Here is a 57671-nt window from a genome sequence, read left to right as displayed (position 1 = left end):
TAAGGATAAGAGGGAAGGCAGAATACCTTTACTGTTTTTCCCACTAACCCCTATAAAAAGATGTACAATTAAACCGATACTATTAAGATAGATAAATAATTCAATAAATCTTTTTAGGGTCACCTTTGTTCTAGACGAGTCTAGAAACAAATAGTCAAATACCCTATAAACTAGACAAAAAAGATTCAGATACAAGGGAAAACTATAATTGATTTCCTTGTAGGGCAATGGAATTGGTAAGATATTAAAAATTTGATTAACACCAAATCCTATCACTAATACCAAACTAAATATAAGACAGAACCCTACTAATTTATGAGAATCTAGCCCCGATGACTTCTTATACTTCGTCTCTTTTACTTTCACAATAACTTCTCCCTATTTAAAAATATATTCTAAAACGTAATCATTTGTTCATTGTGCAATCTGAAAACCAATCACAACTGTCCTTGCATTTAACTCTCTGATTTTGTTGAACTCTTAAATACCATTCTAATTTCAATGATAGGCTTTCCAAGTTCAAGTATTTTTTCTTGGCCATCAACAGTAAAACCCATTTTTTGATAAAAAGCAATGGCTCGCTTATTTTCTTTTAATACCCATAAGAATATTTCAGAGAAATGTTCAAGAGTAGTCAGAGCTTCCGTCATTAACTTCTGAGCAATACCTTTTCCATAATAGTCTTTTAAAACATATAAGGAGATAATTTCACCAGCTTGAATAGTCTCATTACGAAAGTTTCCATAACTGATAAAACCAACTACCTTCATGCCGTCCATCGCAATCAATGTATTTTCTGGATATTTTTGACTAAAGAATCGACATCTTTCTAATGTCATTGTCTCCTGAAATTCTGCAGGCAAAAGGTCGTCATAAGCCTCTCTCCACGTTTGCCAGTGAACGAGGGATTTACCTTCTATCTCTTCAGGAGTTTCCATTGATTTGATAATAACCGTCATTTATTTTCTTATCCTTAATCCAACGCCTTGACTTCCTCAGCAACTTTTTGCAGATATTTTTGTCTTATAGAATTTGTATTCACCTCACGCCCTAACTCACCTAAAATTGAAACCTTCTTTGTTTTAATGCCACAGTGATTCAGGACAGCATTCTTTAATACTGATATTCCATAACTGTCTGGAATGTTGATAGGACCTGAAAATACTTTGTACCACCATGTTGGTGCCATGGAGGTTGCGTAAATACTAGCTGTTTTGCCTTTTAATAACTTTTTGAACTGATTGCCTCTCAAGTAGTTCCAGATGAAGTTTCCCTGATTATTGGCAGAGTATGCAATTCCTGGTGTAAAAACACGGTCAATCCAACCTTTCAATAGACTAGGCATACTACTCCACCAAATTGGATAAACAAAAATGAAATGATCTGCCCACTGGATTAATTCTTGAGAGCGAAGTATGAAAGAGTCCTCTTCCATACGTTTTCGATAACCATATCGTAATACAGGATCAAAATCTATCTCATTTAGGTTAATAGATTCAAGCTCATGGCGATTTGAGTTAATATTTCCTACAATCGTTCGAAAAATTTCTTGACAGAAACTTCCCTTGTCAGGATGTCCATTGATGACTAAAATTTTCATTCATTTTCTCCTATCTAATCCAACACTTTGACTTCTAGCATCATACCACGTATCTGAGTTGCTAGTTCAAAATCAAGCACTTCGACGGCTTCTTGCATTTGTTTTTCCAGTTTCTTGACGAGTTCTTTATGCTTTAGTTTTTGAGGTTATTGATATCGACTTCCTTGTCCTCTTCTTTAGAAACTGCCTTGGTCACAGCAATAAGGTCACGTATAATCTCAGTAAACCTTAAGTTCTCAATACAGTGTATATTTTAGTGCCTCTTGCTCCTATTTTTAATAAGACAATAAAGTTTTAAGTTTGTTTAAGATTTTTAAAACTCTTGATTAAAGTAAGAATATACGCCATTAATTTATTTCTAAAATACTCAATGATAGCACCAGAAAAAAACAGGATCAGTGTCATAACTAGAATAATAATGACAAACATGGAAAATTCTTGTTCTTCAACTAAAGTATGGATGGTTGGTATAATTCTTCTAAAAATAAGAGGATGTACATGAAACAGATAAACACCCAAAGTTAGTGGAGATACTAAAAGAACGAGTTTCTTAAAAGTTAAGGGAAGATTTTTAATATTCAAGAAGAGTAAAAATATTGCTATTCCTTGCAGTGTGACCGTCGGAGAAATATAACTTCTCCACTGTTTAAAACCAAGCCAGCATAATATAAAAGTTAAACTAGTTAGAAATAAAATGAATCCACTAACATTACGTATTTGAAAACGACTTTCGTAATTTGATTTTCTAATTATTGCTCCCAAAGTGTACAAGAGGATCATCCATAATACACTATATCCACCCCACAAGCCCAGAATATCTTGTTTAAATACTGTGGGTATGACAGAAAAGTATATAAATGCTCCACTAACAATTGGAAGCAATTGTTCTTTTTTCAATGTCAGCACTGCTTGATTCAAAAATGGTGCTATTAAGACTAAACCAAAATAGCAACTCATATACCAATACTGTCCATGACTTATTGGAGTTAAAGCTGAAAACCAATCACTTAAGTTGACAGATGATTTTGAAAAAATAGCAAATACAAAAGTAACTGAAATAGTATAGAAAATGATCTGTACCCAAAAACTAAACATTTTTTTTATAACTAAATTGTGAATAAAGACCGACATACCCACTGATTAAAATATAAATATTTACAGCTGAATATGAGAAAGCTTCTAAAAAATTGGCAAAAATATAGTAAAGATCTTTTTTGACTATCAACTTTTTCTAAAATTCCACCCATACCCAAAACATGTAAATTGCAAATCATCAACATAGCTAAAATTCTACAACATTCAATGCCTATGTGTTTAGTTTTTTTTGCTGTCATATTATGTCTTTCTATATATTTCTATTTCTTTATACTTTTTATCAGTTTAGCGCCTTCACTTCCAGAATCATATCACGAATCTGAGCTGCGAGTTCAAAGTCAAGCACTTCGACGGCTTCTTGCATTTGTTTTTCGAGTTTCTTGACGAGTTCTTTGCGTTCTTGTTTGTTGAGACTATTGATATCAACTTCCTTGTCCTCTTCCTTGGCAACTGCCTTAGTTACGGCAATAAGGTCACGGATTTCTTTCTTGATTGTCTGAGGTACGATACCATGCTCTTCATTATAAGCCATCTGGATTTTCCGACGGCGGGCCGTTTCATCGATAGCACGTTGCATAGACTGAGTCATCGTGTCCGCATACATGATGACATGCCCTTCGCTATTACGGGCAGCACGACCAATGGTCTGGATGAGGCCACGTTCGTTACGAAGGAAACCTTCCTTGTCAGCATCTAGAATAGCAACCAAGCTTACCTCAGGAACGTCAATCCCTTCACGGAGCAGGTTGATTCCGACCAAGACATCAAAAACACCCAAGCGCAGGTCACGGATAATCTCCGTCCGCTCCAAGGTCTTGATATCCGAGTGCATGTACTTGACTTTGATGCCCATTTCTTTGAAGTAGTCGGTCAAGTCTTCTGCCATCTTCTTGGTCAAGGTTGTGATAAAGGTTCGTTCATTCTTTTCAACACGGGCATTGATTTCACCTAGGAGGTCATCAATCTGTCCCATAGTCGGACGGACTTCCACCTCTGGATCCAATAGTCCTGTTGGACGAATGATTTGTTCAATCACTGTCTCGGTCTGTTCATTTTCATAGTCACCAGGTGTCGCTGAAACGTAAACAATCTGATGCACATGGCTTTCAAACTCCTCCCGACGGAGAGGACGATTGTCCAAGGCAGACGGCAAACGAAAACCATAATTTACTAACATTTCCTTACGCGAACGGTCTCCATTGTACATGCCCTTGATCTGCCCCATGGTCATGTGACTTTCATCAATCATGATCAAGAAATCATCTGGGAAGAAGTCGAGAAGCGTATAAGGAGGCTCTCCTTCGCTACGACCATCCATGTGACGAGAGTAGTTCTCAACCCCATTTGTATAACCCATCTCACGTAACATCTCAATATCATACTCTGTCCGCTGTTTCAAACGCTGGGCTTCTAGCAGTTTGCCTTCCTTTTCAAAAACAGCTAACTGCTCCTCCAACTCCGCCTGAATCTTGGCAATAGCAACTTCCATGTGGTCGTCATTGGTCACAAAGTGAGTGGCGGGGAAAATCGCCAAATGATCCACTTCTCCCAATACCTGACCTGTCAAAGCCTCAACCTCACGGATACGGTCAATCTCATCCCCGAAAAACTCTACTCGAAAAGCGTGTTCATCACGTGAAGCTGGGAAAATCTCTACCACATCCCCACGTACACGAAATCTTCCGCGTTGAAAATCAATATCATTACGTTCAAACTGGATATCAACCAAGTCATTCAAGAGTTTATCACGAGAAATCTCAAGACCTGGACGGAGACTAACCACGCTATCAGAGTATTCCTTAGGCGAACCTAAACCATAGATACAAGAGACAGAAGCCACAACGATGACATCATTACGCTCCAGAAGGGCTGAAGTCGCTGAGTGGCGGAGCTTGTCAATCTCGTCATTAACAGAACTGTCCTTTTCAATATAGGTATCGCTCGAAGGAACATAAGCCTCGGGTTGGTAATAATCATAATAAGACACAAAGTACTCAACAGCATTTTCAGGGAAAAATTCCTTGAACTCTCCGTAGAGCTGACCAGCTAGGGTTTTGTTATGCGCAATGACCAAAGTTGGCTTATTGACTTTGGAAATGACCTGACTCATGGTATAGGTCTTCCCTGTACCCGTCGCCCCCATCAGAATCTGAGCCTTTTCTCCACCCTCGATATTATCAACCAACTGCTCAATTGCCTGGGGTTGATCTCCTGAAGGTTCGTATTTTGATACTAGTTTAAATTTATTATCTGTAATTCGATTGATCATAAGAATCCTCTCTCCATGTGCTATTCCTATTTTAGCATACTTATAGCATTTTCACGAAGAAAAGGACGGACCTAAGTCACATCCTTTCATTTTCTTTCTTTAATTGATTAGCGAGATAGACAATCAGAAGTAACAAGACTAAACTTGTCATGATAGAACCTTCAATCCCAAAAGAGCCTCCTGATAGCCAGCCTTGATCGCCTTGTGGTAAAAAGGTCATCAGAGACGTTCCTGACGGTTGACCGCTAACTAAAATGCCAAAAATATTGCCCTGAGCAAAATTCCAAGCTCCATGAATACCTGCAACCCCCCAAACTGTATCAGTTTTGAGAAGGTAAAGAGCCATGGCAACTCCGAATAAGAAGAGATTCACTAGAGATAGAGGTATTAGACCAGAATTTCCCACATGAAGCAGGGTAAAGAATATGCTAGATATGACAACAGCAAGTTTTAGATTGGTTCTTGAGGCCAATTGTGGAAGAAGCCAAGCACGGGACACCACTTCTTCTGCTGTCCCCTGTAAAATCCAAAAGGGGATAGTAAAGACGACAAAAGTAAGCGAATAAGGATTCAAGCGAATGGATTCCAAACGATATTGCCCCAAGACCACCAAACCTAACAAGGTCAGAAGAAAAAGTGCCAAACCTAGGCCAAATCCTTTCAGAAGACTGCTAAGGAAATTTTCTCTATAAAATCCCAAGGTTCTAATAGATCTTTTCTCAACTTTTTTAGTCCATCTGAACACAGTGTTGAGAATAAAACCAAAGGACAGCAATGCTAAAATTAAACGAAAGTCACTTGTTTTATCCGTCAAGCTCTGCTGCAAGGTTTGCAAGTAAGTTGCAAGATTTTGACCAGCCTCTCCAAAATTTCTAGCAAGTCCGATGAGAGCTAACAAGCTAATACCATACAAAGTATATGCAACAAACTCTCCTATAAAGACAAAAACAAAGGCTAACAAAGGACTTGTGTAAATATTTAAACTCATTTGGGAAGATTGGAAGTCTTTAAATATTCTTTTATTCTTCATGTTCCTACCCTCATTTCTTCTATTATATGCTATTATTATAGCACTTTGTAGTGGCAATTCAAGAAAGAAATAAAGGGCTTTTATGTTATATTTTCTAACATAAAAGTCTGTAAAATTTGCCTTCTGGAATATTTTCTGATATAATGGGAAAATATTCGGAAAGGAGACTTAAAATGAAGAAAAAAATCATAGCGTTTTTGCTAATTTTATTTCCCATTTTCTCACTAGGAGTAGTAAAAGCTGACACAGTTAAATCTAAGTATGTTATTGCCAGTGATTCATCTTTTGCTCCCTTCGTATTTCAAAATTCAAGCAACGAGTACACTGGTATTGATATGGACTTGATCAAGGCTATTGCCAAAGATCAAGGTTTTGAAATTGAGATTACTAACCCAGGCTTTGATGCAGCGATCAGTGCTGTTCAGGCCGGACAAGCTGATGGTATCATCGCTGGAATGTCTGTGACGGACGCTCGTAAAGCAACGTTTGACTTCTCAGATTCCTACTACACTGCTAATACCATTCTCGGTGTCAAAGAATCAAGTACTATCGCTTCTTATGAAGACCTCAAGGATAAGACAGTTGGTGTTAAAAACGGGACGGCTTCTCAAACATTCCTTACTGAAAATCAAAGCAAATACGGCTACAAAATTAAAACCTTTGCTGATGGTTCATCAATGTACGATAGTCTCAATACTGGGGCTATCGATGCCGTGATGGATGACGAGCCTGTTCTCAAATATTCTATCAGCCAAGGTCAAAAGTTGAAAACGCCAATCGCTGGAACTCCAATCGGTGAAACAGCCTTTGCCGTTAAAAAAGGTACAAATCCAGAATTGATCCAGATGTTCAATAACGGACTTGCAAACCTCAAGGCTAATGGAGAATTTCAAAAGATTCTTGACAAGTATCTAGCAAGTGGAGCAACAACTGCTTCTACAAGTACAGTTGACGAAACCACTATCTGGGGCTTACTCCAAAACAACTACAAACAATTCCTTAGCGGGCTTGGAATCACTCTCGCTCTAGCCCTTATTTCGTTTGCGATTGCAATCGTGATTGGGATTATCTTTGGTATGTTCAGCGTTAGTCCATACAAATCACTTCGTCTGATCTCTGAGATTTTCGTTGACGTTATTCGAGGAATTCCATTGATGATTCTTGCAGCCTTCATCTTCTGGGGTATTCCAAACTTCATCGAATCAATTACGGGCCAACAAAGTCCAATTAACGACTTTGTAGCTGGTACCATTGCCCTTTCGCTCAATGCTGCTGCTTATATCGCTGAAATCGTTCGTGGTGGGATTCAAGCCGTTCCAGTTGGACAAATGGAAGCCAGCCGCAGTCTTGGTATCTCTTATGGAAAAACCATGCGTAAGATTATCTTGCCACAAGCAACTAAGCTAATGCTTCCAAACTTCGTCAACCAGTTTGTTATCGCTTTGAAAGATACAACTATTGTATCTGCTATCGGTCTGGTGGAACTATTCCAAACTGGTAAGATTATCATCGCCCGTAACTACCAAAGTTTCAAGATGTATGCAATCCTTGCTATCTTCTATCTTGTAATTATCACGCTTTTGACTAGACTAGCGAAATGCTTAGAAAAGAGGATTCGTTAATGGCAAAACTAAAAATTGATGTAAATGATTTGCATAAGTATTATGGAAAAAATGAAGTTTTAAAAGGCATTACGACTAAATTCTATGAAGGAGATGTTGTTTGTATCATCGGTCCTTCTGGTTCTGGTAAATCCACTTTCCTCCGTAGCCTTAACCTTCTCGAGGAGGTAACGAGTGGCCACATCACAGTGAATGGTTATGATTTGACTGAAAAGTCAACCAATGTCGACCATGTCCGTGAAAACGTCGGAATGGTTTTCCAGCACTTCAACCTCTTCCCTCATATGTCCGTCCTAGAAAATATCACTTTTGCACCTATTGAACACAAACGGATGACCAAAGAAGAAGCTGAAAAATTAGGGATGGAGTTGCTTGAAAAGGTTGGACTAGCAGATAAAGCGAATGCCAACCCAGATAGCCTCTCAGGTGGTCAAAAACAACGTGTGGCTATCGCACGTGGCCTAGCCATGAATCCTGACATCATGCTCTTTGACGAACCAACTTCTGCTCTCGACCCCGAGATGGTTGGAGATGTATTGAACGTTATGAAGGAATTGGCCGAGCAAGGTATGACCATGATCATCGTAACCCACGAGATGGGATTTGCTCGTCAGGTTGCCAATCGTGTTATCTTTACGGCTGATGGAGAATTCCTTGAAGATGGAACTCCAGATCAAATCTTCGACAACCCGCAACACCCTCGTCTAAAAGAGTTCTTGGACAAGGTCTTAAACGTATAAAACAAAACTGTAAGATTCTCCTTACAGTTTTTTAATTACGTATTGGATTTTTTGATTTTTTTGAAAATTATGATAAAATAAAAACTATGACAATGAGGAAATCTCATCCCTAGTCCAACTAGGAAAAAATATAGAAATTAGGTAGCTAGATGTCATCAAAGGTTATTGTTACAATTTTCGGTGCGAGTGGAGATTTAGCTAAACGCAAACTCTACCCTTCCCTTTTCAGACTCTATAAATCAGGCAATCTCTCTGAGCATTTTGCAGTTATCGGAACAGCTCGTAGACCTTGGAGTAAGGAATATTTTGAATCTGTAGTTGTCGAGTCCATCCTTGATTTGGCAGATAGTACCGAGCAAGCCCAGGAATTTGCTAGCCACTTCTACTATCAAAGCCATGATGTCAATGATACTGATAACTACATCGCTTTACGTGAATTACAGGCTGAGCTTGATGAGAAATACCAAACGGACCACAACAAACTCTTCTTCCTATCAATGGCTCCTCAATTCTTTGGTACCATTGCCAAACACCTCAAGTCTGAAAACATCGTTGACGGCAAAGGTTTTGAGCGCTTAATTGTTGAGAAACCTTTTGGTACAGACTATGAAACTGCAAGTAAACTCAACGAAGATCTTCTAGCAACATTTGATGAAGAACAGATCTACCGTATCGACCATTACTTGGGGAAAGAAATGATTCAAAGTATCTTTGCGGTTCGTTTTGCCAATATGATCTTTGAAAATGTTTGGAACCGTGAGCACATTGATAATGTGCAGATTACCTTTGCTGAGCGCTTGGGTGTTGAGGAACGTGGTGGCTACTATGATGAATCTGGTGCCCTCCGTGACATGGTTCAAAACCACACTCTCCAGCTTTTATCTCTTCTAGCCATGGACAAGCCAGCTAGCTTTACAAAGGATGAGATTCGCGCTGAGAAGATTAAGGTATTTAAAAACCTTCACCAACCAAGCGAAGAAGAATTAAAAGAACACTTTATCCGTGGGCAATACCGTTCTGGAAAGATCGATGGTAAGAAATACATTTCCTACCGTAGCGAGCCAAACGTTAACCCTGAGTCTACAACAGAAACCTTTGCATCTGGTGCTTTCTTTGTAGACAGCGACCGCTTTCGTGGTGTTCCCTTCTTCTTCCGTACAGGGAAACGTCTGACTGAAAAAGGCACTCATGTCAATATCGTCTTTAAGCAAATGGACTCTATCTTTGGCGAACCACTTGCTCCAAACATTTTGACCATCTATATCCAGCCAACTGAAGGATTCTCTCTCAGCCTCAATGGTAAACAAGTCGGTGAAGAATTTAACTTGGCACCAAGCTCTCTGGATTACCGTACAGATGCTACTGCTACTGGAGCTTCACCAGATCCATACGAGAAATTAATCTACGATGTCTTGAACAACAACTCAACCAATTTCAGTCACTGGGATGAGGTGAGTGCTTCCTGGAAATTGATTGACCGTATCGAAGAACTCTGGGCTGAAAATGGAGCTCCACTCTACGATTATAAAGCTGGAAGCATGGGACCACAAGCTAGCTTTGACTTACTTGAAAAGTATGGAGCCAAATGGACCTGGCAACCAGATATCGCCTATCGTGAAGATGGCCGTTTAGAATAGCAAAAATATCCTGCAAGTCAATTTTGCAGGATATTTATTTTGTATTAAATCAAGCCTTCTAAGAGACCCTTCATAAAGTTTTCTGAGTTAAATTCACCAATATCATCGATTTTTTCACCGAAACCGATCAATTTTACAGGGATATTAAGTTCTTCTCGAATTGCCAGAACGACGCCACCACGGGCAGTTCCATCAATCTTAGTCAATACAATACCGGTAACAGGGGTGATTTTTGAGAATTCTTTGGCTTGTACCAAAGCATTTTGTCCAGTTGAAGCATCGAGTGCTAGGAAGGTTTCATGTGGTGCTTCTGGAAGCACACGTTTGATAATACGACCAATCTTTTCCAACTCTGCCATGAGGTTGTCCTTGTTTTGCAGACGACCTGCTGTATCAATCATGAGAATATCAATTCCTTCTGCTACAGCACGTTCCATCCCATCAAAGACCACACTTGCTGGATCAGCCTTTTCAGGGCCCGTCACAACAGGAACATCAACACGACGGCCCCACTCTGCTAGCTGGGCAACAGCTCCAGCACGGAAGGTATCTGCTGCTACTAGCATGACTTTTTTGCCAGCTTGCTTGTAACGATGAGCTAATTTCCCGATAGAAGTTGTCTTCCCAACACCGTTAACACCAACAAAGAGCATGACTGTCAAACCATCTTGGAAGTGGATACTTTCATCGTAGTTGCCATCCTTCTCATAGAGCTCAACCAATTTTTCGATAATGACACGGCGAAGTGCATCAGGCTTCTTAGCGTTTTCTAATTTGGCTTCATAGCGAAGCTCTTCTGTTAGGTTCGAAGCGACCTGCACACCGACGTCACTCATGATGAGCAGTTCTTCTAATTCTTCAAAAAAGTCTTCATCGACAGAGCGAAAGTTAGCAAAGAAGGCATTCAAGCGTGCTCCAAATCCCGTACGCGTTTTCTTGAGACTGCGATCATATTTTTCCTGAATGGTTTCTTCAACTCGAGGATATTCTTCTACTACTTCAGACGCTAGTTCTTCTCCAGTTTCTAGAGATTCTTGGTTCGCTTCTTCTAAAACTTCTTCACGCTCTTGGCTTTGCTCTGTCTCATCAACTTCTAGCTCAACCTCTTCTTGAGCCCCTTCCTCAACTGCTTCTGGCTCAATCACTTCTTCTGTAGACACCTGAGGAAGTTCTTCTTGAGCAAGAGTTTCTTCCACTTTGTCCCTTGCTGTCTCTTCCTGAGAAGTTTCTTTGACAGCTGTTTGGGTTGGTTCAACCTCTTCTGACAAATCAAGATTTTCCAGAGCTTCTTTTACAATATCTTCGATTTTCGGCTCTTCTTTTTTCCCGAATAAACGGTTAAATAATCCCATATTCTAATTCTCCTTTAGCACGTATTCTTCGATAGCCCAAGCAACGGCTTCTTCGTCGTTGGTCATGGGGGTAATGACATTGGCAACTGCCTTAACCGCAGGAACTGCATTTTGCATGGCAACCCCCAGACCTGCCCACTCAATCATAGAAAGGTCATTAGCCTCGTCTCCACAAGCCATGACTTGACTTTGATCGATTCCCAAGTGTTTAATTAATTTCGCTAAACCTGTTGCCTTGTGGACGTTTTTCGGTGACCATTCCAATAACATTTCACGCGATTTGAAGATTTCATATTGGTCAAACAAATCTGGAGAAATCTGTTGAATCGCTGCATCCAAAGGTTCTTGGGCAAAAGCAGTCACACATTTATTATACGTCATCTGACTAGATAGATCTTCAAAAGCGACAGGCACGAAAGTCAGGGCTGGGTTGAACTTAGCATAGAGACTCTCTTGGTCCGACTGGATTTGATAGACTGTACCTTCTGAAATAGCATCTAACGGAAGTCCGAGTTTTTCAGTTTCCTCGTACAATCGTGCCACGTCGTCGATAGAAAAGACTGTTTTATCAAGAATCTCTCCTGTATTTTTCTGTACCAGACCACCATTAAAGGTGATGGTGTACTCATCCTCCTGACCGTCAGTCCCTAGCTCATGGAGAAAGAAATCCATAGCTTTCAAAGGACGACCCGTTGTCAGCACGACCTTGATGCCACGGTCACGCGCAGCTTTTAGGACCGCCTTGGTACGATCTGTCAACTTTTTATCCGTTGTCAGCAAGGTGCCATCCAAATCCAATGCAATCAATTTAATATCTGCCATTACAAACCCTCCATATAAGCCATCACTGACTGGTCCTTATGGTGGCCAATCACTGCTTCTGCTAATTCTAAAATCTCTGGTCGCGCATTTTCTGGAGCGATTGGGTGACCCACAACCTGCATCATGTGAAGGTCATTGAGATTATCTCCAAACGCCATGACCTGATCCATGCTAAGCTCCAGTTTTTTGGATAACTCAACAACAGCCACACCCTTATCAACGTAGTCCAAGACAATATCGATGGATTCAAAACCTGTTGTCATGGCTTTCACACCAGAAACGTTTTCGTTGACCCAGGCCTCTCCAGCTTCTATCGTATCTTCTGTAAAGTTAGTGGTGAATTTAAAAATCTCATCCTTGATATCTTCCAAACTCGCTACTTTTTGAATATTTTCATTGTAGTGACGGCTAAACATGAGATAAGTCTCATCCACAATGTCCAATACATAACAAGCTTTTTTCCCAGTCAGCAGCATTTTTCTTTCATCAAAATAGGGTGATTTCTTTAAAGCTTCAAAAGTGCTCAAGTAAAAATCCCGAGACATAGTAGCCTCGTACATATCCTCTCCATGAAACTCAACATAGCTCCCATTTTCAGCTATAAAAATCACTTCATCACGTACATCCGCAAACAGCTTTTTCAGCGACAAGATACCGCGACCTGAAGCCACTGCAAAATAAATTCCCTTTTCCTTGTAGGAAACAAGCAAGTTTTTGAGGCGTTCCATATCAAACCGACCCTCTCCGTCTAGAAAGGTTCCATCCATATCGGTTGCTACAAGTTTAATCATAAAATCCTTCATACTCCAATTGATAAATCTACCTTCTATTATACCATAGATAAGCAGAAAAAGGACTAGTACAGTAGGATAGGACACTGTATTACAGTGGCTTTCGGTAAATGAAATAGAAAATAATGTTTTTAATTTAACCCAATAGACCAATAAATATTCGCAACACTATCATGAAGTATCAAAAAACTGACCAGCCATCTAACTTAAGCTCTATACTATCTGTGGTTGAAACACGGAAAAAACTCTCCTACTAAGAGAGTTTTTCTTGATAATTCTTACAAAAGTAAGGGACTCTACTACAACTTTTATTCACATTTATATGTTGTGTTTTCTAAAAATTTCAACTAATCCTACCAAACAAAAGGCGAACAAATTCTCATGCTTCCTAGCAGACATGAATTTGCTCGCTTTTTTGGTGCCTTGAAGACAGACAAAGACACACGGACAATTCCTTATAGGTAAGGTATAACGAAAACCTATTGGATGGGTGTAAAAGCTGATGGTGTATAGTCTCAATTCCTTATAGGTAAGGTAGAACGGAAGACGACGAAACTAAGCCGGTTGTACTGATTTATTCAGGAGAGTCTCAATTCCTTATAGGTAAGGTATAACAACAGCATTTTCGCTGTTTCTAGATTGATTGTATCAAAAAATAGGGCTTTTTTCAAGATTTCAATGAAAAAGGTCGGTCGATCTTTTTTGTCCTAACGCTTATAAACAGCTTGATTGACAGCTTTTGAAAAAGATACAAAATATCGAAAAGATCGACCGACTTTTTGAAAGATAAAATCAGAAAAATCGCATGGAGAGGACACTTCATGCGATTGAATGACTGACTATGACATCACTTTAATCCCTAAAGAATAAAGTCATTGGATTCTACCATACCGATTTGGATCTTCTTGGTGTATTTTGGGGATTCCAACTGATAAATCTGTACAGAATCTGTCTGAGGTTCTATAATATTGGCTAATTCTTTTTGTAAAGCGCTCAGCTTGGCTGGAGTAATATGCCCTTCAAAGACCGACTTTTGCACATGAACCAAGTATTTTCGGCAAGTTTTCAAAACCTTAGCCACGCGCTTGCGATGAATATCACATATCAAGGTAATGTGCATTTATTTTCGCTTTTTGAAATAGATAAAAGCAATTGTCAGAAGAGAAATGAGCAAGGTAAGCCAAGATGAATAGGCCAGACTCAGATTACATATTGTCAAACAATTATCCTGCAGTTCTTTGATATTCGGAACAATTGCTAGCGCAATACTTAAAACGGTTAGTACTAATACTCTGTCATTCAATTTATTACTTGCTTCCGTCTGGCTGATATCATGCAGTTCTCTGATTTGACTGTCCAGGAGATTGATATGCTTCTCGATATAGAGTGAGGTTTGCAGCAATTCGTAGATTTCCACTGCTTGCTCCTGCGGGCACAGCTCTGGAAGCAGGTATTGATTTTTAAAGGTCGTGTAAGCCTTCTGCAGCTTTAGTTTATCAGAAACTATAGCATTGACCCTATCTCCCGCATCCTTGGAATACTTCAAAATACCAATCCTCTGACTGAGCGTGATCAAAGCCAAGTCCAGATATTCCGTCAAAAAGTAGCCTTTGAGGAAAAATTCTGGAAAATCAGAACCACTCATAAAAATCATGGAATGCTGGCTGGCCATATAAAGACTTCCCTCAGCTGACCACCTCGTATAGAGGAGCTTTTCCAGCTCTGTCTTTAGCATATCTCGACTCAGACACGTTGAATCTCCCTTATCAACATATAAAATACTATAAAGAAGCTTCATCTCCTCTAAACTTTGCTTTGAATCATCAAAATTCGCCCAATTCGCCGTTTTATAAATCAAGTCCTTTACATCAGGAACCATCATGTAGCTCACCACATACATCCGGTCATCAATGATGATCTCCAGATGAGGCTTAGACTCAAACTGCGAAATATCCTCTGGGAATATCGCTTCCTCAGGCAAGCCGAAGAAATCCTGTAAGATTTCTTTCGGAGCCGACATAATTCCGTAGGAAGAAATCAAGTCAGACGGCTGTGGAAGCTCGTTAATTTTTTCACTCTTAATCAGCTCAATATTATTTGGTGAGACTAAACTACACAGCAACGGAGTCAAAAAAGGAGCATAGAGATGGCGACCATACTGGTTGATGTTTTTAATATCTTCCAAATTTTCATAGAGACGATTTTCCATTGAGAAAATCAGGAAACCTGCTTCTAAATTTGGAAAATAACGAAGCATGATATAGTCAAGTGTCAGGTCATAACACTCAAGTTTGTCGATTTGATTATAATAAGAAATCCGATACACGTCACCTTTTTTTAAGCCAGTATAAGCATAGTTTGTGACCAGTTCAGGGTTGCGGAAAATCAGCTCCTCTGCTTCTTTATTAAAATATCGGCGATAAGCGTACTTTAATCGCTCACTTTTTTCAGCATCTTCTAAGTTTAGATAGGGAAGCTCATTAGCATCTTGGCTGAGTTTCTTCCACTTGGAAGACTTCGGAAAAGACTCCAGCCCCTTGGCCGCAAAGGGCAAGACAAAGATATGGTGACTATATACAGATTGACTCTCAGACATAAATAACCTCCGATTCAAATATCTCCCCAAGAAAGCACTTTCAATATACCACAAAAAACTTGCTCCCGCAAGTTTTTTCAGTTGCAGCAACCAATTCCTTATAGGTAAGGTATAACAAAATGACGGATCTTCAAACGGTACGGAGACTACTCAGGCAAGGTCTCAATTCCTTATAGGTAAGGTATAACAATTAACAGTCGCCTCAAACAATGGCAGGCTTGCGGGTGCAAATGTCTCAATTCCTTATAGGTAAGGTATAACCTTATCAACCAAAATCGTCTGAAAGCGGTATGAAACCAGTTAATACAAGTCTCAATTCCTTATAGGTAAGGTATTACTTACGTATTGAAGAAAACAGAACAAGATGGCAATAAGACAACTTACATCGTCTCAATTCCTTATAGGTAAGGTATTACAGTCAAGGAGTCAGACATTTTAAGTCAGAAAAATCGCCAAAACGCAAGTCTCAATTCCTTATAGGTAAGGTAGAACCGAAAATAGAACATTCGGAGGAAGCGATTATGATTATAACTGATGTCTCAATTCCTTATAGGTAAGGTATAACTTTTCGTCACCCAAACGACGACGCAATTTTTTGGCAAGGTTTAGAGAGTCTCAATTCCTTATAGGTAAGGTATAACACGGTTTTGCCATAAAAGAAGGTCGAAAGTTCTTCAAAAAGATCGAAGAATGTCTCAATTCCTTATAGGTAAGGTATAACGGTATTAAAAAATGAAAAAGATTTTTTCATATCTTCTATTGTCTGTAGCGTCTCAATTCCTTATAGGTAAGGTAGAACCATCATCAAAAACTTCACACCAAGTTTTGCTAAACGTGTAATTGCGTCTCAATTCCTTATAGGTAAGGTAGAACAGGCCAAGGCATTATTTAGAAACGTCGCTGGGTTCAGGCGGCCTCACGCGTCTCAATTCCTTATAGGTAAGGTAGAACATAGCTTGAGGGTTATGGCATACGCTAACTATCCCTATACTAAAAAATGTCTCAATTCCTTATAGGTAAGGTATAACAATTGATCTGCCAGATTGGAAAGAGGGAGTTTTCCTTTTGTCTCAATTCCTTATAGGTAAGGTATAACTTTTAGGTAGGGAAGTCGCTGAAAAGTTTTATTCTCGTGGCAATAAGGTCTCAATTCCTTATAGGTAAGGTATAACTCTTCAGATACTAGCTTTAGTTCATTTATTGAGCAGCTAAATAGTCTCAATTCCTTATAGGTAAGGTATAACAACAGTATTTTCGCTGTTTCTAGATTGATTGTATCAAAAAATAGGGCTTTTTTCAAGATTTCGATGAAAAAAGTCGGTCGATCTTTTTGTACCCATCACTCATAAAACGCTTGGTTGACAGCTTTTTAAAAATATACAAAATATCGAAAAGATCGACCGACTTTTTAATAGTATTTGTAGGGTTTAAAGCGTTTCAAGTCCCCATCTTGCTGCAATATTCTCTTAAACTGCCGTATGTCGTGCTGGATGAGCTGGGCATAGGTATAGGTCGAGCCTCCCATGACTAGCCTCGTCTGTAGCTTTTCCTCAAAACTTCGCAAGACGATATACTTCCCTTCACGATTCAGATAAACCGATCCGTCTTCCCTTTCTTCAAAATGATCTGTAGTATTGATTTGATGTTTATTGATCAAGCTCAAAATCACTCGATCCACGATAACTGGCTTCATATAATCCGCAAAATCCAGATGCAAACTATAAGGACGATTATTTGAAGCATGCAGCACTCCGATTTTAGGATCTAGTCTAGCCTGCCAGATCAAGCGCAGAACACGACTATACAAAATCGTATTGCAAAAGCTAATCAAAGCATTTAGTGGATCTCGAGGTGGCCGCTTGGTTCGCTTAACAAAAGAAAAACTACTTTGATTCAGAATCTCATTGAACATAGGGTAGTATATCTGCTTGACCCGTGCCTCTAAAAGCATCAAATCATCGACCGACTTTTTGCGATGAACTTCCTTAATCGCCATCGTCAAGTCTTTCTCAATCTCTAAAAGAAGCTTATTGGACTTATATCTTTTAAGATAATAGCGACAGTTTGCCCGCAAATTATGAAAATGCGATAATTCAAACTGCTTGGACAACAGCAAACGCTTTTCCTCGTCCAGATACACTTGGCACTGCTTCAATAAAAGCGGAGCTGGACTCTTCATGGTCTCAGGAATAACGAAAACATCTCACTCACCAAGCAGTCTTTGGATGATACGACTTGATAGTCTGACATCATCTAGCGCATTATGTAGTCTTCCTTCGAAATGCGAAACTAAATCCAGTCGGTTTCCAATGGGTTCAAATCCTCTTGCGTACAAAAGACTAGCAACATCAATAATAGGGAAAGGAGCCAAAAATGCTCTATTTTTCCTATCCTTTTCTACCATCTTATGGAAAAGCCGACTCTCTACAGGAAAGGGTACATCTGCAAAGCAACGCGCGGAAGTCCGATAAGTACACCAGAGTTTCCAGACCTCTTCCAAAAGTTCCTCTTCTGTAGCAAAGGCTTGGTAAGCTCCGATGTAGGGAATGACATGTTCCAACACCCAGGCTTCTTTTGTCTCCGCGATCTGCTTAGGTACACCACCGTAGAAAGAAGCTACTTCCGTTCCATCTAGCTTTGTGACTATGACAGCCATCGTCAGCAGAGGACCATAAAGACCATCCACCTCAGCATCTACAATAAAACGATACTCCATTTAATATCTCCATTTCTGAGAAAATGACCAAAGTTTATCAGAGACAGTTTCCGACTTTTGATCAAGATTATCAAAAAAGCTTTTCCATTCCCTCAGCAATTCCTGCGTTTCTGAAAAACCAACATCGTTTTTGCCAGTATAGCCCTTCACCATTGTTTCCAATTGATGAAGGGTAGATTTTAATTTTTCGTAAGTATTAGATTTTTTCTTCTGCAACTTCTCACAGCTAATTTTAGCTGCATAGATTGGAATGGAGCGTAGTTTTAACGTGAAACTATCTTGGTTTCTCATGCATACTTTAATAGCCTTATCATAGCAATTCAGGCTGTCTTCCATTTGTCCCTCAAATCGATAATAATTAGCAAAATTCCAGTACACGATTTCCATGGGATGGTAGAAAATTTTCTCCGTATTGACTAACTTTGTTAACTTATTTCGCTTGTGAAATGAAAAGAACTCTTGATAGATTGGATGTTTGACAAAGGCAGTATAAAGTAGTTTAGCAAATTCTATATCCTGCTGACAAGCCTCAGTCATGATTAAAGAGTAATACATGGCATAGAACTGTTGACTAATGGTTGTCTCTTGTCGCTCAACCCTATCCCAAAAATCTTGAATCACAACCTCATCTATCTCACTATCCATCCTATGATCATAGTCAATCGCTAAAATCAACCAATGAAGCGCAGCTTTAGCATCCTTTCTCAGAAGTTCAATTCTACTACGATATTGCCGATGACGTTCCAATTCTCCTGGGAAACTCGGATACTGTTGCAAGCCCTCATCAGATAAACGGATGATAGTCTCTAATTTAAAATCTTCCTGCTGGGCTTGAAATAAGAGACTATAGATTTCCATACAGAGAACATCCCCATAGTATTCGGACTTCAAGGATTGAAAATAATTTGAAATTGAATCATAAGCTAACAATAAATCTAGCAGCTCTTTAAAAATAGCGTGGAGATCTGCCATTAAGTGAGAAGCTTTTTTATACTGACCACTGTCAATATAAAATACAGCGAGTTTTTCCTTGATGCGATAGAGGCTAAAAAGATTTTCTAAGCTATTTTCAGAAATCTTTACCAATTCCAAACTTTGAGAAATGACTTGACCTGCTTGACAAGAACGGCCAGAACGCAGGTAGACATCACTTAGTTGCAGGAATACTTCAAAGGCAAACAACTCATATGGATACTTTTTATCTCTCAAAAGTGGCAGTAGTTGATCACAAATCTCTGTAAATATCACGATAGACTTCTCATAATCATCCTGTCTCGCCGTATAAGCTAAAATCTCTGAAGCAAACTGTTTTAATTGCGACTTCAACACTCTGTAACTCAGATACTCCATTCGATCGACAATCAGATACAAATAAGTTTCCTTACTTTTTATAGCTTGAGATGTATAGTATTCCATCAGAGCTTCTGATACATCATTTTGAGCAAGCAAAAAGCGGATGCGACTGTCTGAAGACAGTGTTGACAGAGAAAATACATAAGAATCCTCAAATAAATTGCGCAAGACTGCTCTCTGATCTCGAAAAACTGGAAGGTCTCGCAAATACATCCGCCGAATATTCGAAGCAAAATCCGCCAAAATTAACCTTTGTGATTCCGTCGCTTTTTTTAACTGAAATTGAACATCTGTCCCAGAACGATAGCTGACTTCACTTGTTTTTAAACTCGTTGTAAAGGCACGCTTATATTCAGACTCCTGAATATGGACACGCTCCTCTACACCTTTTCGAGCTACACGACTGGCAATGATAATATTCAATCTAATATCACCATATTTTGCCTCTAATAGCTGCGTGAGTTGCACGAGACCCTCGGATAAGATTTGTAAATACAGTTGTCGATTATCCCCATTTCCCTGCCACTCAATATTTTCAAAAAAGATATAACGCGCATCCGTCTGATTTTTAAATTCAATCAATTTAGGAATAACATATTGCTTTTTCTGATTTAGGGTCATATTCATCGCATGATTTAATGAGTCATCATTAAGAATGCTAGAAAAGTTAAAGTTTTTAATAGCAGCCTTTTCAACTAGCACACCACCGAGAAAAGAGTAAATTTCCTCTCTTTGAGACTCAGAATCTGCAAATTTTCCACTTTCATCTAGCCACAACTCAAATTGTTTCATAAAAGCTTCCTCTACTACTCTAACTGTCCGAAACCAACATTCGTTTTGGCGCCAATGCCTACATCAGTCAAGATAGTTTTAAATAACTCTATTTTGTCTTTAACCGTAATTTGAACTCCATCTGAAAGCTGACACTCATTTTGAACTTCATCTGAAAGCTTGTACTCGTTCAGATAAAAGCCAAATTCAAAAGAGATTCCAGGTTTAACTTTCAGACAATTGATTGGAATAGGATTCTTGATTATATCACTATGAGGTGTAATGAATTCCAATGCTAGGCACTGTTGCTTCGTTTTATTTTTAGAAGTTGGATAAGCATCTAAAAAGACATCATTATCTTCAAAAATATTATCTTTCAAGCCATAGATTTCTTCATCAGAAAGTTCTGGTTTAAGAAGTGACTTAATATACTTCATCTTTTGTTGATTAATATCATCTTTGGTATCTTCTTTCCTAGGAAAGACGCTTTTCAGTACTCCTTTGACTGAGGATCCAGGTATATAGGGTAGTCCAGTCACATAATCAAAAGAAAAGCCAGAATATATAGAACCCTTTGATTTCAAATCATGGGGATTACCCGTTCCTATCATGAGACCAGGATAAATAGTTTGCAAAGAAAAGGTTTGAACACTTGCTACATCTTTTGAAGCATTTTTTAAATGCTCCAAAGGCGATAGAGAAAGGTCAAATTTAAAATCCTGCAAAGCCTTATTTCTCTCACGAAATTGCTCCTCACTAGATGGTGATCCGCCCAGTTCATAAACTAAACCTGATGCTCCTTTCCGTTCCTCTAATCCTTCAAAATATTCATGATAGTAGATATAAGACATGTTTTTTGAACTAAACATCATCCTTACCCTCCATTTTTCTCGTCTTCCTCGACTTTTTCATCTTTTGACTCAATTTCAAATAAGTTTAACCCTAGTTTAATCGCAATTGCTGCATGCAATACATCTTCTTTGATAGCGAAACTCTCATTATCATTTTTGAACGATGTCACATACTCAAACAAGGTGGTGGCCGTAATAGCTGTGTTTTCTTTTTTCAAAATTTCCAAAATCATAACAGGTAGCTTGGTACGATCTTCTTTGGCATTTTTGGATTTAGCCGAATAGTAGGCAACTGCAGCTGGGAGGCTTCCCATTGTAATAGCAGCTCCAAAAGAAGCGATATAGCCTCGAAACTCATTTGGAATTGGCTCCGTAAGCTCTTTTTTAATCACCTCAACAGCAATAGGAAGCAACTGATTTATTCTGTTCTTATCCATTGTTTGCTCCTTCTTCATTTCCCGAAATCACTTTAATAACCTTGCAAAGTCCATAACCTACGGAAGCATTTGCACCAAACTGGATGATTTTCTCTCTCACCGAATCTGTAAAAATCTCTAAAAGGTTTTCTGATTCACTGGTTGAAACCACCACTGCAAAATAGAAAATCGACTTGTGGGGTACTACTTCCTCATACCACAAATTAGTTTGTTCTCCGACACTATTCCGAGCAATTACTGGTAAACCATATTTTTCGTAGCAAGAATTATCTACGTCCAGAGTTATCTCCTCATCTCCGCCCTTTATATCTTCTATTGAAACATCTTCTAATTGAAAATTTGCAATCATTTGGTTAAAATCTTCACAGGTTGTTTTCGGAGCGTGTATTGAATACGGCTTGTCCTCACCACTTATCGAGCGACTTGGCAGGGCTAGTAGATTCGCGCTAAGAAATTTTAATGCTCCTGAAGTAGTAACCTTACTACTTTCCGAACCGAATATTTCATCAATGTTCGACAAGTCGTTTTCTTCAAAGAAGGCTCTCAGAGCACCTTTAACGCCTGAGGAGTTAATCGTCGGAAATCCCGTCACAACATCTCGCTCCACTTCGTTATCAATGATGTTAAAATTAACGTCTCCATTTCCTACATGCAAATTTGTTAAACATTCAATGACAAAAATTTTTGCTTTCATTTTTTACTCCTTACTTCCTGTAATCTTATAAATAGTATTATAGCCTGCTGGTTCTAAACCAGTTTTTACCGAAATAGCATTATCACCATAAAAGACGCTCCCTGCCTTATAAAGAAGACTAGATCCTTGTAAATCAAGTCCTCTCAGACGATTTTTACTAAGGTCTGTATGAAGCTGGCGAACTAGTTTTTCCTCTAAGATCGCAAAGGCTGTCACATCATTTAAGAGGCACACATCTGAGAGGCAGTAATGCCAGGTTTGCCCTTTTGGAGTATGTTTCTGGAAATGCTTTGTGATTTCACTTTCTAAATTATTTTCATTATTTTTAGATTTTTGAACAGAAACCTTGAAAAGGGTGCCTTTCTGTCCCATAGGAACGATACCATCTTTTAATATGAAATTATCCTTAACCTTTACATAGACAGCAAATTCATAGTCCTTATGTAGCTGATGTACCTCTCGCTTAAATAGGCGGTCAGCATCAAAATTTTTGGATAGTTTTTCTAATTCTTCTTGAAAGTGATTTTTTTCCCCTTTGTTGTACTTTTCTAACAAATCCATAAAATTATTGATAAACTCAGTTAAACTAAGATTGCTATTCTTATCTAAATTAGAAACTTCCTGTTTCTGTTTCATAGTGGCATTCACAAACAACTTACACAAATCTAGAAGATTTTGCCTCAGTTTCACCAGATCATTCTGCGTAACACGCCTTACACCAGTCACTACTTTAGTCCTAAATATATCTTCGATTGCTTCTAAATGACCTGTGTTAATATTGTAATAGCCATCCCCATGCCCTTCTTTAGGATTATATTCCTTAGATTTAGGTAGAGCGATTTCACCAAAACTAGTTGGCAGTGTAATTTCTTCCTCTAGTATCATTGGTTCAAACTGAGCAATCCCCTCTCTCCCCTGCTTGTTGTTAAAAGGATTTGGTATGACGATTTCCTCACTATTTTTACATATTTTACGAAGAAAGATAGGAGAGATTTTTTCTAATTTTCCGAAATCTTGAACACCTCCATTTAGAGAAAAACTCTTCACTCCGATTAGAGCTTCGATATCATTTCGCGTATTCCCATCATACTGAAAATCCTGCTTCAGCTTAATCCCATTACTGAATAAGATAAGATAGCGTATCATCCCAAAGACTGTGGACTGTTCAGGAACGCGATTAGTGCGGATAAAATAAGGAGCGTATTCATCCTCCGAATAGTTATTTTTACCGACAAAGCTAAAGCGTCTATCTGAACCAAAAGAATAGTCTCCTAGCGGTCTAAACGTCACAAGATAGTCTGTCATCACTTACCTCCCTGCCAAAACTTTACCAAAAATAAAATAGCCTGCAACTCCTTGGTATAGTATTCCCCTATACTTATGTTTCGTTTTGTACAAACCCCATCAACCTTTACTTTCGTAACTGGCTTATGATACTCTTTCAAATAGTTGTCATAGAAACATTTAGCTATTTTTCCCAGATAGTCATGATAGGCCAACTGGTTAGGATTGTTAAAGTTATTTAAAAATCTGGTTTTATATTCTTGAAGGTCAAATGCATTCTGTGCGGTCTTCTCAAATAACAACTTAAAAATAATTTCTGTATCTTGTAGATTATAGAGGACAGATTCCAGTGCTTGATCGTTCGTAGTTGCTCGATATTTTATCAGATTATCTATGGCCTCCAACTTCTCATTTTCTACCATCAATTGAACGGTTTTTCCGCTGTGTTTTACTAACTCTATCCCCAGACGATTACCGCAGCTTTCTTTAGCCTTATAAAGTTGAACTCTAGCTCTTTCCAGCGCTTCATATAGAGGATATTTGACATACTGAACAGCAACACCAAAAGACAAGCTGACATTGATGCTATCATCTGGCAGATTTACTTCTTCCAGACCTTGTTTCAATGTTTTTTTGAACATTTCATCCAATTCACTACATAAGGAGAAAAGAGAATGAACAGGAGCAATAAACAGTAAATCATCCCCTCCAGCATAAATCGTCATCCCCCCATAATTTCCGACAAGCTCAGCCGCTTCACCAGCATATTTTAAACAAGCCTTCGAAAAACTATTTATCCAATCAGGCTGTTGGGAGATATCTACACCTCTACATAAATCCTTCAAAAGCGTTCCGACCTTATCTCCATCCGAATTAACAACTGCATAATATTCGCTTCTAAGCAATGCAGCCTCATCGCTCGGAGTCTCAGTAGAAAAGTCTTCCTCTTTCTTTCGAGATAGAGCAATGTCTTCAATTGATTTTAAATCAGAATTAGAATCAGAGTCAGAGGGTTTTATGACCAACTGACTACTTAATTTGGTAGCTGTAAAAAGCTTACTTCCCTTAATATAGACATTCCGATTGTCTTTCTTGCCTGCAAAGAATGGAACAAGTAAGTTCATATCTGTTCTTCCCTTACCTGCTGCCATTAGCTCCAGCGCATCCAAAGCATCATTCAGTATTATAGCTATATTATTTCCAGCTTTTTCACTTTTTCCTATAATTTCGATAGTTTTTTCATTAAGAATAACAAAATCAATTCTCAGATAATTGTTAATAAAATTCTTAATCTGCCCTGGATTAAACTTTCCAAATTTCTCAGCCATTTCCTTCTTCACTTCTGAAATTATATTCTGCAATGCTTCCTCGGTTACTGTATTACCATCAACTGAAAGTAAAATCCGATCATGGTAACGACCAATACCATCTTCTTGTGGATTTTGATTACTATTAGAATCATAAAACGGTGAAAAAATCTTAACAGTTGGAATCTCAACAAGCTTTTCACAGAGTTTCTTTGTCACCGTTGAGAAAAAATAACTGCCGAACCACAAACCTGCCGGAGAGATCGCCTCTCCAATGGTTTTAAAAATCGGACCTATTGTAATACCTACGTATTTCATTTATTCATCTCCTTTGGTATGCTATTGAACTATTTTTGGACCTTTGATTTTACCTCGATTTTCGTTATAGTATTCAACAGCCTTATCTAGAAAATCTTCTAAACAAAAGTCATTTGATGCTGGGGTATCTAATTTTAGTTTCTCTGGCTTTGATTTTGGCTGAATACCATGAGCGTGCCCCTTTTTTTATCAAGTTCATAGGTAAATACAAATTCTTTTTCCCATATCCTCTCATCAATTTTTTTAGGAATAATATAAATAATCTTATTAATAACCTTAAACGTTAAAGGAGAAGGGAAACGTTCGATAGTTTCATCAGCATGTGAAATTTTAATATTCACATCAACTGCACCACCTTTTTGCCTTCTTTGATCCTTAAAAGCAAAGGAAGAAGATAGACCAAGCAATGCTCTAACGTAACACTCTTTATGGCTATTAATTTTGGGTTCCTGTTTTACTTTGTTTTGATTTGAGGTGTATGGATAATCTATTATTTCTGTTTTTAAAGCAGCTTTTTCATTTTTTATTCCCTTCTCATTCATATGTATAAACAAAAAACCTTTTATATATTCCTTATGATTAATCCCTCCTTTAATAATCTTATAGAAGTTTTCAATAATCCTAAAAATCTTTTTTATTGCTTCAAACTTAGCTAACTTTTCAACTAGCTTATTACAATCTATCTTATATAATGTTTTTAAGCCAAACTCTTCCATTAAGATTTTTTCAATATTTTCTTGCTCAACCTGATCATTTTTCTCAGAATCAATTGTGAAACTACCATATCCTTTTCCTTGGACAGCCCCAAAATTTGTCACTATGAAAAAGTTTTTGATATGCTTAACTATCAATTTCTGAAGAGTAGGATCAAAACAAGTAATGACTATTTTAGGATTAGTTATAACCATTCTTTTTTGGTCCTTAGCATAATAGAGAGGGATATCAACATATTCATCTGCAACTTTCTCATCTATCACCTCTTTATTTTTTGCTATAAACTTCATCTTATAAGGTAACAGTTTATAGGTTGCAAGTTCCTCAGGTTCCTTCGTCCAAAGATATTTATCAAATTTCGGCTTCACTTCACTAGCCCTAAGAGTAGCTCCTTTAGCATTAGCACTAGGCTGGAAATGAATAATTGGCGCATGACATTTTAAGTCAAGCTCTAACTTACAATTTCTAAATTCCATATCCACTCTATCCTCCTATTCTTCAATCACAAACATTCCGAATCCCATCGAATTCTTCTCACCAAGTCCAACTTGATAGAGGAAATCTAACACCTCCGCATCTCCTCTTATCTCAAATTCTCCTCTCCAACCCGTTATGAGATAACCTTTGTATCTGGTAACAAATTTATTCTTTAAAGAAAAATTTATCGGCTCTATATCAAATCTACCTGTCGGTACTTTATGATAATAAGCTTGATATTTTCTCTCAAGATTCTCCATGATTCTGCTCTTAAATTCCATATCAAACGGATTGTAATACAATGTTTTTTTAGTCTCAGGATCTGTAGAACGAACCACCAAGGGAGAAATCATCCGAATCTTATAAGAAGTCCCCGTTAATTTCTTCTGTTCAATTTTTACATTTAAAATTTTTACAAGGTTTCGACCAATTCGCAATTCATCTAGATTTGACAAAGCCTCTGCAATAGTGAATAAAATGGATTGATCAATCGTTCTAATTTCAAAGCGCACCTTATCAAGAAACTCTATTCGTTTTCCTCGCATTTTATATTGACCTTGCAACAATGAAAATGTAAACAACTTAAAATGTTTATCCTCTAACTGATAGCCCCTCTCATGAAGTTGCGCAGATAAGTCTTCCTTATTTTTCAATAAATTATAAATCATCGATTGAAGAAGATAATTATAGTTTACTGGCAAGATAAACTGATCAATTTTTTGCAGTTCAATTAATAATTGCATCCTACATTCCTCCCTGAGTTAAAATACGTCTTCTTATATTATAGATATTACAATTTTTTGTAACCGCTGTCAAATCATATTGTTACAGTTTATCATCTTAAATCAACTGTGAAATCACTGCTTGCTCTTCAAATCAAATAAATAGTGCTACAACTTGTTGATGCCAATAATTCAGCATTCAAAAATTTTGCGGTAGATTTAGCTAATACAAAATTAAAATAGACGAGAATAACTTAGCAGTTATTTCAGATTGAAGAAAAAGTCTATTTTGGACAATTTGCTAGTGAGTCATCGTATTCAACATTCAAATGGTGATAAAGACTTTCCACACGGTAATAGCAGTTTTGAATCATTTTATATAACAATCAGTATTGAGCATAAAGGCTTCAAAACTGATACGCTTACATTCCCCAATACATAGATATTTTCTATAATTCACGAATAGACTTAGTAAATCGGATTATCCTCATCAGAGTTGTTTTGAATAATAAATTGTTTAGTTACCTAAACTTCTTCATTAAAAGATGACTAGTTTTCCAAAAATGTGTTTAGAATATTGACAAAATGCATGTTTTGTTCTTGTTACAAATGGAAGAATGAACGAACTAGTTTGTAAAGCTTTATATAATTTATAATAATAAAAGAATTGGACGTATTTCAGTAAGTTCTATTGGCGAAAATTTAGCTTTTCAATAGAGTTCAAAAATGATATAATCAAGACTGTACTTCATGATACTGTCTCAACTAACCAAAGCTAGTGAGTTTATATTAGCCACGATTTTAGTAAACTGACAGGTGAGAGAATATGTCATAGAAAGCGAGGTAACCTCACAAGAGTAGAATCCGAGTAATACGAATCTAAGTATAGACTTCATAGCTTAATCAAGTAACATTTAAAATATCTGTTGAGTATCTTTATGAGATTTCTACGTAAGAAAATATTTTAAAAGGAGATGATCGTGGTACTTTTTATACGTCGAATTTACATTCATAAAGCATTCGTTCAAGAACTAACGCAATGGAAAGAAAAACAAGCTCATCTATTACTAGAGTTTACGGACAATACAGAAGACTTACAAATCTTTCAAGACAGTCCTTTACAATTGACTGCTCCAATAGTTTCTAATCAAAAGATTAAATTGAAAAAAAGAATACCTGCGTCATTAAAAATGGTTCGTAATCACGATTTCCGGCATTCACATGCAGCGTTTCTAGTTTCAAAAGGACTCAGAAACGGTGAGGGAAAAGATTATATATTTTTTACACTTATGAAACGACTTGGACACAGTAGCATTAATACTACTATCAACATCTACTCGCACCTATTCCCAACTCAACAAAAAGAAGTCGCCAATGCTTTTGACAACTTTTAGGGCAAAAAATGGCAAAAAAATTTATTAAACAAGGCTCAAAGCCTTGATACGAAAGGAATCTTAAAAATCTTATGATGAACATGCAAAACATGATGCGCCAAGCACAAAAACTTCAAAAACAAATGGAACAAAGTCAAGCAGAACTCGCTGCTATGCAATTTGTTGGAAAATCTGCTCAAGATCTTGTCCAAGCGACCTTAACTGGAGATAAGAAAGTTGTTAGTATTGACTTCAGTCCAGCAGTTGTAGATCCAGAAGACCTAGAAACCTTGTCTGATATGACCGTTCAAGCCATCAACGCTGCTCTAGAACAAATCGACGAAACGACTAAGAAAAAACTAGGTGCTTTCGCTGGAAAATTACCATTCTAATCACCTACAGAAAAAGGAGGAAGGTTCACTTCTCCTTTTTTTCTCTGTTAGAAATCAAAGAATTCCGTAGCTTTTTTCAAAAGGAGATCGGTGTATTCTGGATCTTCCTGAGCTGCTGCTAAAGTCTCCTGTAGCATCTCCATGTCATCTGTAATCATCCCATCCACTGACAACTGCAACGATTTATCAAGTGCGTCAGAGCTATTGATGGTCCATACGTAAAGCTTTTGTTCCGTATACCAAAGTTTAGTGACAAAATATTCATCCAATGTTGAATACTCCATGGTATAGCCAGTTGCCTTGGTTTTGGGGAAAATACTATTATAAGGCAAGATGAAATAAGTTGGAATAGTCGAATCATATTTCAAAACTTGGTCAATCACATGATAGTCTAGTGATTGCATCTGATGACCATACTGCTTGATAATAGAGCCATACTTCTCTAGAAAACGTTCCATCATTTGTGGACTATCTTTTTTACTGGTTTTGATTTCAATCAACAATCTTTGATGAAGTTCATTCGCGCGATTGAGATAGTCATCAAAACTAGATATCTTGGTTCGATAGCCATTTTCAGAAATATCTAACCCTTTCAACTCCTCCAAAGTCAAGTCTTGAGGACTGGCATTGATACCTGCTAAGTTCTTAAGATTAGCGTCATGCATCATCACAAACTGACCATCTTTGGTCTCCTGTACATCCATTTCAATCAAATCTGGTTTCAGTTGCGCTGTTTTTTCCAAAGACTGTACAGTGTTTTGTACACCATTTTTATTTGAAACGCCCCTATGTGAAATGACTAAAGGGGTATTTGTCACAGGAGCTTCCAGATAGATATAACCTTCTAGCGCAAAAAAGATACTAGCGCAACCCATAACTCCCCATCTCATCAGATGGTCTTTTTTTCTTCTTGGCATAATCTCCAGTTCCTCACCTGTCAAAAAGGAGACAAACTTAACAAGGAAATAGGTCAACGCCATATAGTGGATGTTCTTTATCAGGACAAAGTTGATAACTCCAAGAATCAGTGATTCTTTCTGTGTTAAATTGTCAATTACAATCTGTCCCAATAGCAAGGGAGTCAAGAGGAGAAAGAAAAAGAGATAGGTTTTAATAATAATGAGTAGCAAGTTCCAAGCATAAAAGAGAACTTGTTTTTTTGTCTTTTGTAGGCTATATTTCACTCCTTCTCTCACAGTCCTCTTTTCAAAGAGAATCTTCGGAAGGGCAAACATGAGTCGGACAGACACATAGAGCAAAATCCAAGCAGATGCAAAAATCATCAAGCCTACTAGCCAGTGCTTGTCTTCCAGATAAGTCACGATAAAGTCTGGAATAACGATTTTATTTAAGTAATAAATTTTTAAAATTTTCCTGATGAAAGGAAAGAGCATGGCTACATAGAAGAATACAAAGGCCATCTTACAGAAGCTCAAGCGTTTCATGAACAGAAAACTTTGCTGGAAAACTTTGCGACTGTACTCAATCAAGGTCCTCTTTTCGTGGTAGAGAAGGTGACGCGCCCCAATAAAGAGGAGACAAATCTGGAAATAGGCCACCAAAAGATTGATTACAATCAAGACGAGAAAGGCAAGACTGATTAAAGGAGAACTCGTGATAATGGCAAAAATATTATTGTAAGAAATAAACAAATAGCCTGTTTGGCTGAGTAAAAGACCAGCAAGCCAAGAATTGAGAGGTAGCCACAGATATTCCACCATCATGAAAATTAAGAAAAAGAGGAAGAGAACTTTATCTAGGTTAAGGTAAATTTTCCTAAAACCTAGTTTTTTAGGTTTTTCAGGTTTCATAGGCACTCCTAGTCTAGAAATTGAGATAAGTCTAGCCCACCAAAGGGATTCATGGATAGATTACTCTGTTCTTCTAACAATAGTTTTCCTTCATCCGATTCCAAAAAGGCTTCATAAACACGCGCCGTCATGCGGGCATCTTCTAAACTATTATGTGATTGACCTTTAAACCCTAAAAAGTTCGCAACAGTTTGCAGTTTGAGATTAGCTATGCCGTGTAGGTCAGAACTACGACGTTCAAAAGCCTCATCATATAGGTCGACCTTATACTGGTCACAATAGTCCAAGCCATGCTCCAAGAGAATAGGCAGATCACTCTTAGCTGCATTGTATCCAACGATAGGTAAATTGCCAACAAATGCTTGAAAGTCCTTTAAAACTTGCTCCACCATTGGCGCATCTTTCAAAGTTTCAGCTGTAATTCCTGTCAAACCATTGATAAAACTCTTTAAAGGCACGCTGGTATGGACATAAGAATCAAAAGCACCTATCTCTTGACCATCTTGAAAGCGAACTGCTGATACCTGAATTAAATGGGTAACCCCCTCGTGTTGATTGAATTCCAAATCAAAGGCGATATAGTCTCTTAATTTTTCCATCTTTTACCTCAATTCCGACTCAATTTAAACTATAAATAAGAAAAGAAGCTATTAGGTTAGTGAATAACCCAAACAGCTTCTTTATTTTCCTCCAAATAGGCGAGCAAAAAAGCCTTTTTTGGTTGCTTGGACTTCTTCTTTTGCTTGGTCCAACTCGAGTTTCAAGCTTTCTTGATCCTTCATTGCTTGAAGAGTTAACTGTTGCTGTTGGTCCAATTGTTTGTCCTTTTCTGCAATCTGGCGGTCTTTGATGCGCATCTGCTCATCTTTTTCTGCCAGTTGCTGATCCTTGGCCTTGAGTTGCTCGTACAAACGAAGAATTTCAGCATTTTTCTCATCGACCAAGATTTCCATCAGTTCACGTTGTTTGACATCATCACTGACTGGTTCATCTTCAAAAATCGTTTTTTTATAGATTTCTTCTAGCTTGATCAAGCCACTTCGAGTAACTACTGTTACACCTTTGTCATTTTTTTTCGTGTCCTCTTCGGGAAGTTCTTTAACACGGTTGTTGATTGCCTGACGAGATAGTCCTAAGACCTCTGCAATCTCGCTGACGGTCATTTCAATACTCATAATATCCTCTGAAACGTTTTCTAGCTTTTCTTTATTTAAATCTTATCATAAGCAAGAAAAACTGTCAAATTTTGGCTTAATTCAAGGCCTTTAAAAAGGCTAGTAAAACTTGGGCAGAACGACGGCCAGCTTCAATGATAAACTCATCAAATGAGATAGAGGCTTCGTGATTGGCATTGTCACTCATAGCACGAATAACTAGGAAAGGTAGGTCAAGAGCCTGAGCTGCCTGAGCAATGGCCGCTCCTTCCATCTCAACTGCTAAAACACCTGGGAAGTGGGACTTGATACTAGCAAACTTATCATCTCCAGCTATAAAACTGTCCCCTGTAGCAATCAAGCCTAGATGCCATGTCTGCTCTAATTGAGATAAACTTTCTTGAATCCTAGCGATAAAGTTCTTATCGGATTCAAAGTAAAGAGGTTGACCAGCCATCTGACCATAAGCATAGCCAAATGCAGTCACGTCCACATCATGATAGACTAGTTTATCCGCAATCACTACATCACCAACAGCAATCCCTTCTGCAAGAGCACCTGCTGATCCTGTATTAATAATGGCTTCTACTTGAAAATGGTCAGCTAACACCGCTACACTCATAGCCGACATGACCTTTCCAATCCCACTCTGAACTAGGACAACTTCTGTCTTGCCAATAGTGCCAGTGTAGTAGGTATTTCCCAAGACCTGGACTTCTTGAGTTTTGTCCAAATTCTGAGTCAAATGTATCAGCTCTTCGGGCATGGCAGCAATGATTCCAATTTTCATTTCATTTCCTTTCATTTCCTTTCAATTACAAGAGTTTCATTGCCAAAACTAGCAAAATCAAAAGTATAATCACCACAAACAAGACTCGGTTGAGTTTTGAGTTGAAGACATTTCTCTTAGTGTTCTCAATGCGGCGGCTCTTATGAATCGTTGGCTCTACTTCAATTGTAAGTGTATCTTGACTAAAACCGTGGTCTCTAGAACGTGAATAACCAAAATGTTGTGAAGACGTTGGTAGGATCTTTGTTTCCTCATCATCTTGAAGAGGTGGTCCTGAGATTTTCTCACCACGGTTGGCACGTTCAATCATTTCGTCTGTTAATAAAGGTTTTCCCATGGGTTTCTCCTCTATTTCTTTTGTAGTTCCCAGTACTGAATCGCCATAATGGTCTTGGCATCACAGATATGACCTGACTGGATCAGGTTCTTGGCTTCCTCTAGACTTACTTCTAAGACTTCCAAGGTTTCATCATCATCTTGTGGGCGAGGATTTTCCACCTTGACCAAATCACTAGCAAGGTAGAGTTTTAGTTTTTCATTACAAAATCCAATCGCAGAATAGAAATCGTACAACAGTTCTAACTTAGCCGTGTAGGCAACTTCTTCTTCCAATTCACGAAGGGCAGCTGCTATTGGATCCGCATTTTCACCAATTTCCAGTTTTCCAGCGGGAATTTCATAAGAAACAGCCTCGATAGCCTTTCGATATTGCTTAACGAGGACGATTTTATCCTCAGCTGTCACGGCTAGTACACAAACAGCCCCATTGTGAAAAATCAAGTCACGTTGGGCAGTTCCCTTTCCTTCTGGTAGTTCCACCTGGTCTTGTACTAGTTTGAAAATAGGACCTTGATAGATTTCCTTCCGGCTAATCGTTTTTTCTTCAAATTCCATGATAGACTCCTACTGATTCTTAGGATGATGAGGCAAACGTAGTGCATATTCATCTTTATTAACTTGACGTCCACGTCCAATAGCAATGGCGTCAGCTGGAACATCTTTTGTAATCGTTGAACCAGCTCCAACTAGTGAATTATCACCAAGTTCCACTGGAGCAATAATGGTTGAGTTTGATCCAACAAAGGCATTGTTGCCAATGACAGTTTTGTACTTGTTTTTCCCGTCATAGTTAACTGTAATGGTACCAGCACCGAAGTTAACATGGCTACCTACTTCACAGTTTCCGATATAGGTCAAATGACCTGCCTTGGTATTCTCACCGATTGAAGAACCTTTAACTTCTACGAAGTTACCAATATGAACTTGGGCACCGAGGCTTGAACCTGGACGAATGTGGGCATAGGGGCCGACTGTCACACCTTCCGCAACACTACTTTCCTCAATCATGGAGTTCGTAATCACGGCTCCAGCTCCAATAGTACTATCTACGATATAAGTTCCATTTGTTAAAACAGTTTCCGCCCCAATTTTCGTTTGACCTTTCAAGGTAACGTTCGCTTCGATTTGGACTTCAGGAGCAATCTCAACATCAATATCGATGTAAGTTGCTTCAGGATTGACAAAGCTGACACCATTAACCATATGAGTGTGATTGATACGGCGACGCATCACTGCTTCCGCAGTCGCAAGAGCCACACGATCATTTACTCCAAGACTTTCATCAAAGTCTTTCAGAGTATAGGCACCAACCTTCTCACCCGCATTACGGAAAATACCAATTACATCTGTAATATAATACTCACCTTGAGCATTGTTGGTGTTTATATTTTTAAGAGCTTCAAAAAGACGTTCATTGTCAAATACGTAAGTTCCAGTATTGATTTCTTTGATTTGCTTTTCAAAATCAGTCGCATCCTTTTGCTCCACAATGCGAAGAACTTCAGCATTATCGTTACGAACGATACGACCATACCCAAAAGGATCTGCTGCTTCAGCTGTTAAAATCGTCGCCACATTTTTGTGATTGATATGGAAATCCAAGAGATTCTTCAAGCTTTCACCTGTAATTAGAGGTGTATCCCCAGCGATAACCAAGGTGTGACCAGAGCAATTCTGGAGGATTGGCTCTGCCATCATGACAGCATGCCCTGTTCCTAACTGTTCTGACTGGGTAACAAAGTCTGTCTGTCCAGCCAAGACTTGCTCAACCAACTCGGCCTTGTGTCCCACTACGGTAACTGTTTTTTCAGGTTGAATAGCACCAACACTACGAAAAACGTGTTCCAACATCGAAATTCCTGCTACTTTATGAAGTACCTTAGGAAGATCTGATTTCATGCGAGTACCCTTACCCGCTGCTAAAATAATGGCATAATTTGACATACTATTCTCTTTTCTGTAAAAATTCCCTTATATTATACCATAATTTTACTTTTAAAGAACAAACAAACAGGTGCTTTCCTGAAAATCTCCCCTACTTGTCTACATTTCTAGACTGTTTCCTTTGATTTTTTTAAATTTTTACGATAAACTAAATAAGTATGAGAAAACAAATTCATCCAGCTATTATTTTTAGTTTATTTGGAATTTTCATAGCGATTTTACTCCTCAATAGACCAAGTTTTGAGGATCATCCTATCAAAACAAAACTAAATGCTCTTCAAGTTGAAACACAAGCCTTGCATAATCTTGACAAACCCATTATCGACGTCTCTGGTTGGCAAAGACCTGAGGAGATTAACTACGACACCTTATCTCAAAACATTTCTGGTGTTATCGTTCGCGTGCACAATGGGGCTCAGCATACTGAAGCAAATGATGCTGCCTTTATCAATGGTGTCGATAAAGCTTATAAAAATCACATATCAGAATTCCAAAAACGAAATGTCCCTGTGGGTGTTTATGCTTACGTTGCTGGAAAAAGCAAAGAAGATATGGAGAAGGCTGCTGAAGTCTTCTACAATGCTGCTTCTCCCTACAATCCTAGCTACTACTGGTTAGATGTTGAAGAAAAAACAATGTCTGATATGAATGAAGGTGTTGAGGCCTTTCGCGCCAAACTGGCAGCTCTCGGCGCTAAAAACATCGGCATCTACGTTGGAGTTTACTTCATGCAAGAGCATAGTATCAATACAGAAAAGTTCACTGCTATTTGGATCCCTTCCTATGGAACGGACTCTGGTTATTTTGAAACGAAGCCAAATACTGATCTGGACTACGATCTCCATCAGTACACATCTAAAGGAAGAATTGCAGGATTTGAACATCATTTGGACATCAATTTGATTTCTACTGCTAAAGAGAAGGAAGAAACCTTCCGAAAATTATTTTTGAGACCATAAGACAAGTGAAAATAACAAACTTTTTCACTTGTTTTTTCATTTTCTCCCCGTCTGTGTTATAATTGATAGCATAGAGAAAGAATTTTATGAAATTGAGGATCTTATTATGTTTTCATGGATTGCACGAGTTATTAAAGGAATCGTCATCGCATTAGGATTTATCCTACCGGGAATTTCTGGCGGTGTTTTAGCAGCTATTTTGGGTATTTACGAGCGAATGATTGGCTTTCTGGCTCACCCCTTTAAAGATTTTAAAGAGAATGTCCTTTACTTTATCCCAGTAACTATCGGGATGTTGCTTGGGATTGGTTTATTTTCCTATCCGATCGAGTATTTGCTAGAAAATTACCAAGTCTATGTTTTGTGGAGCTTTGCGGGAGCTATCATCGGTACAGTTCCTAGCCTCCTTAAAGAATCTACTCGAGAATCTGATCGGGACAAGATTGACCTAGTCTGGTTCTGGGCTACCTTTATCATTTCTGGGCTGGGTCTTTACGCACTCAATTTTGTTGTAGGGTCGCTTAGTGCAAGTTTTGCAAACTTCATCTTGGCAGGTGTTCTTTTAGCTCTTGGTGTCTTGGTGCCTGGTTTAAGTCCGTCAAATCTACTCTTGATTTTGGGACTGTACGCTCCTATGCTAACTGGTTTTAAAACCTTTGATTTATTTGGAACCTTCCTTCCTATCGGCATAGGTGCAGGAGCAACCCTCATTATCTTTTCAAAATTAATGGACCATGCCTTGAACAACTATCACTCCCGTGTTTATCACTTTATCATTGGGATTGTTCTATCAAGCACCCTCTTAATTTTGATTCCAAATGCTGGAAATGCTGAAAGTATCCAATACACTGGACTTTCCATCGTGAGCTATGTTCTCATTGCCTTCTTCTTTGCACTTGGTATTTGGCTTGGTATCTGGATGAGTCAATTGGAGGATAAGTATAAATAATGGCAAAGAAAGTCAAGATTAAAAAAACCTTGGTCGAACAAATCTTGACCAAGGCGGGTATTGAACACACAGGCATTCAAATCAACGCGCTTGAGGGTGAACTACCTTCGGAATATGATCGAACTCATATCTTTAAAACCTTGGCTCTTTTGGGAGACAAGACAGGACCGATTATTGGAATTGTTCCCTTAACAGAACACCTCGCTGAGAAAAAACTAGCAAAGGTTTCTGGCAATAAAAAAGTAAGCATGATTCCTCAAAAAGACCTGGAAAAAACGACAGGCTATATTCATGGGGCTAATAACCCCGTCGGCATTCGCCAAAAACACAATTATCCAATTTTTATTGATAAAACTGCTTTGGATTTGGACCAAATGATCGTCTCTGCTGGGGAAGTCGGACATAGTATCATCGTACGCCCTCGAGACTTGGCCAGCTTTGTAAAAGCGGATTTTGCAGATATCTTGGAGGACAGTAAGTAATGAAACTCTATTTTGTTCGTCATGGTCGCACTCTCTGGAATCTTGAAGGACGTTTTCAGGGTGCTAGTGGCGACTCACCCCTTCTTCCGGAAGCCATTGACACCCTAAAACAACTTGGCCAGTATCTTAAGGATATTCCTTTTGATAAGATATATTCAAGTGATTTACCTAGGGCGGTCAAATCTGCTGAAATTATCCAAAGTCAACTCCAGACACCCTGTCCTTTAGAAAGTATTCCTGACCTGCGCGAATGGCAACTTGGAAAACTTGAAGGTTTAAAAATCGCAACGCTCAATGCCATCTATCCACAACAAATCAAGGCTTTTCGCTCCAATCTGGCTCAGTTTGATACAAGGATGTTTGAAGCGGAATCCCTCTACTCTACGACCCAGCGTACTATTCGATTTATCAAATCTCTGAAAGGAAGTCCGGCTGAAAACATTCTAATCGTCGGTCATGGGGCAAATCTCACTGCTAGCCTTCGAACACTTTTAGGTTATAAAGAGGCTCACCTCCGCAAAGAAGGAGGTTTATCCAATGCCAGTCTTACAATTTTGGAGACTGAGGATTTTGAAACCTTCACTCTGGAAAGATGGAATGACACTTCCTATCAAGAAAAATAATGGAACTTGATCCCAATGGTCAAGTTCTTTTTAGTTTTCAAAGAATATCCGTGAATTTCTCTGCTATTTATGATAAAATGAGAGTATCGCAAAAAATGACTCATCGTATTCAATTTTGAGTAAAACTAGGAGGATCCCATGTCTACAGAACATATGGAAGAACTAAATGACCAGCAGATCGTTCGCCGTGAAAAAATGGCTGCGCTCCGTGAGCAGGGAATCGATCCCTTCGGAAAACGTTTTGAACGTACTGCTAACTCACAAGAACTTAAAGAGAAATTTGCAGAACTTGATAAAGAACAACTACACGAATTAAACGAAACTGCTACAATTGCAGGACGCTTGGTAACTAAACGTGGTAAAGGAAAAGTCGGCTTTGCCCATCTCCAAGATCGTGAAGGTCAAATTCAGATTTACGTTCGTAAAGACGAAGTTGGTGAAGAAAACTACGAAATCTTCAAAAAGGCTGACCTAGGAGACTTCCTCGGTGTCGAAGGTGAAGTCATGCGTACAGATATGGGAGAACTCTCTATCAAGGCCACACACATCACGCACTTGTCTAAAGCGCTTCGTCCTCTTCCTGAGAAATTCCACGGTTTGACTGATGTTGAAACAATTTACCGTAAACGTTACCTTGACTTAATCTCTAACCGTGAAAGCTTTGAGCGTTTTGTCACTCGTTCAAAAATCATCTCTGAAATCCGTCGTTATCTAGACCAAAAAGGTTTCCTTGAAGTGGAAACACCTGTCCTTCACAACGAAGCCGGTGGTGCTGCGGCTCGTCCATTTATCACTCACCACAATGCTCAAAACATTGACATGGTACTTCGTATCGCAACTGAGCTTCACTTGAAACGCCTCATCGTTGGTGGTATGGAACGTGTCTATGAAATTGGCCGTATTTTCCGTAACGAAGGAATGGACGCCACTCATAACCCTGAGTTCACTTCTATCGAAGTTTATCAAGCTTATGCTGACTTCCAAGATATCATGGACTTGACGGAGGGTATTATCCAGCACGCTGCTAAATCAGTCAAAGGTGATGGCCCAGTAAACTATCAAGGAACTGAAATTAAGATCAATGAACCGTTTAAACGTGTTCATATGGTGGATGCTATCAAGGAAATTACTGGTGTTGATTTCTGGCAAGATATGACTTTCGAAGAAGCAAAAGCTATCGCTGCTGAGAAGAAAGTTCCAGTTGAAAAACACTACACTGAAGTTGGTCACATCATCAACGCTTTCTTTGAAGAGTACGTTGAAGAAACCTTGATCCAACCAACTTTTGTCTATGGTCATCCAGTAGCTGTCTCACCGCTCGCTAAGAAAAATCCTGAAGACGAACGCTTTACTGACCGTTTCGAGCTCTTCATTATGACCAAGGAATATGGTAATGCCTTTACCGAATTGAACGACCCAATTGATCAGCTTAGCCGTTTTGAAGCTCAAGCTAAAGCTAAAGAACTTGGTGACGACGAGGCAACAGGCATCGACTACGATTACATCGAAGCCCTTGAATACGGTATGCCACCAACAGGTGGTTTGGGAATCGGTATTGACCGCCTCTGCATGCTCCTCACAGATACAACTACTATCCGTGACGTATTGCTTTTCCCAACAATGAAATAAACTCTTATCCTCTGGTACTTGCCAGAGGATTTTTAAGACTAAAAGAGACTGAGGTTAACTCAATCTCTTTTTCTTATTCTTGATTTTTCACCTGACTGGTGGCTACATCTTCTCCAAACCATTTTTGACTAATTTCTTGGAACTTACCATCCTTGTAAAGACTAGAAAATCCTTCATTTATCTTATTAACCAGAGTTGTATCTTCCTTACGTGCTCCAACTGCAAAAGCTTCTGTTTCTAGTCCAACTGTAAAGACATTATAATCATTTAAAATGCCTTCTGCTTCTAAATAATAGTTTGCATAGACACGATCAATCAATAGGCCGTCAATTCGATCGTTTTTCAAATCAATCAAGGCTTCATTAAAAGTTTGGTATTGATTCGCTTCATTATTAGCGACAATATCCTTCAAAATCGCTGGCTTTCCTTCAAAGTCCGCATAACCAGATGAACCAGCTTGAGCTCCCAAAGTCTTTCCAGTCATATCTTTTGCAGTCGTGATACCTGACGATTTCTTAGTAACCAATACCTGCTCATTCTTCATATATGAGTTACTGAATGCTACCTTTTCACGACGTTCGTCTGTAGCGGAATAGCCATTCCAAATCAGATCAATCGTTCCTTTTGTCAATTCAGCTTCTTTCAAATCCCAATCAATCGGTTGCCAATTTACCGTAATTCCGTATTTTTCAAAAACAGCTGTAGCTAAATCAATATCAAATCCTGCATAGGAACCATCTTTCTGAGCAAATCCCATTGGAACAAAAGTACTATCAAATCCAATGGTAATAGACTTGTTAGACTCGTACTTAGACCAATTATCTCCACTAGTTTCACTAGAATTTTTCCCACAAGCTGCTAAGAACAAAGCAGTCATTAGACTGACTAATACAAGCATCAATTTTTTCATCATTTTTCCTCCCATTTAGGCTCTACTTTTAATAATACATCTGCAATATTTTCAGCGAATTGTAAATCGTGGGTAACCACAATTTGCGTCATCCCAAGTTCCCTATTTTGCAAAATCAGTTTTTCCACTTCCAAGCGTAATTCTGGATCCAAGGCAGAAGTTGGTTCATCGTAACCAATGATTTCTGGGTCAATCATCATGGCACGCGCCAAGGCCACCCGCTGCTTTTGCCCACCTGATAATGAAAATGGATAAGCATCTGCGTGCCCTGCTAGTCCTAACTGTTCTAAGAGTCCACGCGCCTTCTTCTCAGCCTCTTCCTGCTTCATTCCCATAGTTTTCACAGGCGATAGGGTCAAATTGTCCAGAACTGATAAATGAGGGAAAAGTTGAAAATCTTGGAAGACAAATCCTAGTAGGTTGCGCTTTTCTAGTTCGTCTAAAGCTAGAGATTCACCGTTATAGTAGATTTCTCCAGAATCGATAGTTTCCAGTCCAGCTAACATACGTAATAAGGTTGTTTTTCCGCCTCCTGATGGACCTACGATTGCCAGGATTTGCTTTTCAAGAATTGATAGGCTGAAATTAGTTAAGATTTGTTTGCCACCAAAGGCCTTGTTGATGTTTCGTAATTCTAACATAGCAATCCTCCTATCTGTAATAACTGTACTTCTTCTCAAGTTTTTTCGCTACAATGGTTACAAGACCGATCATAATCAAATAAATCGCTCCAGCTAAAAACATAGGAACAAGACTGGCATCTCGATTGGCTGCTGTACGACTAGCCAAAATCAAATCTGAAATACCTAAGGCATAGACCAAAGAAGTATCCTTGACCAAACTCATGACTTCATTAAATACACTAGGAAGAACAATTTTGGTCACCTGTGGTAAGATAATATAGCGCACTGTGGCAACAGGGCTAAACTTCAAGACCTTAGCAGCCTCATATTGACCCTTAGGAATGGTATCAATCCCTCCACGGAAGATTTCAGCAAAGTAAGCTGCATAATTCAAAACAAAGGCAATAATAGCCGCAGGAAGGCGATCCAAACGAATTCCAATATTTGGGAGTACATAATAGATAAAGATCAATTGCAAGAGCAAGGGTGTTCCCCTCATGATCCAGATATAAATGTTGATCAGATAATGGAGGAGTTTCCAATGGACTTGCAAGGCAAAGGCAATCAAAACGCCCAAGGGAATAGACAAAATCAAGACCAGTACAAAAACCTGTAAAGTCATGCTTGCACCGCTCAATAAACTCGGTAATATCTCAAACAAATAAGACATACTGCACCTCCTAAAAATAATTGTTCCTATTATAGCATAAATAAACAATTTAGCAAGGGTTATTGTAAAAAAATTCTATTTCTTTCAAAAAACGTATCTGACAAATTGACAGATACGTTTTTAGAGAGATAACTTTTAAAGTGTTTCTAAGAGTTCTTGCATCTGAACATCATCTGGAACGAGTTTTAAATAAGCTTCAGCTTGCACTTTGGCTTCTTCAAAATATCCCAATTCACGCAAAAGATAAGTATATTGCTCCAGAAACTCTGGATTGTCCTTGAGGTCAGATGACAGTTCTTGATAGAGCTCATAAGCCTTATTTAAATCTTCGATTTTCTGGTAAGAGCGTGCAATCATCCACTTGGTCAGGAGGTTTTCAGGTTCTTGACTTTGGAGAGCGATAATGTCCTCAAACCGCTCTTGTTCCATATAAATGGTTGCGAGACGAAGGAAAATCTCCTCAAGGTCTTCTGCATCTTCTTTGGCAGTAAGGAGAAATTGCTCTGCAGCACTAGCATCATGCAATTCATACGAAAACTGTGAGGCTGCTAGCAAGAGCCGAGTTTCAAATGGATTTTTCTCCAAACCTTGTTTAGCGATAAGAAGGGCCTCCTCCACCTGATGTTCCTTGTGTAAGGCTTGACTGTAGCCATACTCATATCCTTCAAAATCTGGTGAAATGGTATCAATCTGCTTAAAGTAAAGAACAGATTTTTGATACTCTTCTTGGTCAAAGTAAAGACTAGCCAACTCAAAAGCGGTTTGGTCATCGTATTCTAATTCTAAAGCTTTTTCTAAGAATTCTGTAGCAGCTTCAAACTTGCCTAACTGGGCATAAGCGTAGCCGATTCGCTGATAGGTTGAGACACCCGTTTGCTCATAGATGGAGCGATTATCTAATTGAGCATAGCCCTGAATGGCTTCCTGATAATTTCCTAACTCGCTATCCAACTCAGCCAGACCAAAAACTAATAAGGCATCATCTGAGTAGCTTAAGGCTTCCAGTAACTTTTCACGCGCTACATCTGTCAATCCTTCCAACTGATAGAGATCTGCTTTCAATACCAAAGCCGATACGTACCAGTCACTTTCGGGTGTGATTTCCTCAAGGTAAGCAAAGGCTTCCTCAACATTGCCATCCTCACTAGCAATGCTTGCTAAGTTCAGATTCACTTCTGGAAACTCTGTAATAATATTTTGGTAAATTTCTTTTGCTTGAGGATAAAAGCCAATTCCCTCAAGATAGCTTGCTAGTTCATAGAGAACCTCACTTGAATCTGTTTCGAGGGCTTTGTGAAAATACTGATCCGCTTTGGTTAAATCCTGTTCATCCAAAGCCTGGAGCATGCGTTGACTATTGTTCACTCTTGATTTCCTCCCCTTCTTCTTCATACAGACCGCTGACTTTTTTATACCAGTTAAAGATAGCCGAGATAACGACCTTGGCAGAAGCATAGACAGGAATTCCCAGCAAGACTCCCCAAATACCAAACATAGAACCTGAAGTTAGGAGAACAAAGAGGACATTGATCGGATGGATGTTTAGCTGACTACCTAAAATAAGCGGTGAAACAAAACGCCCTTCAATTGTTTGTTCTACGATAAAGACTATCACAACCTTCAATAGCATGACAGGTCCTGCTATTAAACCTAAAACAAGGGCAGGAAGCATGGCAAGGAAACTACCTAGATAAGGTACTAGATTGAGGATACCAGCCGTAATACCAAGAGTCACAGCATATCTGAGACCAATAATCTTAAAGAAGATAATAAACATAATCGCCACGATAATAGCAACTGTGACCTGCCCTCTAACGTAGTTTGACAACTGTTTATTAACATCTGACAAAACTTGTCCGACAGGTTCTTTTAACTTGTTTGGGATGAATTTAGTTAGGTAATCCCGCAAGCCTTTCCCATCTCTCAAAAGATAAAAGAGCATAAAGGGGACGATAATAACTGCAACAATGACCTGGGAAACACTACTGATAAAGGCGCTGACCCAGTTGACGGCTTGAGAAGAAATTTTGCTCGCCCACATCGTCGCTTCACTAGAAACATTGGCAAGAACCTGCTCCAACTGTGGTCTAAAATCATCTGGCAAGCGTTTGGTTACAAGGTCATTGATAACCATATCAGCATCCTTAAGATAAGTCGGCACATTCTTTGCAAAATTTAAGACTTGGCGTTGGAAATTTGGAATAGCGACTGCCAGACCCCAAATGATAAAAAGTCCAATAATGACAAAAACAATACTAATGGCAAGGACACGATTGATCTTGTGCTTCTCCATCCAGTCAACAATCGGATTGAGGAGGTAATAGAGTAAACCAGATAAAATAACTGGTAACATGACAACCCCAAGAAAGTCTAAAACGGGTAAAAATATAAAACTAATCTTACTTAGAATGAAAATGTTTAGCCCCAGTAACAAGGTTACTAAAAATACAGTGATGGCTTTATTATCTAAAAACCACTTAAAAAACCAAGATAGGCTAAAATGTTTCTCTTTATGTTCCATAAATACATCCTTTCTGTCATTATTTCATTATACCATTTTTAATCTAAAATAACTCTTATTAAAGTGCTTACATAGATTAAACGAACACTTCCTGACTGTCATTTTGTGGTATAATGAACTTATCATTATTAAGAGGTATGGACATGAAAGAAACTGTTTATTTTGGAACTTATACTCGTCGCTCATCTAAAGGGATTTACAAAGCTGATTTTAATACAGAAACAGGCCAGCTTGCAAATCTTGAACTCTTTGCTGCTGAACCAAGTCCGACCTACCTTGCCTTTGACCAACAGCAACACTTATACACCGTAGGAAGCCAGGATGGCTTGGGTGGAATCGCTGCTTACAAGACAGATGGTACTTTGTTAAATCATGTGGTTGAAGAAGGCGCTCCCCATTGTTATGTGGCAGTGGATGAAAAGCGCAATCTCGTTTACGGAGCCAACTACCATAAAGGCCAAGTTCTGGTTTATCAGCGCCAAGCAGATGGTAGTCTCATCCAAACGGACCTGGATCAGCATAGTGGACAAGGCCCTCATGAAAACCAAACTTCTCCACATGTACATTTTACGGATCTAACACCTGATCAGTATCTCGTCACATGTGACCTTGGTACGGATGAGGTAACGACCTACGATGTTACTCTAGAAGGCAAACTAAGTAAACTCCACACTTATCACAGCCAGTCTGGAGCAGGTGCTCGCCACATCGTTTTCCATCATCATTATAAGATTGCCTACCTCATTTGCGAACTAAATAGTACCATTGAAGTCTTGATTTACGATGGGGTTGGTGAATTTGAACGCATGCAAGTTATTTCAACCTTACCAGATGGCTATGAGGGATTCAATGCTACTGCAGCCATTCGTCTTGCAAAAGATGGGAAATACCTTTATGCATCCAATCGAGGTCATGATTCCATTGCCGTCTATACAATCCTCGCTGATGGCAGTCTGGAATTATTAGAGATAGTACCAACACATGGACAAAATCCACGTGATTTCGACCTAACTCCTGATCAAGAGTTTCTCATTGCTGTTCACCAAGATTCTGATAACGCAACCGTCTTTAAGCGTAATCCTGAAAGTGGGCGTCTTGCGGAGCTTTCTAACGACTTCCATGTTCCTGAAGCAGTTTGCATCAACTTCCCACATTAAAAAAATGAACTTGAGTTTCAAGTTCATTTTTTGATTATAGTTTATTTCCGACATTAATACGGTTAATGGCACGTTGAAGAGCAATCTTAGCGCGTCGTTCTTGGTCAATTAAGTGCTTGTCTTGAGCTTCTTCAATTTCACGTTCGGCGCGAAGTTTAGCACGTTCAGCACGGCTGATATCAATATCACGAGCACGCTCTGCTGAGTCGGCTACAATAGTAATGATGTCATTGGCAATCTCGATAATCCCTCCATTCACTGCAATCCAGTTCACATGAGTATCATCATCGATTCGTTTTACCTTTACTTCATCAACCGCTAAAACCGCAATCATATTTTCATGTCGTGGCAAGATCCCCATCTCACCATCCAGAGTTCGTACCGATACAAAGCTGGCATGGTGATCATAGACGAGGCCATCTGGTGTCACGATCTGGACAGTTAACTGAGCCATAGATCACCTCTTAAAATCCCATTTTCTCTGCCTTAGCAATGACGTCTTCGATTGAACCAACTCCACGGAAGGCATCTTCTGGCAAGTGGTCATGTTTACCATCAAGGATTTCCTTGAAGCCACGAACTGTTTCTGCTACTGGTACATAAGAACCAGGTTGGCCAGTAAATTGCTCCGCAACGTTGAAGTTTTGTGACAAGAAGAACTGGATACGACGAGCACGCGCAACCAAGGTCTTTTCTTCATCAGAAAGCTCATCCATACCAAGGATGGCAATGATATCTTGCAATTCATGGTAACGTTGAAGGACACGTTTGACTTCAGCAGCAACTGCATAGTGCTCTTCTCCAACAATCTCAGGTGCCAAGGCACGAGAGCTTGAAGCCAACGGATCAACGGCTGGGTAAATCCCCAATTGTACCAACTTACGTTCCAAGTTTGTAGTTGAATCCAAGTGAGCGAAGGCTGTCGCTGGCGCTGGGTCAGTATAGTCATCCGCTGGCACGTAGATGGCCTGAATAGAGGTTACAGAACCCTTCTTGGTTGATGTGATACGTTCTTGCAATTGACCCATTTCCGTAGCAAGTGTTGGTTGGTAACCAACGGCTGATGGCATACGACCCAAAAGGGCAGATACTTCTGAACCAGCTTGTGTGAAACGGAAAATGTTGTCAATGAAGAGAAGAACGTCTTGACCTTCTACATCACGGAAGTATTCAGCGATTGTCAAACCAGTAAGGGCAACACGCATACGTGCTCCTGGTGGCTCATTCATCTGACCAAATACCATGGCTGTTTTCTCAATAACGCCTGATTCTTTCATTTCCCAGTAAAGGTCGTTCCCCTCACGAGTACGTTCTCCAACACCGGTAAATACTGAAATACCACCATGTTCTTGGGCAATATTGTGAATCAATTCTTGGATCAAGACAGTTTTACCAACTCCGGCACCACCAAAGAGTCCAACTTTACCACCTTTTAGGTAAGGGGCAAGAAGGTCGATAACCTTGATCCCTGTTTCCAAGATTTCAGATGAGGTAGACAATTCATCAAAAGTTGGAGCTTTCTTATGAATTGGCTGACGCTCAGCGTCTTCAGCGAAAGGAGCATCCAAGTCAATAGTATCCCCCAAAACGTTGAAGACACGTCCCAAAGTTTCTTTACCTACTGGCACAGAGATTGGACGGCCTGTGTCCAAAACTTCCATACCACGAGTCAAACCATCTGTTGATTCCATGGCGATCGTACGGATCATACCATCACCCAACTCCAAGGCTACTTCAAGGACGATTTTTGTTTTTCTTTCGTCATTTTTGTAGACGACAAGTGCATTGTTAATCTCAGGGAGTGTTTCCCCAGCTGCAAACAAGACGTCTACAACGGGTCCAATAACCTGAGCAATTTTACCTGAACTCATCTCCTTCTCCTATTCTATATAAGATACTGTCGGTTCCTAGTTTACCTAGGGCCTAAGTTCATTTTGATACGTACAGGGTAAGGCCTTATTCTAAGGCACTAGCCCCCGCTACGATTTCTGTAATTTCTTGTGTAATCGCCGCCTGTCTGGCACGGTTATACTGGATTGTCAAATCATTGATGACCTTCTTAGCATTATCAGTCGCTGTTTGCATAGCTGTCATACCAGCGGCATTTTCAGCTGTCTTGGCATCGATAATAGCCCCGTAAATCATACTTTCAGCATACTGTGGCAACAATTGCTCCAAAATTTCTTCTCGGCTTGTTTCCAACTCAAATGTCAAGCTATACTCTTCATCTGCTTCATTTGGATCCAAGTCAACAATCGGAAGCATTTGTTCCACACGCATTTGACTTGTGAGAGTATTGACATGATGGTTGTAGCAGACGTACAATTCATCAAAAAGTTCATTTTGGTACATTTCAATCGTTTTTGAAATAATTTTATGAACTTCATCAAAACTTGGTTGGTCAGCCAAGCCACGCAATTCATAGATTGGCTGAATGCCACGAGCCTTGAAAAAGTCAGCTCCCATACCACCAATACAGATAACTTCAAAGTCATCTCCATTTGGATGATATTCTTCTTTCAACTCCATAACGGCTTTAAGGATGGAAGCATTATAACCTCCAACCAAGCCACGGTCTGAAGTAATAACGATATAGCCTGTTTTCTTAACTGGACGACTGATGAGCATTGGATTGTTAGAACCACCAGATCCGTTACCATGCAGAATATCCGTCAAAAGCTTACGAACCTTCTGAGCATAAACTTGAAAATTGCGTGCTGCTTCTTCAGAGCGACCTAACTTGGCAGCCGATACCATTTGCATGGCATTAGTGATTTGACTAGTATTTTTTGTTGAGGCGATTTTTGTTTTAATATCATTTAGAGATACTGCCATCTGACACCTCTATTCTTATTGGAAGCTGGATTGATTGAGAAACTCTGTAATCGCAGCATCCAAGACTGCTTCTTCTGGCAAGTCTTTTGTTTCACGAATAGTTTCCAAAATCTCTGGATGTTGTGCATCAAAGAAATCATGAAACTCTTCCTCAAAACGAACAATGTCATCTACAGGAATCGTATCCAAGAAACCATGTGTCAAAGCATAAAGAATGGTTACTTGTTTCTCAACAGGTAATGGTTTATGAACTGGTTGTTTCAGAACTTCAACCGTACGACGACCACGATTCAACTTAGCCTGAGTTGCTGCATCCAAGTCCGAACCAAACTTAGTGAAGGCTTCCAACTCACGGTATGAAGCAAGGTCGATACGAAGAGTACCAGCAACCTTCTTCATGGCTTTAATTTGAGCGGAACCACCTACACGAGATACAGATGAACCTGCATCAATAGCTGGACGAATACCCGCATTGAAGAGACCATCTCCAAGGAAGATTTGTCCATCTGTGATTGAAATCACGTTGGTTGCGATATAAGCAGATATATCTCCTGCTTGTGTCTCGATAAATGGTAGAGCTGTGATTGATCCGCCACCAAGCTCGTCAGAAACTTTAGCTGAGCGCTCAAGTAAACGGCTGTGGAGGTAGAAAACATCCCCTGGGAAGGCTTCACGACCTGGAGGACGACGAAGCAAGAGGGAAAGCTCACGATAAGCTACCGCTTGTTTTGAAAGATCATCATATACGATCAAAACATGCTTCCCTTGGTACATAAATTCTTCTGCCATAGCTACTCCCGCATAAGGAGCTAGGAAAAGCAATGGAGACGGTTGTGAAGCAGAAGCCGTCACAACGATTGTGTAGTCCAAGGCACCGTACTGACGAAGTGTTTCTACTTGTGTACGAACGGTTGATTCTTTTTGTCCAATTGCAACATAGATACAGATCATATCTTGACCTTTTTGGTTCAAGATTGTATCAATCGCAATGGTTGTTTTCCCAGTCTGACGGTCACCGATGATCAACTCACGCTGACCACGACCAATCGGTACAAGGGCGTCAATAGCTTTCAAACCTGTTTGCAATGGTTCTGAAACAGACTTACGCTCCATAACACCAGGAGCTGATGCTTCTACTGGACGAGTCTTGTCAGTATGGATTTCTCCGAGACCGTCAACTGGACGACCAAGTGGATCCACAACACGTCCAATCAAGTTATCACCAACTGGGACTTCCATGATTTTACCTGTACGGCGGATTGTATCCCCTTCACGGATATCCGTAAAGTCACCTAAGATGATAATCCCAACATCTGTAGACTCCAAGTTTTGCGCCATACCATAAGAGCCATTTTCAAAAATCAAGAGCTCTCCACTCATGGCATTTTCAAGTCCGTGGGCACGCGCAATACCGTCCCCGATATAGGTTACAACACCAGTTTCAGTCACATCAAAATTGGGTTTGAAATTTTCAATTTGTTGCTTAATTAAAGCGCTGATTTCTTGTGCGTTAATTGCCAAAAGAACACCACTTTCTATTTCAAATTTTCTTTAACAACACGAAGTTGCTGTTTAATACTCACATCAATTGTCTTGTGATTGGCAAAAATGACAAAACCACCAATTAGACTTTCATCGATTTGTTCTTTGATAGTCCGAACTTTCAGAGACATTTTTTTCTCAATCAAAGGGAGCAACCGCGCCTTCTGGTCATCTGTTAATGGATGAGCGGAGGCAATCGTTACTTCAAATCGATTCGTCTCTTTTTCAAGGCGATTCAAACAATCTGCAATTACTTCATAAAAAAGATTTGCTCTGTGATTGTAAATCAGAACCTGAATAAAGTTTTGCATTAAAGGTGAGACAGAGTCTTGAAAGAAACGAACTGTTTTTTCCTTATCTGACTCATCAACTGCTACCTGAGCTAAAAAAGAAGGTAAGCCCGTTTCTTCTGCGACTTGTTTGATTTGATCCAAGTCTGAAAAAATCCGGTCCTCTTCTCCTTTTTCAATCACTAATTGGACAAAAGGCATGCTGTATTTTTCAATTACCTTTGCTGTCTTCTTGTCCATTAGGCTTCTCCTAGCTGATCGATATACTGATCAATGAGTTCCTTATGGGCATGACTGTCGAGGTTTTGTGAGATGATTTTCCCAGCTAGGCTAACTGTCAAATCTGCCACCTCGCCCTTAACACTTTGTAAAGCCTCAGCTTTGTTTTGCGCAATTTCTTGGTTCGCTTTTTCTTTCAAGCGACCAGCTTCTAGCTTAGCTTCAGCCAAAATATCTGATTTACTCTTTTCAGCTGTCTCTTTAGCATTTTCAATGATAGTTTTAGCTTCACTACGACTACCTGCTAATTCATCTTCGCGCTTTTGAGCAAGAGTCTCTGCTTTTTGACGAGCTTGTTCAGCGCCATCAATATCAGCAGCAATCTTTTCAGCTCGTTCTTCAAAGATACTCGTCAAGTTTGACCATGCGTATTTTTTAACTAAGACGACCAAAAGGATAAAAGAGCCAGCGATTAAAATAAAGTTACCAATCAATTCACCTACTGTTACGTGCATCATTTACTCCTTTCTACTCTTCATCATTAATTTTATTTCCTAGATACATTGAAGACAAGACTGTGAATACATAGGCCTGAACACAGGAAATAAACACAGAGAATGCCGTCCAGACAAGATTGGTAACAAATGCGACTGGATACCAATAAAGAGCCTGATGAGAAAGAGTAATAAGCAAGCTTGCCATCACTTCTCCGGCAAAGATATTCCCGAACACCCGCAAAGCAAGTGATAGGAAATTCGTGACTTCTTCAAGGAGATTCATCGGTGTCATAAAACCTGGGGTAACAAAGCCTTTCAGATACTTTTTAACACCACGGCGACGAATTCCTTCTATATGGGTCATCAGGATAATTCCAAATGACATGGCCAAGTCAAATTGAAGATTGGCTGTTGGCGATGTCCAAAGGTTTGTCCCATCTGTAGTTTGAAGTTTTGCCATCAAACCAAGATTGTTTGCGATTACCATAAAAAGAAATAAACACAAGTAAAAGAGTGAGTAATCTTTCATGTACCGTGAGCCTACATTAGGTTCTGTAAATCCGACTACGAAGTCATAGAGATACTCTAGTACATTTTGCTTTCCTTGGGGTTTTACAGTCATATTACGACTTGCCCAATAGATAAAGCCAAAAATAACGACTACTGACAGCAAGGTCAAGGCTGTCAAGGTTAAATCAAAGGTAACAGGACCAATATTGATGGTTGGATTGATACTTTCTTCCATCTAGAATCCTCCCTTTTCCAATTTATACTTCTCTTTATTTGATGATAAATGAAAAGACAAGAGTTACAAAGAAAGTTCCTTCAATAAAGGCAATCCCCATGATCATCAAGCTACGCAATTGTGGAATGATGTCTGGTTGGCGAGCTGCTGATTTGAACAAACCGTTCATCAAAAATCCTTCTGCAAGGGATACACCCATACAGGCAAGACAAAGACCAAAAAATGTTAAATTCATTATAAATTCTCCTTTTTTATTTAAATTTACTTACTTAGTTTAGTCCTAAAATTTGTTTTTGTCAACTTTTTACTAACATTGAAAGCGTTTCAGATAATTTATTTCTAATTTTACTACTTTTAGTACGATTGTATAGAAATTTTTAACCGGTTTCCATAAGAAACTCCGTATTTTTACTAAGGTTTCTGAAGCAAAATAAAAGACCCAAGCTTAAAAACTTGGATCTATTTTTGTCTATTTAAAATAAAATGAATGATGTTGTTTACAACCTGGATTAAATGGAGCGCTACAATAAGGACAAGCTACCTGTTTTTGATATTTTTGAAAAGTCATTGTCCTCTTACAAGCCCCACATAAAATCGGGCGATCCTCAGAAAGCGTCAAGGGATAAGGAGAAAACAAATGCGTTTCCATAGCATTGTGGCACTGATAGCAAGCGTAGTATTTCCTGCATTCATAACACTGGAGGGAAACGATGTCCTTTTCGCCATGATAATGAATACATCTACTTTCATCATCAACTAACAAACCTTGTGCTTGAATCATTCACTTTTCCTTATCTAGGCACGAACTGTAACACTTGTCCCGTCTTCCTTATAGAGGTTAATGAGACCTTCCTTGAGAGCGCGGACCATGTCACCTGCCTGAACAGGTTGTGGAACCTTGATTGTCAAGAGTTCCATTGGATTTGGAGCGCGGTCGATTTTATTGCCCTTGGCATCATGAAGATCTTCAATATAAGTCTCAAAATGACGGAAACCTGGTCCATAAAACTCCACTTGATCGCCTTCGTTGATGACATTCCGTTGACGAATGGTTGCCGTTTGAGTCGCATCATCATACGCTACCACTTCAGCGACAAACTTGTATTCAGGAATTTTACGACGTGCGCCAAATAACTGTTCATTTTCAGACGGCGTACCGTAGTAGAAACCTGTTGCCAATTCACGTTGAGCAACCTTCCACATCTCGTCTACCAAGTCTTGCTTGATAGCTTCAAACTTCTCAGGACTTTCAAGATATGCATCCACAGCTGCCTTGTAACAGTTTGTTACTGTTGAAACATAGTGAATGGACTTCATACGACCTTCAATCTTGAGACTGTCTACACCGTTTTCGATCATATCTGGAATATGGTCAATCATAGACATATCAACAGCAGACATTGAAAATTCTTCTGGAATTTCACCTTTAAGACTCTTACGTTCTTGACCAAATGGCATGTCGTAAAGATCGTATTTCCAACGGCAAGACTGTGAACAACCACCACGGTTGGCATCACGCATACTCATGTGGTTTGATAGAGTACAGCGACCTGAGTAGGAAATACACATGGCTCCATGGACAAAGGCTTCAATTTCTACATCTGTACGTTTGCGAATCTCTGCCAATTCTTCCATTGAAACTTCACGGGCCAAAACCACACGGGTCAACCCAAGTTCTTTCCAGAACTCTAGAGTTTCATAGTTGGTCGCACTAGCTTGAGTAGAGAGGTGGATTTCAAGACCTGGTGCTTCTGTTGCTGCAATCATGATCAAGGCCGGATCTGACACGATAACTGCGGCAATCCCGATATCACGTAACTTACGGAACCATTCTCCAGCACCAGCTTCGTTTCCTTCGTGCATAACCATGTTGGCAGCTACATAGACCTTGGCACCATACTTAGCAGCAAACTGGACGCCTTCTTCCATCTGTTCAAAGGTGAAGTTTCCTGCACGGCTACGAAGACCATAGGCCTGTCCACCGATGAAGACTGCGTCCGCACCATATTGAACAGCTACTTTCAGCTTCTCTAAAGTCCCTGCAGGTGATAAAACCTCAGGACGTTTTAATGTTTTTGTCATTTTTTCTCCTATTTGCAATATAAAAGTTTGACGTTTTTCCTTCTCATTTTATAGTAAATAAGCGATAAAATCAAGCCTAGACAGATTGTTTTGACAATTCTAATCTTTTGAGAAAAGAAAAAACTAGCCTTTCTAGACTAGTTATTTTCAAGATAAAATTCAAAGCGCTCGCCAACGTATTGACTCTTTACATACTCGAAAGCCGTCCCATCTTCAAGATAAGAGACCTGAGTCAAGGCTAAAATGGCATGCCCCTTTTCGACTTCTAGATAGTGAGCAATTTTTTCCTTAGCCAATCTCGCATAAATGGTCTGTTGGGATTTGCCAATCCGGTAGCCATGCTGCTGCAAGGTTTGAAAGAAGTGACTAGTTACCTCTTCTTTTTTGAAGTCCTTAATAAATTTCTCAGGAATGGATGCGACTTCATAGACTAGCGGTACTTGGTCAGCATAACGCACCCGTTCCATACGGATGATATTTTCAGTTGGTGAAATGCCTAGCTTTGCCACTTCCTGCTCGTTGGGAATGGTTCTTCTGTAAGAAATGAGCTGGCTAGAAGGTACTTTCCCCTGAGATTTGACAATCTCCGTAAAACTGGTTGTCCCTCTCATTTTTTCTTGGACACGAGTGCTGGAGACAAAAGTCCCACTTCCTACACGACGCTCCAAAACTCCTTCCTCAACCAAGAGAGAGATGGCTTGTCGCAAGGTCATCCGACTAACTTGAAACTGTTCCGCTAAATCTCGTTCACTCGGAAGCCTCTCACCGATTTTCCAATGATGCTCATCTATATCCTTTTTTATCTGATCATGGATTTTCATATAAGCTGGTAACATGCTTTTCACTTCTTTTCTATATTTTCTCTATTGTACCGTATTTAATTAGAAAAAGTCAAACTTTGCCTTGTTTAGTTGGTAATTCGCCCTCATTTGTGATAAAATATTGAAAAAGATATTTCTTTTGAGAAAGGAAAAAGATGAGCAACATTTCAACTGATTTGAAAGATGTCGAAAAAATCATCGTACTGGACTATGGTAGCCAATACAACCAGCTGATTTCACGCCGTATTCGTGAAATTGGTGTTTTTTCAGAGCTAAAAAGCCATAAAATTTCAGCTGCAGAGGTTCGTGCGATTAACCCTGTAGGGATCATCCTCTCTGGTGGACCAAACTCTGTATACGAAGATGGTTCATTTGATATTGACCCAGGAATTTTTGAACTTGGTATTCCAATTTTAGGAATCTGCTATGGTATGCAACTTTTAACTCATAAACTTGGAGGAAAAGTTGTTCCTGCAGGTGATGCTGGTAACCGTGAGTTTGGCCAATCACCACTTACTCATACCACTTCTGCCCTCTTTGAAGGGACTCCTGAAGAACAGATTGTTTTGATGAGCCATGGCGATGCTGTAACAGAAATTCCTGCTGATTTTGTTCGTACTGGAACTTCTGCTGACTGTCCTTATGCAGCCATTGAAAACCCAGAAAAGCACATCTATGGTATTCAATTCCACCCAGAAGTTCGTCATTCTGTATACGGGAATGATATCCTTCGCAACTTTGCCCTCAACATCTGTAAGGCTAAAGGCGACTGGTCAATGGATAACTTCATCGAGATGCAGATCAAGAAAATCCGTGAAACTGTAGGTGACAAGCGTGTTCTTCTCGGTCTATCAGGTGGTGTTGACTCTTCTGTTGTTGGAGTTCTTCTTCAAAAAGCGATCGGCGATCAATTAATCTGTATCTTTGTAGACCACGGTCTTCTCCGTAAAGGAGAGGCTGACCAAGTTATGGACATGCTTGGTGGTAAGTTTGGTTTGAATATCGTCAAAGCAGACGCTGCAAAACGCTTCCTTGACAAACTTGCTGGAGTTTCTGACCCTGAACAAAAACGTAAAATCATCGGTAACGAGTTTGTTTATGTCTTTGATGACGAAGCAAGCAAGCTAAAAGATGTAAAATTCCTTGCTCAGGGAACGCTTTACACTGACGTGATTGAGTCGGGTACAGATACTGCTCAAACGATCAAATCTCACCATAATGTTGGTGGACTTCCAGAAGATATGCAGTTTGAACTGATCGAGCCACTCAATACACTTTACAAGGATGAAGTTCGTGCCCTCGGTACTGAACTTGGTATGCCAGACCATATCGTATGGCGCCAACCATTCCCAGGCCCAGGTCTTGCTATCCGTGTCATGGGGGAAATTACTGAAGAAAAACTTGAAACAGTTCGTGAATCAGACGCTATCCTGCGTGAAGAAATCGCTAAGGCTGGCCTTGACCGCGATATCTGGCAATACTTCACTGTTAACACCGGCGTTCGTTCAGTCGGTGTTATGGGTGACGGACGTACTTATGACTATACCATTGCAATCCGTGCTATCACTTCTATCGATGGTATGACAGCTGACTTCGCTAAGATTCCTTGGGAAGTTCTTCAAAAAATCTCTGTACGTATCGTAAACGAAGTAGACCACGTTAACCGCATCGTCTACGACATTACAAGTAAACCACCTGCAACAGTTGAGTGGGAGTAGAGTTAATAAGTTTAAAAGGCCTTAGAAATATTGATTTCTAAAGCTTTTTATTTTGCATTAACAACAAATACTAAAATTCTTCCTCTAAACTATACTCAGCTTTTATACGTTGGAGAATATGTGGTAAACTGAGTCATAGTAATAAATCTCTTTCTAGTAATGTGTTATAACTCTACTATAACGGATTTATTCCTTTTTGTATTTATACAACTTATTTTACGCTACCTTTATTTTTGTGATATAATGTCAAATTATAAAGTTGAGGTAATTTAAAATGATTAACAGAGTAATTGAACAATATGAAAAACAAGATAATCTTGACATTAGAGTAAAACTACATAAGAAGTATTCAAAAAATAAATTGGGCTTTAATAATTGGATTTTTTCTAACTACCAAATTACTGATGAAATTAACGTTCTAGAATTGGGATGCGGCACAGGAGAACTGTGGAAAAGTAATCTTGATTCTATAGACAAGATGAAGCAATTGGTAATTACGGATTTTTCTAGTGACATGGTAGAAACTACTAGGGCAGTGATTGGAAATAGAGACAATGTCAATTATGAAATAATGGATATCCAAAATGTTTCTTTTGAGAAAGAAACGTTTGATATTGTTATTGCTAATATGCTTCTACATCATGTAAATGACATTCCTAAAGCTCTCTCTGAAGTGAATAGAGTTTTAAAAAACGGGGGCATTTTTTATTGTGCTACATTTGGTGAAAATGGAGTTGTAGATTATTTGGCAAGCTTATTTAAAGATGAGGTTGTTCAAGATTTAGAAAATAAAACTTTTACTTTACAAAATGGAAAGACTTATTTAAATAGGTATTTTGACACTGTGGAAAAATTAATTTATGATGACGAGCTACAGGTAACAAGTATAGACGATCTAGTTCAATATATTCAATCCTTGAAAGGAATTTCAGAAATAGGTTCACTAGAAGAGGGAATTATTCATAAAAGATTGGAAAGGGAGTTTAATAATGGTGTGTTAGTCATTCCTAAAGAATATGGCATGTTTATAGCTCGAAAAGAAAATTAAGGGGACTAAATTGTGAAACATTACAGAGAGCTTTTCGATATTTTAGAAAATTAATCGAATATTCTTTAAGCATGCTATAGCTGATTCTATATCAAAATCTCAACTTTTTAGATTTGAAAGGGAGAAAATGAAATTTCTATTTCAACATTTTTTGAATTATTAGGAATCAAAAGTTTAATCAGATCGACCTCATTAGTCAGACAAAACTTTAGATCGAATCTTTTTAATATACTGATTGTAATTAAATTTACTCTTTCTGATATTATTATCACTTACCACTACTTTCCCAGTCATTCTGGTTACTTATTCTCTCATAGCATTTGCTTTTAAATTGGAGTATCTTCTGAGAC

At 39.0% G+C, this 57671-nt stretch carries 55 protein-coding genes, 2 pseudogenes and 1 CRISPR repeat array; of the genes and pseudogenes, 13 read left to right on the top strand and 44 right to left on the bottom strand.

The features are described from left to right. Window positions 1-455: 455 nt before the first annotated feature. From HMPREF9965_RS08905 to HMPREF9965_RS08880, 6 genes and pseudogenes are all read right to left on the bottom strand, one after another. Entirely contained in the window at window positions 456-959 is a 504-nt protein-coding gene (locus HMPREF9965_RS08905; protein ID WP_000216013.1) for a GNAT family N-acetyltransferase, read from the bottom strand. Window positions 960-973: 14 nt separating this feature from the next. Beyond that, window positions 974-1600: an NAD(P)H-dependent oxidoreductase gene (locus tag HMPREF9965_RS08900; protein WP_000699280.1), complete on the bottom strand. Its 627-nt coding sequence runs from the start codon at window positions 1598-1600 to the stop codon at window positions 974-976. A 14-nt stretch (window positions 1601-1614) separates the two neighbouring features. Further along, a pseudogene (locus HMPREF9965_RS13485) lies at window positions 1615-1814 on the bottom strand (UvrB/UvrC motif-containing protein); the annotation flags it as partial. Window positions 1815-1894: 80 nt separating this feature from the next. Continuing rightward, the gene (locus tag HMPREF9965_RS08890; RefSeq protein WP_255264849.1) at window positions 1895-2695 is read right to left on the bottom strand and encodes an acyltransferase family protein; all 801 of its coding nucleotides are present in this window, start codon (window positions 2693-2695) and stop codon (window positions 1895-1897) included. 280 nt (window positions 2696-2975) lie between these two features. After that, complete coding sequence (gene uvrB, locus HMPREF9965_RS08885; protein ID WP_000610403.1) at window positions 2976-4964, bottom strand: excinuclease ABC subunit UvrB; 1989 nt, start codon at window positions 4962-4964, stop codon at window positions 2976-2978. Between the two features lie 76 nt (window positions 4965-5040). Then, window positions 5041-5994 carry a CPBP family intramembrane glutamic endopeptidase gene (locus HMPREF9965_RS08880; protein ID WP_000792131.1) on the bottom strand — a complete coding sequence of 318 codons (954 nt, stop codon included), beginning with the start codon at window positions 5992-5994 and terminating at the stop codon, window positions 5041-5043. A gap of 173 nt (window positions 5995-6167) precedes the next feature. On the opposite strand from HMPREF9965_RS08880, the gene HMPREF9965_RS08875 reads away from it, so the two are divergent. From HMPREF9965_RS08875 to zwf, 3 genes are all read left to right on the top strand, one after another. After that, complete coding sequence (locus tag HMPREF9965_RS08875; RefSeq protein ID WP_000726814.1) at window positions 6168-7616, top strand: amino acid ABC transporter substrate-binding protein/permease; 1449 nt, start codon at window positions 6168-6170, stop codon at window positions 7614-7616. Next, window positions 7616-8356, top strand: a complete 741-nt coding sequence (locus HMPREF9965_RS08870) for an amino acid ABC transporter ATP-binding protein (protein ID WP_001096337.1) — start codon at window positions 7616-7618, stop codon at window positions 8354-8356. Before HMPREF9965_RS08875 ends, HMPREF9965_RS08870 begins: the two co-directional genes overlap by 1 nt. A 149-nt stretch (window positions 8357-8505) precedes the next feature. Then, a complete protein-coding gene (zwf, locus tag HMPREF9965_RS08865) occupies window positions 8506-9993 on the top strand; it encodes a glucose-6-phosphate dehydrogenase (protein ID WP_000096097.1) in 1488 nt (495 codons plus the stop codon). 44 nt (window positions 9994-10037) lie between these two features. On the opposite strand, the gene ftsY is transcribed toward zwf, so the two are convergent. The 15 genes from ftsY to cas6 form a co-directional block, all read right to left on the bottom strand. Then, on the bottom strand, window positions 10038-11345 hold the full coding sequence (ftsY, locus tag HMPREF9965_RS08860) for a signal recognition particle-docking protein FtsY (RefSeq protein WP_000522444.1): 1308 nt from the start codon (window positions 11343-11345) through the stop codon (window positions 10038-10040). 3 nt (window positions 11346-11348) lie between these two features. Next, window positions 11349-12167, bottom strand: coding sequence for a Cof-type HAD-IIB family hydrolase (locus tag HMPREF9965_RS08855; RefSeq protein ID WP_000763418.1), 819 nt, complete (start codon window positions 12165-12167; stop codon window positions 11349-11351). Continuing rightward, window positions 12167-12958 carry a Cof-type HAD-IIB family hydrolase gene (locus tag HMPREF9965_RS08850; RefSeq protein ID WP_004243746.1) on the bottom strand — a complete coding sequence of 264 codons (792 nt, stop codon included), beginning with the start codon at window positions 12956-12958 and terminating at the stop codon, window positions 12167-12169. Before HMPREF9965_RS08850 ends, HMPREF9965_RS08855 begins: the two co-directional genes overlap by 1 nt. A gap of 859 nt (window positions 12959-13817) precedes the next feature. Next, window positions 13818-14078, bottom strand: a complete 261-nt coding sequence (gene cas2, locus HMPREF9965_RS08845) for a CRISPR-associated endonuclease Cas2 (protein ID WP_000548280.1) — start codon at window positions 14076-14078, stop codon at window positions 13818-13820. Further along, complete coding sequence (locus HMPREF9965_RS08840; RefSeq protein WP_000004548.1) at window positions 14079-15554, bottom strand: hypothetical protein; 1476 nt, start codon at window positions 15552-15554, stop codon at window positions 14079-14081. A gap of 87 nt (window positions 15555-15641) precedes the next feature. Beyond that, window positions 15642-16794: direct repeats of the CRISPR family, unit length 25 nt; unit sequence GTCTCAATTCCTTATAGGTAAGGTA. A gap of 168 nt (window positions 16795-16962) precedes the next feature. After that, complete coding sequence (cas1, locus tag HMPREF9965_RS08835; protein WP_255264850.1) at window positions 16963-17745, bottom strand: CRISPR-associated endonuclease Cas1; 783 nt, start codon at window positions 17743-17745, stop codon at window positions 16963-16965. 12 nt (window positions 17746-17757) lie between these two features. Further along, complete coding sequence (locus HMPREF9965_RS08830; RefSeq protein ID WP_000456574.1) at window positions 17758-18270, bottom strand: hypothetical protein; 513 nt, start codon at window positions 18268-18270, stop codon at window positions 17758-17760. Beyond that, the gene (locus tag HMPREF9965_RS08825) at window positions 18271-20415 is read right to left on the bottom strand and encodes a hypothetical protein (RefSeq protein WP_000808552.1); all 2145 of its coding nucleotides are present in this window, start codon (window positions 20413-20415) and stop codon (window positions 18271-18273) included. Between the two features lie 14 nt (window positions 20416-20429). Then, window positions 20430-21266, bottom strand: a complete 837-nt coding sequence (gene cmr6, locus HMPREF9965_RS08820; protein WP_000971598.1) for a type III-B CRISPR module RAMP protein Cmr6 — start codon at window positions 21264-21266, stop codon at window positions 20430-20432. Between the two features lie 2 nt (window positions 21267-21268). Then, the gene (locus tag HMPREF9965_RS08815) at window positions 21269-21682 is read right to left on the bottom strand and encodes a type III-B CRISPR module-associated protein Cmr5 (protein WP_000360268.1); all 414 of its coding nucleotides are present in this window, start codon (window positions 21680-21682) and stop codon (window positions 21269-21271) included. Further along, the gene (locus tag HMPREF9965_RS08810) at window positions 21675-22376 is read right to left on the bottom strand and encodes an RAMP superfamily CRISPR-associated protein (RefSeq protein WP_000644761.1); all 702 of its coding nucleotides are present in this window, start codon (window positions 22374-22376) and stop codon (window positions 21675-21677) included. The genes HMPREF9965_RS08815 and HMPREF9965_RS08810 overlap by 8 nt, the downstream gene beginning before the upstream one ends. A gap of 3 nt (window positions 22377-22379) precedes the next feature. Then, on the bottom strand, window positions 22380-23681 hold the full coding sequence (locus HMPREF9965_RS08805) for a hypothetical protein (RefSeq protein ID WP_000133208.1): 1302 nt from the start codon (window positions 23679-23681) through the stop codon (window positions 22380-22382). Continuing rightward, window positions 23681-25285 (bottom strand): type III-B CRISPR-associated protein Cas10/Cmr2, encoded by a 1605-nt coding sequence (gene cas10, locus HMPREF9965_RS08800; protein WP_000878291.1) that lies wholly within the window; start codon window positions 25283-25285, stop codon window positions 23681-23683. The genes HMPREF9965_RS08805 and cas10 overlap by 1 nt, the downstream gene beginning before the upstream one ends. Before the next feature lie 134 nt (window positions 25286-25419). Next, window positions 25420-26481, bottom strand: coding sequence for a hypothetical protein (locus tag HMPREF9965_RS08795; RefSeq protein ID WP_000366983.1), 1062 nt, complete (start codon window positions 26479-26481; stop codon window positions 25420-25422). Between the two features lie 9 nt (window positions 26482-26490). Continuing rightward, window positions 26491-27219: a CRISPR-associated endoribonuclease Cas6 gene (gene cas6, locus HMPREF9965_RS08790; RefSeq protein ID WP_001176358.1), complete on the bottom strand. Its 729-nt coding sequence runs from the start codon at window positions 27217-27219 to the stop codon at window positions 26491-26493. A gap of 974 nt (window positions 27220-28193) precedes the next feature. Here cas6 and HMPREF9965_RS08785 point away from each other — a divergent pair. Continuing rightward, window positions 28194-28592: pseudogene (locus HMPREF9965_RS08785) on the top strand (site-specific integrase); the annotation flags it as partial. A gap of 71 nt (window positions 28593-28663) precedes the next feature. Continuing rightward, a complete protein-coding gene (locus HMPREF9965_RS08780; protein WP_000981527.1) occupies window positions 28664-28963 on the top strand; it encodes a YbaB/EbfC family nucleoid-associated protein in 300 nt (99 codons plus the stop codon). Between the two features lie 47 nt (window positions 28964-29010). Here the strand turns inward: HMPREF9965_RS08780 and HMPREF9965_RS08775 are convergent, their stop codons facing one another. The 7 genes from HMPREF9965_RS08775 to glmU form a co-directional block, all read right to left on the bottom strand. Then, on the bottom strand, window positions 29011-30774 hold the full coding sequence (locus HMPREF9965_RS08775) for a glycerophosphoryl diester phosphodiesterase membrane domain-containing protein (RefSeq protein WP_000801700.1): 1764 nt from the start codon (window positions 30772-30774) through the stop codon (window positions 29011-29013). Between the two features lie 8 nt (window positions 30775-30782). Then, entirely contained in the window at window positions 30783-31373 is a 591-nt protein-coding gene (locus HMPREF9965_RS08770; protein WP_000413626.1) for a 3'-5' exonuclease, read from the bottom strand. 81 nt (window positions 31374-31454) lie between these two features. Next, the gene (gene rocS, locus HMPREF9965_RS08765) at window positions 31455-31949 is read right to left on the bottom strand and encodes a chromosome segregation protein RocS (protein WP_000021247.1); all 495 of its coding nucleotides are present in this window, start codon (window positions 31947-31949) and stop codon (window positions 31455-31457) included. A 76-nt stretch (window positions 31950-32025) separates the two neighbouring features. Further along, window positions 32026-32718, bottom strand: a complete 693-nt coding sequence (locus tag HMPREF9965_RS08760) for a 5'-methylthioadenosine/adenosylhomocysteine nucleosidase (protein ID WP_000689796.1) — start codon at window positions 32716-32718, stop codon at window positions 32026-32028. 25 nt (window positions 32719-32743) lie between these two features. Further along, on the bottom strand, window positions 32744-33055 hold the full coding sequence (macP, locus tag HMPREF9965_RS08755; protein WP_000517874.1) for a cell wall synthase accessory phosphoprotein MacP: 312 nt from the start codon (window positions 33053-33055) through the stop codon (window positions 32744-32746). 11 nt (window positions 33056-33066) lie between these two features. Next, window positions 33067-33612: an NUDIX hydrolase gene (locus HMPREF9965_RS08750; RefSeq protein WP_000393793.1), complete on the bottom strand. Its 546-nt coding sequence runs from the start codon at window positions 33610-33612 to the stop codon at window positions 33067-33069. A gap of 9 nt (window positions 33613-33621) precedes the next feature. After that, on the bottom strand, window positions 33622-35001 hold the full coding sequence (gene glmU / locus HMPREF9965_RS08745) for a bifunctional UDP-N-acetylglucosamine diphosphorylase/glucosamine-1-phosphate N-acetyltransferase GlmU (RefSeq protein ID WP_000073749.1): 1380 nt from the start codon (window positions 34999-35001) through the stop codon (window positions 33622-33624). 158 nt (window positions 35002-35159) lie between these two features. Here glmU and HMPREF9965_RS08740 point away from each other — a divergent pair, with 158 nt between their 5' ends. From HMPREF9965_RS08740 to lysS, 5 genes are all read left to right on the top strand, one after another. After that, window positions 35160-35960, top strand: a complete 801-nt coding sequence (locus HMPREF9965_RS08740; protein WP_001231215.1) for a glycoside hydrolase family 25 protein — start codon at window positions 35160-35162, stop codon at window positions 35958-35960. A gap of 106 nt (window positions 35961-36066) precedes the next feature. Further along, on the top strand, window positions 36067-36909 hold the full coding sequence (locus tag HMPREF9965_RS08735) for a DUF368 domain-containing protein (protein ID WP_000493302.1): 843 nt from the start codon (window positions 36067-36069) through the stop codon (window positions 36907-36909). Further along, window positions 36909-37391: an aminoacyl-tRNA deacylase gene (locus HMPREF9965_RS08730; protein ID WP_001085916.1), complete on the top strand. Its 483-nt coding sequence runs from the start codon at window positions 36909-36911 to the stop codon at window positions 37389-37391. The genes HMPREF9965_RS08735 and HMPREF9965_RS08730 overlap by 1 nt, the downstream gene beginning before the upstream one ends. Beyond that, complete coding sequence (locus HMPREF9965_RS08725) at window positions 37391-38014, top strand: histidine phosphatase family protein (protein WP_000780797.1); 624 nt, start codon at window positions 37391-37393, stop codon at window positions 38012-38014. Before HMPREF9965_RS08730 ends, HMPREF9965_RS08725 begins: the two co-directional genes overlap by 1 nt. 138 nt (window positions 38015-38152) lie before the next feature. Continuing rightward, window positions 38153-39643, top strand: coding sequence for a lysine--tRNA ligase (gene lysS, locus HMPREF9965_RS08720; protein ID WP_000102470.1), 1491 nt, complete (start codon window positions 38153-38155; stop codon window positions 39641-39643). Window positions 39644-39716: 73 nt separating this feature from the next. On the opposite strand, the gene HMPREF9965_RS08715 is transcribed toward lysS, so the two are convergent. The 5 genes from HMPREF9965_RS08715 to HMPREF9965_RS08695 form a co-directional block, all read right to left on the bottom strand. Continuing rightward, window positions 39717-40553 carry an amino acid ABC transporter substrate-binding protein gene (locus tag HMPREF9965_RS08715; RefSeq protein WP_000735768.1) on the bottom strand — a complete coding sequence of 279 codons (837 nt, stop codon included), beginning with the start codon at window positions 40551-40553 and terminating at the stop codon, window positions 39717-39719. Continuing rightward, window positions 40553-41194 carry an amino acid ABC transporter ATP-binding protein gene (locus HMPREF9965_RS08710; protein WP_000891739.1) on the bottom strand — a complete coding sequence of 214 codons (642 nt, stop codon included), beginning with the start codon at window positions 41192-41194 and terminating at the stop codon, window positions 40553-40555. Before HMPREF9965_RS08710 ends, HMPREF9965_RS08715 begins: the two co-directional genes overlap by 1 nt. A 10-nt stretch (window positions 41195-41204) precedes the next feature. Continuing rightward, on the bottom strand, window positions 41205-41846 hold the full coding sequence (locus tag HMPREF9965_RS08705; RefSeq protein WP_000120846.1) for an amino acid ABC transporter permease: 642 nt from the start codon (window positions 41844-41846) through the stop codon (window positions 41205-41207). Between the two features lie 135 nt (window positions 41847-41981). After that, window positions 41982-43211 carry a tetratricopeptide repeat protein gene (locus HMPREF9965_RS08700; RefSeq protein WP_001065980.1) on the bottom strand — a complete coding sequence of 410 codons (1230 nt, stop codon included), beginning with the start codon at window positions 43209-43211 and terminating at the stop codon, window positions 41982-41984. Continuing rightward, on the bottom strand, window positions 43201-44367 hold the full coding sequence (locus tag HMPREF9965_RS08695; protein WP_004243755.1) for an AI-2E family transporter: 1167 nt from the start codon (window positions 44365-44367) through the stop codon (window positions 43201-43203). Before HMPREF9965_RS08695 ends, HMPREF9965_RS08700 begins: the two co-directional genes overlap by 11 nt. A gap of 143 nt (window positions 44368-44510) precedes the next feature. On the opposite strand from HMPREF9965_RS08695, the gene HMPREF9965_RS08690 reads away from it, so the two are divergent. Further along, window positions 44511-45524, top strand: a complete 1014-nt coding sequence (locus tag HMPREF9965_RS08690) for a lactonase family protein (RefSeq protein WP_000665613.1) — start codon at window positions 44511-44513, stop codon at window positions 45522-45524. A 34-nt stretch (window positions 45525-45558) separates the two neighbouring features. Here HMPREF9965_RS08690 and HMPREF9965_RS08685 read toward each other — a convergent pair whose 3' ends face one another. From HMPREF9965_RS08685 to HMPREF9965_RS08640, 11 genes are all read right to left on the bottom strand, one after another. Further along, window positions 45559-45978, bottom strand: coding sequence for a F0F1 ATP synthase subunit epsilon (locus tag HMPREF9965_RS08685; RefSeq protein WP_000068036.1), 420 nt, complete (start codon window positions 45976-45978; stop codon window positions 45559-45561). 10 nt (window positions 45979-45988) lie between these two features. Continuing rightward, window positions 45989-47395, bottom strand: coding sequence for a F0F1 ATP synthase subunit beta (gene atpD / locus HMPREF9965_RS08680; protein ID WP_000094368.1), 1407 nt, complete (start codon window positions 47393-47395; stop codon window positions 45989-45991). An 85-nt stretch (window positions 47396-47480) separates the two neighbouring features. Continuing rightward, window positions 47481-48359, bottom strand: coding sequence for a F0F1 ATP synthase subunit gamma (locus HMPREF9965_RS08675; RefSeq protein ID WP_000301226.1), 879 nt, complete (start codon window positions 48357-48359; stop codon window positions 47481-47483). A gap of 15 nt (window positions 48360-48374) precedes the next feature. Beyond that, window positions 48375-49880: a F0F1 ATP synthase subunit alpha gene (gene atpA / locus HMPREF9965_RS08670; RefSeq protein WP_000996627.1), complete on the bottom strand. Its 1506-nt coding sequence runs from the start codon at window positions 49878-49880 to the stop codon at window positions 48375-48377. Between the two features lie 14 nt (window positions 49881-49894). Further along, window positions 49895-50431: a F0F1 ATP synthase subunit delta gene (locus HMPREF9965_RS08665; protein WP_000358983.1), complete on the bottom strand. Its 537-nt coding sequence runs from the start codon at window positions 50429-50431 to the stop codon at window positions 49895-49897. After that, complete coding sequence (gene atpF, locus HMPREF9965_RS08660; RefSeq protein WP_000558551.1) at window positions 50431-50925, bottom strand: F0F1 ATP synthase subunit B; 495 nt, start codon at window positions 50923-50925, stop codon at window positions 50431-50433. Before atpF ends, HMPREF9965_RS08665 begins: the two co-directional genes overlap by 1 nt. A 13-nt stretch (window positions 50926-50938) precedes the next feature. After that, window positions 50939-51652, bottom strand: a complete 714-nt coding sequence (gene atpB, locus HMPREF9965_RS08655) for a F0F1 ATP synthase subunit A (protein ID WP_000392865.1) — start codon at window positions 51650-51652, stop codon at window positions 50939-50941. A gap of 34 nt (window positions 51653-51686) precedes the next feature. Beyond that, window positions 51687-51887, bottom strand: coding sequence for a F0F1 ATP synthase subunit C (locus tag HMPREF9965_RS08650; protein WP_001054552.1), 201 nt, complete (start codon window positions 51885-51887; stop codon window positions 51687-51689). A 234-nt stretch (window positions 51888-52121) separates the two neighbouring features. Further along, window positions 52122-52433, bottom strand: coding sequence for a CHY zinc finger protein (locus HMPREF9965_RS12825; protein WP_080566883.1), 312 nt, complete (start codon window positions 52431-52433; stop codon window positions 52122-52124). A gap of 14 nt (window positions 52434-52447) precedes the next feature. Further along, window positions 52448-53734 carry a peptidase U32 family protein gene (locus HMPREF9965_RS08645; RefSeq protein WP_000169095.1) on the bottom strand — a complete coding sequence of 429 codons (1287 nt, stop codon included), beginning with the start codon at window positions 53732-53734 and terminating at the stop codon, window positions 52448-52450. A gap of 137 nt (window positions 53735-53871) precedes the next feature. Beyond that, window positions 53872-54570 (bottom strand): GntR family transcriptional regulator, encoded by a 699-nt coding sequence (locus HMPREF9965_RS08640; RefSeq protein ID WP_000936175.1) that lies wholly within the window; start codon window positions 54568-54570, stop codon window positions 53872-53874. A 140-nt stretch (window positions 54571-54710) separates the two neighbouring features. Here HMPREF9965_RS08640 and guaA point away from each other — a divergent pair, with 140 nt between their 5' ends. Continuing rightward, window positions 54711-56273 (top strand): glutamine-hydrolyzing GMP synthase, encoded by a 1563-nt coding sequence (gene guaA, locus HMPREF9965_RS08635; RefSeq protein ID WP_000065692.1) that lies wholly within the window; start codon window positions 54711-54713, stop codon window positions 56271-56273. 274 nt (window positions 56274-56547) lie between these two features. Then, window positions 56548-57321 (top strand): class I SAM-dependent methyltransferase, encoded by a 774-nt coding sequence (locus HMPREF9965_RS08630; protein ID WP_000610689.1) that lies wholly within the window; start codon window positions 56548-56550, stop codon window positions 57319-57321. Window positions 57322-57671: the final 350 nt, after the last annotated feature.

This window comes from Streptococcus mitis bv. 2 str. SK95 (assembly GCF_000222705.1).
GTDB classification, from domain to species: Bacteria; Bacillota; Bacilli; order Lactobacillales; family Streptococcaceae; genus Streptococcus; species Streptococcus mitis_AY.
This window is presented reverse-complemented; position numbering and strand designations above follow the sequence as displayed.

What these genes read in the sequence shown, in the direction of transcription:
- atpF (WP_000558551.1), bottom strand. Translation starts at nt 50,925, where the DNA reads ATGCACGTAACAGTAGGTGAATTGATTGGTAACTTTATTTTAATCGCT.
- HMPREF9965_RS08650 (WP_001054552.1), bottom strand. Translation starts at nt 51,887, where the DNA reads ATGAATTTAACATTTTTTGGTCTTTGTCTTGCCTGTATGGGTGTATCC.
- ftsY (WP_000522444.1), bottom strand. Translation starts at nt 11,345, where the DNA reads ATGGGATTATTTAACCGTTTATTCGGGAAAAAAGAAGAGCCGAAAATC.
- HMPREF9965_RS08735 (WP_000493302.1), top strand. Translation starts at nt 36,067, where the DNA reads ATGTTTTCATGGATTGCACGAGTTATTAAAGGAATCGTCATCGCATTA.
- HMPREF9965_RS08905 (WP_000216013.1), bottom strand. Translation starts at nt 959, where the DNA reads ATGACGGTTATTATCAAATCAATGGAAACTCCTGAAGAGATAGAAGGT.
- cmr6 (WP_000971598.1), bottom strand. Translation starts at nt 21,266, where the DNA reads ATGATGTTTAGTTCAAAAAACATGTCTTATATCTACTATCATGAATAT.
- HMPREF9965_RS08740 (WP_001231215.1), top strand. Translation starts at nt 35,160, where the DNA reads ATGAGAAAACAAATTCATCCAGCTATTATTTTTAGTTTATTTGGAATT.
- HMPREF9965_RS08705 (WP_000120846.1), bottom strand. Translation starts at nt 41,846, where the DNA reads ATGTCTTATTTGTTTGAGATATTACCGAGTTTATTGAGCGGTGCAAGC.
- HMPREF9965_RS08775 (WP_000801700.1), bottom strand. Translation starts at nt 30,774, where the DNA reads ATGAAACCTGAAAAACCTAAAAAACTAGGTTTTAGGAAAATTTACCTT.
- HMPREF9965_RS08685 (WP_000068036.1), bottom strand. Translation starts at nt 45,978, where the DNA reads ATGGCTCAGTTAACTGTCCAGATCGTGACACCAGATGGCCTCGTCTAT.
- HMPREF9965_RS08875 (WP_000726814.1), top strand. Translation starts at nt 6,168, where the DNA reads ATGAAGAAAAAAATCATAGCGTTTTTGCTAATTTTATTTCCCATTTTC.
- atpD (WP_000094368.1), bottom strand. Translation starts at nt 47,395, where the DNA reads ATGAGTTCAGGTAAAATTGCTCAGGTTATTGGACCCGTTGTAGACGTC.
- lysS (WP_000102470.1), top strand. Translation starts at nt 38,153, where the DNA reads ATGTCTACAGAACATATGGAAGAACTAAATGACCAGCAGATCGTTCGC.
- HMPREF9965_RS08640 (WP_000936175.1), bottom strand. Translation starts at nt 54,570, where the DNA reads ATGTTACCAGCTTATATGAAAATCCATGATCAGATAAAAAAGGATATA.
- HMPREF9965_RS08780 (WP_000981527.1), top strand. Translation starts at nt 28,664, where the DNA reads ATGATGAACATGCAAAACATGATGCGCCAAGCACAAAAACTTCAAAAA.
- HMPREF9965_RS08815 (WP_000360268.1), bottom strand. Translation starts at nt 21,682, where the DNA reads ATGGATAAGAACAGAATAAATCAGTTGCTTCCTATTGCTGTTGAGGTG.
- HMPREF9965_RS08880 (WP_000792131.1), bottom strand. Translation starts at nt 5,994, where the DNA reads ATGAAGAATAAAAGAATATTTAAAGACTTCCAATCTTCCCAAATGAGT.
- HMPREF9965_RS12825 (WP_080566883.1), bottom strand. Translation starts at nt 52,433, where the DNA reads ATGATTCAAGCACAAGGTTTGTTAGTTGATGATGAAAGTAGATGTATT.
- HMPREF9965_RS08715 (WP_000735768.1), bottom strand. Translation starts at nt 40,553, where the DNA reads ATGAAAAAATTGATGCTTGTATTAGTCAGTCTAATGACTGCTTTGTTC.
- HMPREF9965_RS08850 (WP_004243746.1), bottom strand. Translation starts at nt 12,958, where the DNA reads ATGATTAAACTTGTAGCAACCGATATGGATGGAACCTTTCTAGACGGA.
- HMPREF9965_RS08730 (WP_001085916.1), top strand. Translation starts at nt 36,909, where the DNA reads ATGGCAAAGAAAGTCAAGATTAAAAAAACCTTGGTCGAACAAATCTTG.
- HMPREF9965_RS08710 (WP_000891739.1), bottom strand. Translation starts at nt 41,194, where the DNA reads ATGTTAGAATTACGAAACATCAACAAGGCCTTTGGTGGCAAACAAATC.
- HMPREF9965_RS08690 (WP_000665613.1), top strand. Translation starts at nt 44,511, where the DNA reads ATGAAAGAAACTGTTTATTTTGGAACTTATACTCGTCGCTCATCTAAA.
- HMPREF9965_RS08750 (WP_000393793.1), bottom strand. Translation starts at nt 33,612, where the DNA reads ATGGAATTTGAAGAAAAAACGATTAGCCGGAAGGAAATCTATCAAGGT.
- HMPREF9965_RS08810 (WP_000644761.1), bottom strand. Translation starts at nt 22,376, where the DNA reads ATGAAAGCAAAAATTTTTGTCATTGAATGTTTAACAAATTTGCATGTA.
- HMPREF9965_RS08805 (WP_000133208.1), bottom strand. Translation starts at nt 23,681, where the DNA reads ATGACAGACTATCTTGTGACGTTTAGACCGCTAGGAGACTATTCTTTT.
- cas10 (WP_000878291.1), bottom strand. Translation starts at nt 25,285, where the DNA reads ATGAAATACGTAGGTATTACAATAGGTCCGATTTTTAAAACCATTGGA.
- cas6 (WP_001176358.1), bottom strand. Translation starts at nt 27,219, where the DNA reads ATGCAATTATTAATTGAACTGCAAAAAATTGATCAGTTTATCTTGCCA.
- HMPREF9965_RS08645 (WP_000169095.1), bottom strand. Translation starts at nt 53,734, where the DNA reads ATGACAAAAACATTAAAACGTCCTGAGGTTTTATCACCTGCAGGGACT.
- HMPREF9965_RS08770 (WP_000413626.1), bottom strand. Translation starts at nt 31,373, where the DNA reads ATGGAAAAATTAAGAGACTATATCGCCTTTGATTTGGAATTCAATCAA.
- HMPREF9965_RS08725 (WP_000780797.1), top strand. Translation starts at nt 37,391, where the DNA reads ATGAAACTCTATTTTGTTCGTCATGGTCGCACTCTCTGGAATCTTGAA.
- glmU (WP_000073749.1), bottom strand. Translation starts at nt 35,001, where the DNA reads ATGTCAAATTATGCCATTATTTTAGCAGCGGGTAAGGGTACTCGCATG.
- HMPREF9965_RS08630 (WP_000610689.1), top strand. Translation starts at nt 56,548, where the DNA reads ATGATTAACAGAGTAATTGAACAATATGAAAAACAAGATAATCTTGAC.
- HMPREF9965_RS08665 (WP_000358983.1), bottom strand. Translation starts at nt 50,431, where the DNA reads ATGGACAAGAAGACAGCAAAGGTAATTGAAAAATACAGCATGCCTTTT.
- cas2 (WP_000548280.1), bottom strand. Translation starts at nt 14,078, where the DNA reads ATGCACATTACCTTGATATGTGATATTCATCGCAAGCGCGTGGCTAAG.
- HMPREF9965_RS08675 (WP_000301226.1), bottom strand. Translation starts at nt 48,359, where the DNA reads ATGGCAGTATCTCTAAATGATATTAAAACAAAAATCGCCTCAACAAAA.
- HMPREF9965_RS08870 (WP_001096337.1), top strand. Translation starts at nt 7,616, where the DNA reads ATGGCAAAACTAAAAATTGATGTAAATGATTTGCATAAGTATTATGGA.
- HMPREF9965_RS08825 (WP_000808552.1), bottom strand. Translation starts at nt 20,415, where the DNA reads ATGAAACAATTTGAGTTGTGGCTAGATGAAAGTGGAAAATTTGCAGAT.
- HMPREF9965_RS08760 (WP_000689796.1), bottom strand. Translation starts at nt 32,718, where the DNA reads ATGAAAATTGGAATCATTGCTGCCATGCCCGAAGAGCTGATACATTTG.
- HMPREF9965_RS08695 (WP_004243755.1), bottom strand. Translation starts at nt 44,367, where the DNA reads ATGGAACATAAAGAGAAACATTTTAGCCTATCTTGGTTTTTTAAGTGG.
- macP (WP_000517874.1), bottom strand. Translation starts at nt 33,055, where the DNA reads ATGGGAAAACCTTTATTAACAGACGAAATGATTGAACGTGCCAACCGT.
- HMPREF9965_RS08855 (WP_000763418.1), bottom strand. Translation starts at nt 12,167, where the DNA reads ATGGCAGATATTAAATTGATTGCATTGGATTTGGATGGCACCTTGCTG.
- uvrB (WP_000610403.1), bottom strand. Translation starts at nt 4,964, where the DNA reads ATGATCAATCGAATTACAGATAATAAATTTAAACTAGTATCAAAATAC.
- HMPREF9965_RS08900 (WP_000699280.1), bottom strand. Translation starts at nt 1,600, where the DNA reads ATGAAAATTTTAGTCATCAATGGACATCCTGACAAGGGAAGTTTCTGT.
- HMPREF9965_RS08890 (WP_255264849.1), bottom strand. Translation starts at nt 2,695, where the DNA reads ATGTTTAGTTTTTGGGTACAGATCATTTTCTATACTATTTCAGTTACT.
- HMPREF9965_RS08830 (WP_000456574.1), bottom strand. Translation starts at nt 18,270, where the DNA reads ATGGAGTATCGTTTTATTGTAGATGCTGAGGTGGATGGTCTTTATGGT.
- zwf (WP_000096097.1), top strand. Translation starts at nt 8,506, where the DNA reads ATGTCATCAAAGGTTATTGTTACAATTTTCGGTGCGAGTGGAGATTTA.
- HMPREF9965_RS08840 (WP_000004548.1), bottom strand. Translation starts at nt 15,554, where the DNA reads ATGTCTGAGAGTCAATCTGTATATAGTCACCATATCTTTGTCTTGCCC.
- atpB (WP_000392865.1), bottom strand. Translation starts at nt 51,652, where the DNA reads ATGGAAGAAAGTATCAATCCAACCATCAATATTGGTCCTGTTACCTTT.
- rocS (WP_000021247.1), bottom strand. Translation starts at nt 31,949, where the DNA reads ATGAGTATTGAAATGACCGTCAGCGAGATTGCAGAGGTCTTAGGACTA.
- guaA (WP_000065692.1), top strand. Translation starts at nt 54,711, where the DNA reads ATGAGCAACATTTCAACTGATTTGAAAGATGTCGAAAAAATCATCGTA.